The following is a 57,671-nucleotide window of genomic DNA, read 5'->3' as shown; positions in this document are numbered from 1 at the left end:
GCGCCAAATGCACCACCCGCACCGGTAATCAAAAGAATAGGCGCAGCAGCCGTAATACCTTGGCTGATTCGCTCGCCAAATTCTTCAATCTTGTTGTCTGATTTGAGTAGGCGAACAGAAAGGAACAGGCCAATCACCAACGCCGTTAGTGGCTGTCCTAAGAAAGTCAGAACATCAAACACAAAACCTTCGCCCAGCGGTAAGCTTGGGAATTTCGCGATAGAGCCAAAACAGATCAATAAGATTGGAACAAAAATAGGAGCAAATGCTTGGCTTGCCGTTGGTAATTTGCCGTAAGACGCTTTGAGTGCTTGCCAGTCATGCTGAATTTCCTCTGCTGCTTCAATGCCATCTGGTTCTACATGCTGGAATCGGTTCGACCACAACATACCCGCTAACGCCGCAACCGCTGCAACAAACACACCCACACCAATCACTAAACCAAGGTTAGATTCCAGTCCTAAGTTACCCGCAGCGGCAATCGGGCCAGGAGTTGGCGGCACAAACGTGTGCGTTGCGTATAGGCCAGTTGCCAACGCCACACTCATTGCAACGCTTGAGGTTTTTAAACGCTTCGCGAGTGATTCTTTGAGCGAGTTCAGAATGACAAAGCCTGAATCACAAAATACCGGAACAGAAACGATGTAACCGATGATGCTCATGGTCAATGTTGGGAAACGCTTACCCAGCACTTTGATGACCGTATCAGCCATGGTGATCGCCGCACCACTTTTTCCAAAATAACACCGATGATGGTACCTAAAACGATAACCAAGCCAATGTAACCAAGGATGCCGCCAAAGCCAGAAGCAATGGTTTTGGCAATGCTATCTGCCGGTAAGCCGTAAGCAAATGCCGCAAGGAACGCTGCGATGATCAGCGCTAAAAAGGGATGTAATTTGAATTTGGTGGTCGTGAGCACAATAAATGCGATCACCCCAAGCAGGATTAATATAAGGTTCATGATAACTCCATTTATTCTTATTTTGCTAAGCGAGTCCGTGTTGGCTCACTCAACATGTAGGGACGCATGAATTATTAATCGTTTGCTTTCGAATTCCTTTAGGCGGATCGACAAATGATGTGGTCAAAAAATGACGCGTATTGTGCAAATGCACAATATCACGACATTTTTGAGAGCCGAGTCGCAATATAAAGCTCCGCTAACCCCACAAAATTGGTGGTTGGCAACCCTGTTATCTCGGTGATTTTTTCTAATCGATAGCGCAGTGTGTTCCGGTGAATAAACAGCATTTTAGAGCACTCCGTCACATTGCCATTGCACTCAAACAATGCATCTAGGGTTTTCAGCAATTGCCCGGATTTGTCTTTCTCTTTCAACCGTTTCACGCCATCAATAATTTGTTCACCTTGCCAAATATCCGCCAACGGCGCCAACAGCACAGGCAAACGAAGTTCGTCGAACAGGTACTTACGTTTCTCTGGGTAGAACTGCTTGCCAATGGCTAATACCTGCTTCGCGCTTTGGTATGACAACGCGACATCTTTAGGCTCATTAAACAACTGCCCTAGCGCAATGTGAAACGTATGCGAATCGTGATCGCTTAAACGCGACATCAACTTATCAATGCGTTCACTTTCGATTTGGCTATCCCACTGCTTGGCGGAATGACACGGTTTCAGCACCACAATTTCATTCACTGAGACAATCGCAACTAGGTTGTTACGCTCTGGGTATTCAAGCAGCTCAACAATATTGCGCACACTCTTCATGCTTTTTGAGGCGGACGGCGTCGAGACTTCAATCACCGTTGCCACCCGTGGTTGAGTAATATCGATAGAAAGACGCATCGCCCAATCTTTCAGCTCTTCATCGGTCAATTTGCCATTGATCCAAGCCAGAATAAACTCTTCGCGATGACGTCTGTCCCACTGAAATTTTTCCACCAGCGCGGCTTGCTCGATTGTCAATTCAGCGGTCATTTTGACCAGTTTGGCGAAATCTCGAATTTTCTCGGGCTCACCTGTCACACCAACAATACCGACCACGTCTCCATGCAATTTCAACAGCATATTGATTCCGGGTTTGACACCCTGCAACGTCAAACATTGCTGCTCATTCAGCTCTAGCGAATCGCCGTGATTCAACGCCAATACCGCGCCATCATGGACTTGCCCAACGCGTTTGGGATCGCCACTGCCAATGATGATGCCTGCTGAGTTCATCACATTTACGTTGTGACCAATGATGGACATGGTTCGATCGACAATTTGCTGTGCTAGGGAGTGGTCGAGAATAACCATTTCGATTTTCCAGATTGACAATTTAATCATTCAATAAATCACAAATAGCCAACTGTCGCGATGATGCAGTTAAAAATAACTGAAGCAGCTCAAAGCATTACTCAATTAACCACACGATAAAAATGGATTAAACCCTCATTTTGAGCTGAGAGTTATATACTTAGAACAAAGGTCACCGATGCATTCGTCACTGTGCATCGATACCGCTCGTCTACCTACAGAGGAGGAAACAACATGGAATTACGTAATAAATCGGGTGAAGTCGCAAAAATTGCAGATAATCTCACTTTAAAGGAAATCACAGAAATGGGCTACACCGTAGATTTATGCGATGAAGCATTTGACCCCGGTGAGCATTGGAAAGCGGAAGGTAAAACGCAAGGTATGGGCGAGTACCCAGAGGAGTAAACGTCCTGACGGGCCAGCGCACAAAGCGTTCCATAAACAGAAAAACCGAGCGACTTAACGCTCGGTTTTTTACTTTTGAACTTCTTGAATAAACAAGCCCATCTCTTCAAGATAATTGCCGTTTGAGCATCCCCAATCGGTGACTTCAATCAGCTCGGTAACTAACTGTCCAGATTCATCATTTTGTACTCGCTGCACAAACGCTTCAAAGCGTTCTAACTGCGCCTGAGTTTTAATGCCATGCACAGCATATTCTACAAGCAAGCCGTTGTATGTCTGCCAGCGCTGTTCACCTGAAACATCACTGCTTAAAATTACAGAGCACTTTTGTTGAATGTTCTCAACCGCATCATTTCTTGGCGGCGTGACAGAAGAGCATCCAACCAAAATCGTACCTAGCGCCAATAGCGTAACTTTTGTCTTATTTATCATATCGTTTCCATATGTACTGCCGCGATATAGAAATATTATTACACATGACAAAGATCATCGAGAGCGCCTCGCAGATTAATTAACTGATGAACTGTAAAACCCGTGCCAGCCTTAACACTGCGCACTCCGAACGCGTAACAACTCTTGCTAACTCATTAAAATGTAAACAAATAGTAAAATCACGTTTACGCAGTACACTACCAGCAAATTAATTTGTCCCTCCTTTATTATCAACAAGCGTGCAATAATTAGGGGTCTACTCCCAACCATTTGAAGGATCAAAATGACCGCAACGGATTATCTCAACGACCTCAATCAACGTTACCTCGCGATTCACCGCACCAAAGAAGATTTCTTTTGGGAAACTTACATGGGGATCAGCGATGACCATGATGGCTCGACGCAAGCACAAACCGCATGGACAAGCTTTTTAAGCAACGCCGAGCAAATTACTGCCATCAAACAACAGCTTGAAGCCGCGGACTCAATTACCGACCCACAAGAGAAACAGCAAACCATTACGGGTCTTTCTGGTTGGCTGGCGATGTTTGAATCTCACGCAATCGAGGGCGAAAAAGCACAAGCGTTGAAAAATCAGCTCATTGCCTTTGAAGCTGAGCTGTTCGAGAAAAAACAGAACCACGTACAAACGTTTACCGATGAAAACGGCGAGCAAGTGGAAGGTTCACTGCCAGTATTGAGCTCAACCATTCGCACCAACAATCATGAAGAAGTTCGCCAATCGGCTCACCAAGCGTTGCTGAACCTTGAACAATGGCTACTGCAAAACGGCTTTATAGAACTGATCAAACTGCGCAACCAGTTCGCTCGCTCACTGGGTTATGCGACCTTCTTTGATTACTCCGTGCAAAAAACGGAAAAGATGAGCTCTGAGCAGCTATTCGAGATTTTGGAAGATTTCGAACAACGCACGCGAGATGCGCACCTAAACAGCTTAGAAAACTTGGCGAAAGAGAAAGGCGCAAGCGCGCTAACAGGCTTCAACTTTGTTTACTCGTTCGCGGGTGACGTCATGCGTGACCTTGACCCATACGTGCCGTTCTCAAAATCTCTGAGACGCTGGGTAGAATCGTTTGGTCGTCTGAATATTGATTACTCTGGCGCGACGCTAACGCTTGATTTGTTAGACCGCAAAGGTAAGTACCCGAACGGGTTCTGCCACGGCCCTATCCCTTCTTTCTACAATCAAGGTGAATGGGTCGCAGCACAGGTGAACTTCACCAGCAATGCCAAACCAGACCAAGTGGGCAGCGGCTACGATGGCATTAACACGCTGTTCCACGAAGGTGGCCACGCAGCACACTTTGCGAACGTAAAAATGAACGCGCCTTGTTTCTCGCAGGAGTTTGCGCCGACTTCAATGGCTTATGCAGAAACTCAGTCGATGTTCTGTGACAGCCTGTTAACCGATGCCGATTGGCTAAAACAATACGCACTGGATGATGAAGGGAATCCGGTTCCTGATGAGATCATTCAAGCGATGATCAACAGTCGTCAGCCATTCAAAGCTTATGAAGAACGTAGCATCTTGGTTGTGCCGTACTTTGAACGCGCGTTATATCAACTTAGCGATGACGAGTTAACGCCAGAGCGCATCACTAAGCTGGCTCGCGATTGTGAAAAACAGATCCTTGGTTTGGAATGCAGCCCTCGCCCACTGATGGCGATTCCACATTTGCTATCCGACGAAGCGGCTTGTGCGTATCAAGGTTATCTACTCGCGCACATGGCGGTGTATCAGACCCGCGCATACTTCCTTGAGAAGTTTGGCTATCTGACGGATAACCCAGAAATTGGCCCACTGCTGGCAAAACACTACTGGCATGCAGGCAATCATTTGTCGCACAACGAAACCATTTTCAGCCTGACTGGCGAGGGGTTCAATGCTAAGTACTTGGCAGATGTATGTAATCTATCGCCAGAGCAAGCGTGGGAAGTACAGCAGAAGAAAATCGACTCACTTGCAACACGAGAACGAGCACCAGTTGCTTCACTGAACGCGACAATTAAAGTCGTCGACGGCAGTAAAGAACTGGCAAGCAACGTCATCTCTGACGAACAAATGTGTGACGATTTTGAACGTTACATCGTAGAGACTTACGGTCGATAACACGCCAAAAGCCAGAAGCCACGCTTCTGGCTTTTTGCTATTAAGGCACAACAAAAGGAAGCGCCATGCATCAACAAATCATCAAGTTCTGGTTCGAAGAGCTAACGCCTCAAAACTGGTTTGAAAACAACCCAGAACTGGACAAACATATTGCATCACGATTTGCCTCGGTACTAGAACAAGCCGCTCGTTGTGAACTGTTTAATTGGCGTGACAGCGCACAAGGACGATTGGCCGAAATCATCGTCCTCGACCAGTTTTCACGTAATGTGTATCGCAACACCCCAAAAGCGTTTGCGCAAGACTCGCTCGCATTAGCATTGGCTCAAGAAGCAATTCGGTTAGGGCACAATCAAGAATTAGCGCCTGATCACCTAAGCTTTTTGTACATGCCGTTTATGCACAGCGAATCGCGCCTCATTCATGTCGAAGCTGAGAAATTGTTTCGCGCATCAGGGCTTGAAAATAACTACGATTTTGAGCTAAAACACAAAGCCATCATCGACCAATTTGGACGTTACCCACATCGCAACGCCATCTTGGGTAGAGAAAGCACTCCTAAAGAGTTAGCATTTTTGCAGCAACCCGGCTCCAGCTTTTAACCATCAATAACAACGAGAACGTTGAATGAAATTAGACGCCATATTGTGGGATTACGATGGGACACTCGTAAACTCTGTACCGAAAAACATCGACATCACCAAAGCGATCTTAGCCATCGTTGCCCCGCATTTAACCGGCGATAATTTACCGAAATATCTTCATTCAGAAGCCAACTATCACTACGCAAACCACGCGGCGAAAAACTGGCAAGAGCTCTACGTGGATTACTACGGCATGTCCCATGATGAAATGCTAAAAGCTGGTGGTTTATGGGCAGAGCATCAAGAGAAAAACCAAACACCAGTAACCCTGTTTGAAGGCATTGATGGCGTTATTAAAGAGTTTGCGCAGCTGCCTCACGGCATTTGCTCTCAAAACTCACAAAGCAATATTCGTCGAGTGCTGTCCGACAACGGCATCAGTGCGCCGTTTAAATCCATCGTCGGGTATGATGACGTCTCGAACGGACACCAAAAGCCCGATGCGTACAGTGGCATCAAATGCGTTGAGTCGATTTTTGGTCACGCAGAAAATCGACAGCTGATGTACATCGGTGACCATGAAGCCGACACGCAATTCGCACGCAACATCGAACAGCAGTTGGGTGGCCAAAGTAAAGTGATTGCCGTTGCAGCAGCGTACAGCGGCGCGATGCCAGAGCATTGGAGCGTGCAACCAGATTACGTGGCAAGAACGGTTGACGAGCTGTTTTCGATTATTGCTCAACACACGTAATTTTGACTGCGGTTTAAGGCCAACACCTTGAAAGCCAGCGCTCACCTTGCCCTTTCAGACATTGAAACAATTTTAGCCACTACACTGGAGGCCCCATGGTTACATGGCCATGTTTATTGAAACTCGATGGCGACGATGAACTTATCTATTTGCGTTCTCATGCCGATCTTGATTCCGAATGCGAAGCGCTCATTTTGGGGCCAGATGATTACGTTATTGACTCAAATGGCAACACGTTCGGGTTGCAATACAACGATTCGAACACCACCGTTTTACAACCGGAAGAACGCACTCTGTCCGTCGAGGAAGTTACGTCGCTCATCCAGTCGCATGAGTTTAGTCTCGCACAAAGATGCATCATCAAAATTCACTTCACCTCGGTACAGCAAGCTGTTGAGGCATTAGCCAATTAGCTCGAACCCCGCTCATGATGATTACACAAAATTATTATTTTTATAATTTATGATAATTTTATGTAATTAAAACCGCGCCATATACTCTCCCACATCGAAACAAAACAACGTTTAAGCACACATGTTGGGAGCAAACAAATGAAAATGAATCATGTCGGTATTATGGTCGGAGATATGGATAAAGCGGTTGAGTTTTACACACAAGCGCTTGGTCTAAAAGTCGTTATGGGTAACACGAAAGTGATTGAAGAACGCGAAACCGCAATTGGCAGAATGTGTATTGCGGTCTTTGGTAAGGGCTTTAAAGGCTTCAACATTGCGCATCTAGTGACAAGCGATGGCATCGGACTTGAGTTATTTGAAATGAAAGAGCGTCAAGAGCGCCATGAAGTGGATTTTTCTCGCATCGGTATCTTCCATTTCTGTTTGCAGACGGACGACTTTGAAGGTGCAATCAAGCGCACTGAAGCGTTTGGTGGCAAAGTTCGTATGGACATCATGCGTTACCACCCAGAAGACGATAACAAGCCTGCGAAAATGGTTTATCTAGAAGACCCATTCGGCAACCTGTTCGAGCTTTACTCGCACACTTATGAAGAAACTTACGCTTCTGAATACGAGTAATTACATCATGCAACACAACCGGGATCAGTGCGTTACTGAACCCGGTTGTTCAAACCGTTTCACCAACCATTGTTACGACTCAATGCCTAACGACTTCATCAACGATTCAACGGTATTGTTAACCCACAATATCAACGGATCATTACGGCGCTTTACGCTGTAAACGTAACCGAAGTTACCCTCTAATTTCGGCAGCGCGTCATCAAATTCGATAAAAGAAAAACGCTTATCTAACTGATTGATCAAGTGACGCGAACAAGGAAACAGCACATCGCTATCCGCAACCAAATTCAAAATGGTGTTGATGTGCGTGGTACGCAGTTGAATTCTTGGGACAACTGAAAAAGGCTGTAATAAGCGCGAGATGTGATCTTCTTTTTCATTCCAATGTTGGATGATGTGAACCGCGTACGCGTACTCTGAAATGTCATCCAAATACATGCGTTTGCCACCATGCGGATGCGTCGCGCGACAGGCCAGAGCAAAGTCGTCCCGCCCGCCTTTTTTCTGAACCAGATGCTTCGGCAATTCCATAGGGAAATAGTTGATGCCAAAAGCGATTTCACCCGCATCGATTTTGTCTGGCGTGGTTTCCGTCCAGTCTTCGATCACCAAGTTCATAAACGGCGCTTCTTTGGCTAGCAGCTGAGTAAACGCGGCAGAAAACCATTGCGCAATGGACGAGTTGATCGCAACACGCAGAACACAGCTTTCGATCGCGGGATCAAAACTATGAGAAACATTCACTAGCTTGTCGATGTCGTTGATGATCCCAGAAAGCTGCGCTTTGATCTCTTCGGCTTTCGGCGTGAGCTCCATATTGGTGCCCTTACGCACTAAAATGTCGTCGTTAAACAAATCCCGAATTTTACGCAAGCTTCGACTCACAGCAGGCTGGCTGGTGCACAAACGCTCCGCAGCCGTTGTGGTGTTGCGTGTTTCAAGAATCACCGCAAGCACCTTGAGCAAATTGTAATCAAAGTTCATCAACGTTATCTCTTTAGCTTTTCTCAAAGCATATCACTTTTGATATAGATTAAATACTCACAATTCATTTCTGTAATAAACGGGTTAACGACTAAGCTTAGCTGGAAACATATCCTCACAACCAAATGGATGAAACCAGCCATGAAACAAAAATTACTCGTTACTCTATTGGGATTATCAGCGCTAGGAGCCAGCTCTGTATTTGCGGCTAACACCAATGTTGATCTTGCAGAAGATGCTTATATCTACGGCTACTCTATCGATGAAGCGTACAAGTTTTTCTATCACACGGCGGTAGAAAACAACTATCCACTGAACCGCTTTCAGAATATTCGTGCTCTAGCTGATGACTCTTACACCGCTCACCCAACCATTAATAACGATACGCTTCACCTTATGGGCTGGTTAGATGTTGCTGCAGAACCTGTCATTGTGAGCGTGCCTGATATGGATGAAGGCCGTTACTGGATCTTGCACACAATGGACATGGGCCACTACACCAACGCAGCGTTCAGTTCTCGTACTCGCGGCACAAAAGGCGGCCAGTTCATGTTTGCAGCACAAGATTGGCAAGGTGAAGTGCCAGCTTCTGTCGACGAAGTGGTTCGCGTAGACAGCAACCTTGTGAAGCTGATGGGTCGCATCATGGCAGTGAATGACGAAGATGCGAAAGTCGCGCTTAACTACATGGACCAATGGAACATTCGTACCCTATCGGAATATTTAGGTAAGAACGGGCCAAAACCAGTACAAAGAACGTACCCAGATCCAAAAAATTCAACATGGCTTGAACGCGTGAACTTCGTGCTATGTGATGGCTCGATGGGTAATGCAGACAAACAGTGGTTGGACAAATACCAATCTATCGGCGTTGAACCATGCAAAACTGACTTCACACCTGAGCAGCTAAAACTGGCAAAAATTGGTGAGAAGAAAGGCATGGAACACCTCGTCGAACTTGCGCCTAAAATGACAGATGCTCGTACGTTGCTTGGTACACGCGATACCTTGGGTGATGCGCCACGCGATATTTTTGCAGAAGGTACTTACCTTGGTCAGTGGGGCTTACCACCTATCGAAGCGTCTTACCGTAAATCAGATTTCGACAGCACTGGTCAAAAACTGGATGGTTCGAAGCATGATTACGTGATGCGCTTTAAAGCGCCGAACGTCAGCGAATTCTGGTCTGTTACTATTTACGGCAACGACAACCGTTTGATGGCGAAAAACGACCTAAACCGTCACAGCCGTGGCGACCGAACCATGAAAGCGGACAAAGACGGTTACTACACCATTTACATGAGTGCGAACGAGAAAGGCCGTGCAGACGATCCAAACTTCTTGCCAGTACCTGAAAAATCGTTCTACGCCATCATGCGTTTCTACGGCGCTGACGATGCAATCCAAAGTGGTGAGTATCAAATGCCTGAGATCAAAGTAGTTAAATAATTCGTTTTAACGAACCACTGCTCTGTCGCCTCCTTAGCTCGTAAGTACGTTAAGGAGGCTTATTTCAAGGTGGGTGTCTAGGGCGAACATCAAGCCCAAAAATCAAAGAGACGCCCACTGAATCTAGTGATTATTTTTATTTAGGTATCGTATGGATTTTAATCTAATCCAAACCTTTTTAATTGTTGCTGAATATCAATCTTACTCTCGCGCCGCAGAGCACCTAGGGCTAACTCAGCCAGCGATTAGCGCATCCATGAAGCGTTTGGAAAAAGAAACCAACAAATCGTTATTTGTGAAGGATGGGCGACAAATCAAACTCACTTCTGTAGCGCATCAGTTGCTACCTAAATTTCATCAGGCGTTTGCGATGATCAATGATGCCATTTCCGATCAAAGCACTTTCCGCCTGAGCTGTAATGAAGCGCTGATCCACCGCATCACACCAACCAACACGATCAGCATTTGCGCCGATACGGATTTACCTTCGTTATTGAACGATCTACGACTTAAACAGATCGATTTGATTATTAGCCCAACGACCATTCATAACCCATCGTTTATCAGTGAATCAGTTTTTGAAGAGCCAATGGTGGTGATTTGTCGTCAAGATCACCCACGTATCGCAGGAAAAATCGAACAAGAACAGTTTTATTCTGAAAAGCACTGTCGGTTTGTCGGAGACGAAGACTTCCCAGTTAGCGACACCGAAGTTCACCAGCCAGGGCTGCAAGAGCGTGATGTGGAAATGATGACAACATCGCTCTCTGGCATGATGCTTTATGTGGCGAAACACGATTGCTTAGGCGTGCTTCCCCTGTCTTTGGCGCAGAAATGGCAATCGGCTTTGAATCTGCAAGTCATTCAAACTCCAATGTTTTCCGAGCCAGTCAGCTATAAACTGATTTTCCATAAACGAGATGAATCCAGCACTTCCCATCAATGTTTGCGAGCTTGGGCGCGTGACCAATTTGCTACAGGCCTAAACGCCTGACTCGGTCGCACATCAAGGCGTTTCGCCAAAAACTCTTTCTCTCTTCTTAAACGCACTCTTTATGACTAAATGCGCATATGTTAAAAATGGCTTAACGATCAATATGGACGTTCAGGTCGTATACTTTTCCATAACCGCACAAAAGGAGTGAAGCATGCCCACCAACAACCCAATCGCAATCCAAGCCCTTGATCATGTCGTGTTAAGAACGTGCAACCTCGACGCCATGTTGCATTTCTATCGAGATATTTTGGGCTGCCCTGTCGAGCGCGAAGTAATGGAGCTTGGTTTAACCCAGCTCAGGGCTGGTAACGCATTGATTGATGTGGTGACGGTGGACAGCGAGTTAGGGCAACTTGGCGGAAAGCCACCAGTTCAAAATGGTCGTAATATTGACCATTTTTGCCTGCAACTAGCGCCTTTTTCCGAAAATGAAATACTGGAATATCTGCGTTCGAACGGCATTGAAACCGAAGAGTTTGCGAAGCGGTATGGCGCACAAGGGTTCGGTAGATCACTCTATATACATGATCCGGAAGGAAATGTCGTCGAGTTAAAACCTCAAGTGATTGATGAGTAAACTACACTTAACTGTGTTACTGACCATTTGTTTCTCATCATTGTAGAAGGCTCAAAAAAATGAACGCGATCTCGTTAGTCCAAGGCGACATTACCACCGCACATGTCGATGCCATCGTGAATGCAGCAAACCCGAGAATGCTCGGCGGAGATGGCGTCGATGGTGCCATTCATCGCGCAGCAGGGCCTGCGCTTATCAATGCGTGTTATGCCGTTGATGATGTCGACGGTATTCGATGCCCGTTTGGTGACGCACGCATTACTGAGGCTGGCAATTTAAACGCGCGTTACGTCATTCATGCCGTTGGCCCGATTTACGATAAATTCGCCGATCCAAAAGCGGTGTTGGAATCTGCATATCAACGTTCGCTGGATCTCGCGCTCGACAAGCATTGCCAAAGTGTGGCACTGCCTGCGATTTCTTGCGGAGTGTATGGTTACCCGCCCCAAGAAGCAGCAGAAGTCGCGATGGCCGTTTGCCAAAGACCGGAATACGCGGCACTCGACATGCGCTTTTACTTGTTTAGTGAAGAGATGCTTTCGATTTGGCAACGCGCCCTGACCCAGCACTAAAATCTGTGTGACAAGAGGCATAAAAAAACCGGACTGCCAACACAGTCCGGTTTGTCTTATTGGTCACTGAATTATCGTTCGTTAAGCGCTACGAATGCTAGGGGGGTCATCCAAAGCGCCTAATGTGTGCGATCTAGTTTTTGAAGAATCCGTTGTACATCATGTACAAATGCGCTGCAGACCAAGAGAAGTTCGACGCACCTTGTACCGCGCCCGTCTCAGGGTTGTAGTTTTCACGGATTGGCATGTCACCCGTCATACCTTCTGCGTTGTTAAACAGCTCATTCGCCATTGCAATCGCTTCTTCTTTGTAGCCGTAGTTTTCCTTCGCACGGAAGCCAAAGTACACTTGGTCTAGCCACACGCGACCACGCCAGTACACATCTTTACCGTAAGCAGGGTTGGTTTGCGATGCGGTCGGCAAAGGCACACCCGTTCCTTGGAATTTATCTGGCGTATTGAACTCGTCTTGATCACGCATTACCGCGATCACTTTATCGGCATGCTCTTGCGTTGCTGCACCATTAAACAGCGGCGACCAACCTTCAGGGCCACGTCCACGCTCTACAATCGGCAAACCCGCACAGCCATTTGCAAGAGGCGCAGGAGTAGTGCCATCTTCAGCCACATTTAAGTGAATGTCGTAGAAGAATCCTGTGCTTTCATCAAACATACATTGGTTAATGTAAGTCTTGATTTTTTCTGCGCCATTAAGGAATTCTTGCGCACGATCTTTACCTTCTACGCCATCGGACACCAACTTCGCCATTTCCGCTAAGTATTTGTTGTCTGAGTACATGTAAGAGGCTTGATCCACCGATTCTTGCAACATAGAGAAGCCAAGCAGTTCGCCGTCCGCAGCATTATTGTTGGTGCGATTTTCTGCAAAACGAACTTCCCAATCTTTCTTCGCAAGATCGAGTTTCGCTAAGTTTTCCGCTGACGTATTGCTGTACACCCACTCCTCGCCTTCCAGCTTGATGCTGTTATCAAAGCCGTACGCACTTGCCGCGTAGCGACCAAGTTGATCCACATTTTTGTCTGGATTGCTGATGTCTTCAGCTTGCGAATTCATGTTGTGGATGTTGTAGATAAAGCCAAAACGAGCCGCGTTATCCATACCCGATTCCCAGCCCGCCGCTTCTTGTGCGCCAACGTGAATCGTCATGTAATCCACTTTATCGAGAATCTTATTGTAAGACGCCATGCCTTTTACTTTATAAGAATTGCCGTTTTGCTCGATGATGTCTTCTGCCGGAATAATGGTCGTGAAGTTAGGATCGCGCGTTTCTACCCAAACGTACATCACGCCTTCTTCCGTGTTGTGTGCTGGGTCCACTGCCGCGCCGTATTCAGGCACACCATTTTGGTTGTGGTCGCGGTTGGATAGCCACCAATCGTGGTATGCCACCAACTTAGGATACATTTCATCAATGAATTTTTGCGCGTCTTCTGAGCGATCAAACTGGTTCACGAGAGCGTGATACACCTCCATCACAGACCATGCCGCCAACGATGGTTTCGTATTACGTTCGTTCCAGTTTTCAGAGCCAGCACCACCACGACTAACAGGTTTGGTGTACGTCAACACATCCAGCAAGTAGCCTTTGTCTTGCGGACGAATCTTGTCATCAGCTTGAACTTGTTCTTGGAATACCGTGCGAATGTTGTCCATCGCAACATCTGGGTTGAAATGCGCCATCGCGTACGCTTGTTTCCACGAATCCCACGGCCACGTTAAGTTACCAGAGAACCAACGCGCAGTGACCGATGGCGTGACTGTCGCTTGTTCAATATCGCCCGCCGCAGAGCGCCAGTTACCGTTTAGGGTTTCCATCGCTTTTACCGCTACGCGAGCTTGGTCTGCTGTCGCTTCTTTGTTGATAAGACCATTCGCTAAATAGCCGTCCCAACGCGCTTTCGACGCTTCCATGTATTGAGTTGGATTCGCTAATACATCTTGCAATTTCAACGATTCTGACTGCACTTCTTTCGCATTGTGCAGGTTAGAATACGCCGTATAAACCGCCGATGTTTGCTCAGCTGGTAGGCTCATCTCCGCGGTAGAACTGAATGAGGTTTCGTTGGTGAACGTCTTCGTCGGTAGAGAACGAGTAATGCGGAACTCGGCATCACGGTCATTACGGATCGCCCAGTTGTCTTTCATCTCGCTAAAGTTAATTTTAATGCCGTTCTCAATGGTCGAAATCTGGCGCTTGTAATCTGGGTAGTACTGCGCAACGGTTTGGTCTTTGCGCGTCGAAAGCGCGTATTTCACCAACTCGCCATCCCACTCCAACGCCAAGTTCATATCACGATCAGTTTTGTTAGTGATGAGCGTTTCCACCAGCGAAGAGCGATCAGTCACGAAGCGCAGCACCATTTGCACGTGAATATCGTCCAAGTCCAACACCTGCACTAACGCACCTGGAATGGAATAGACTTTCGCTTCTGCGTTCGATAAGTCGTAAGTTTGACCACTCACTTTGTCGGTCAACGTGAGCTTGTCGAACGTTTGGCCAGACATAAAATGCGCGTACTCTTGCGTCACTTGCATAATACCGCCGAAAGCGCCATAACCCGCCGCATCTTCAGGTAGCAAATGGCCATGCCACGCGCCGTTATCCGTCAACGCGTTGTACTTCAGGTTCGAATAACTGTCGTAATCACGCAGGTAAGTTGGATTACCAGTACGATCAATCACGTTAGTAAATTCCGAAGTTGGCGCCTGTGGTAAACGGATTTCAGTTTTATCATTGGAACCACATCCAACAAGCGAAATAGTAGCCCCGATCAGAATGGCAAGTGTGCTCTTTTTAAACATACTTTTTCCCTATTATTTGCGTTATTTTTATATTCTCATTTATATAAATGAGTGTTTTTAGTGTGCAGAAGCCCGGCTCGCACTAAATAAGCACAAGCTTCCGATAATTATTCTTTTATTTTTCTTTAGCGATAGTGATGGCTTTTAATAAATCGCCATTAATATTCGGAATTGTGTCAGCCAAAAATATCTGATTACCAGGTGTAAAAGTGAGTAAAACGTTTTTTAGTCGTTGACTGTTTTCACTGGTTTTATTTTGAACATCAAACTCAATTAATTTGTTGTACACTTCATTTGCCAGCTTTTCTTCTTGTTCTTCGGTAATCGCAATACGTCCAACACAAATTGGGGGTCGAATATCGTGACTAAACACTTCTTCACGAAAGCGCTGTGCAAATAGCGTGTCTAAATTTGAACCTTCTTCAAAAATAAAGCGGCCTGTATCTTTAAATTGATAGTGTTTATCCCCTTTCAGTTCAATGTAATCCATCATTTCTAGTGCACGTAAATAGAGCGCAACGGAAGTATCACTCAGCTGGTATCTCCGTGCGATCTCTTCTAAAGACCACTCAGGTCGACGCAAAAGATAAAGAAAATCAAATAAGTGAGGATATTGATGGAAAATCTCACTGTTGGTGTCGGTGATAAACTGTTCACTCTCTTGCTGCAGCTGCTTACCTCGCATGGATAACTCAACCAAATCCGTATCTAGGTGCGTGGCGTACAACAAGATTTTATCTAAACCAAGAGACGTATTGTGAAGCTGTCTTTTTATAGTAGAAAGCGGGATTCCAAGTCCAATAGAAAGCTCAGAATATCCAATGCCTTTTTCTTTTATTTTTTCTCGTAAAGCAGCAAGTAAATACGTTGCAGAATTATTCATCTAACAATGCCTGTATTTTATTTATTCAGCATCCATGATGATAAATTCAAGAGAGTCCTACTCTTGTGATTTTGGTCTCAATATTCTATCTTGTTGGCGTAAAACATATCTTATCCATTAAATTTTTTTACTTTTATTTAACTGGATGCATTTTACCCACCCTGAACAAGTTATGGCCATTGATCTATGGGCTTATCAAGATAATAGTCAGTATAATTGTTTTGAAGAGTAAAATTAAGATGGCAAAGATTTTTACTAAAACTTTTCTGATAAGAGCGCAAATTTTCAGATGAAAAGTATCAAAAAATGACACCAATCGATTTATAAAAGCGTGAGATCACAATTGGAAAGTGAACCTATGGAAATTTTGAATTTCAATGACCAGTAAAAACCTTGTTATATTCTGAAAATAACAAGGTTAATTTATAAAATAATTATTGAAGTAAGATCATGTTATTAAGTCAAAATTATATCTGGCTCACATATTTCTTTTTCTCGCCACCATTGTTTATTTATATGTTCTTGATGAACGTAAAAACTCTCCCCCGGCATTGGCGTCAGCAGCGTTATATGTTCTTTTTGACAATGGGTAAGCAAATCTAAAATCGGTTCGTCCCAGCGGTGAGTAAACAGTTCGTATGTAGCCCAATGTACTGGCAACAGTTTTTTCGCATTTAAATCGCGAAACGCTTGCACGGTATGATGAGCCTGCATGTGCCCCCAGTTTTCGACCGGATAACCTTGGCCTTTCACATCAGCAGCCACTTCCAAACAGGCAATGTCGATTGGTCCACATCGCTGTGCGATCTCGGAAAAGTGCGAGTCGTAAGCTGAATCGCCACTAAAATAGATCGTCTCTTCTTTGCCTTTGATGACCCAAGAAGCCCACAAGGTCGAGTTTTTATCGAAATAAGTACGACCCGAATTATGGTTAGCGGGCGTACAAATCAGTTCGATTCCGGCATAGTGCACGCTATCCCACCAATCGAATTCCACGATGTTGTCTGCGCAAACGCCCCACTTTATCAGATGCTTGCCAACCCCTAAGGGTACATAAAACGTCACGGGTTTATCGGCGTAGAAACGTATGGTCGACGCTTCTAAATGGTCGTAATGATCGTGCGAAATCACGATAATTTCAGGAATCGGCAAACAATCTCTGGCGTGAGTATTGGGAATATTGCGTTCAAACCACGCTTTTGCGATGAACGGAGAAGCGTAATCAAATACCGGATCGGTCAGAATTCGAATGCCATCGACCTCCACCAGCATAGTGGAATGGCCCAGCCAAGTAAGGCGCATCGATTCACTTCGCTGCTCAAACTGCGTAGGTTGAATTGGGGAATGTGGCAGATGTTCGTTAGGACTCAACGGCGTTCTACCACCAAGATAACTCCAACACACCTGCCAGAATGATTGCGGACTAGGGACATTTGGCATCTCGTTTTTAACGCGGCCGTTTTCAAATTGAGGCGAGTGGTAAACACGGTGCGCCAACTGCGCATGGTAGGTTTGAGGCGGAATCAGTGAACTTGGCTTTTGTTCACTCGTTAGGTATGTGCGCTTAAGTATCGTCTCAGACATATCGTTATTTTGTCTCACTTGTGAACGCTCAACAGTAGGTTTATTAAAACGTGCGTGTATGTCTATTTCGTGACCAAAATGAGGTGTAAGATGAAGATTCAGTTTCAATCAAACGTCTTCTATTTAAGGAAGCGGTTCTCAAACCTTCTGAATACTGCGTCGGTTTGAAAGGAGAAAACTATGGTGACTTGCAGCCAATACGATTTTATTGAAATCGCCTGTATGTTTAAGCTCCCTATCGAGATCACGCTAAAAAATGGTGAAACTCATCAGGGCAACGCGTTCGACACAGGCTACGACATGCAGCGACAAGAGTGCTTGTTTTTAGATATGGATGGTGAGCACACCGCTTTCCCGACTGAACAATTAGTCGCAATGCGCGCGCTCAAAGCCAATCCGCATTTTGACGAAGTGACGTTTGAGTAAACGTTCTTCTTTCACTGACGCCGTCCAATAAAAAACGCCTCTCAAGCTGACACAACTTGAGAGGCGTTCTCTTACACCGTTCACCTGAACTTGTTGTTATTCACGCGACCTGATGAAAACCAGCATCGGCATCATGATCACGAACATCACTCCCACAAGCTGGAAGGTGTGCACAAACGCGACCATTTGCGATTGCTGCTGCAACATCTGTTGGTATTGGTCTAACGCAACCGGATCGGTAATAGAAAGCCCCTGATTGGCCGCCCAGTCATGCAAGTTAGGATTATAAGGATTAATACCCTCTCCCAGCGCATGCCATTGCTGCTGACTATCACGATATTGGAACGTGGTGGCGATAGAGATACCAAACGAACTACCAATAGTACGGAACAGATTGTAAATACTTGCCGCCGCGACAGATTGCTCTTTCGGAATCGTTAAATACGCCAAGGTGGATAGCGTCGAGAAGGTTAAACCAAGCCCCATGCCCTGAATCATACTCGGCATCACAATCCAAAATGTATCGATCTGCAGTGAGTATTGCGTCATCAAATAACTACCAATCCCGATGCAGCTCAAGCCAAAGACTATTTTGATTCTGGGATCGAATTGCGGATTGAGCTTAATCACCAAAATCAACATCGCCGCTGACGCCAACCCACGCGGTGCCATTAATAAGCCAGTGGTTGAGACCGGATAATCCAGCAAACTTTCCAACAACATCGGTTGTTGAGTCGTCAGACCAAACATCGCCATCGACACCACGGCAATCATCAACGACGAGACCATAAGATTTCGGTCTTTAAGCAGCCATAATGGCGCTATTGGGCTTTTGGTTTTCCAACTACGATAGATCCACATCACCAATCCCATGAATGCGAGCAATATCGCCGTCTGGATCATGCGTGAGTTGAGCCAGTCTTCTTCGTTACCTTTATCCAACACAAACTGCAACGCGCCCACACCTAACGCCATGTAACCGATGATCCACCAGTCAAAGTTAGGTTTGGATTTGTTGTCGATATGGATATAGCGATAAATCAAAGAGGTACAGATCAAACCGAATGGCAAGTTGATGTAAAATATCCAGCGCCAGTTGATGTTGTCGGTGATCACGCCACCCACGACTGGGCCCAAAATAGGACCAAGCAAAATGCCGATGGAGAAAATCGCCATCGCTTTGCCTTTTTGCTCGTACGGATAAATCTGCACTAACGTCGACTGCGCCAATGGAATCACCGACGCGCCGAAAGCGCCTTGGATAATGCGAAATAGCACCATCTCTTCAAGAGACTGTGCTTGCCCACAAAGCGCACTGGCAATCACAAAACCGATCACGGCAACCAGCATGACTTTGCGTTCACCAAAGCGCGACACCCAGAAACTGGTCATCGGAATGAAGATCGCTTCCGCCATGCTGTAACCCGTCAGCACCCAAGTAATTTGGTCTGCCGTTGCGCCCAATGCGCCCATCATGTGCGATAGCGACACGTTCGCAACGGTCATATCGATTAACACCATGATGGCAGAAAGCATCACGGCGACGGTGGCAATCCCCCGTTTGTCTGCCGTAATTTGATGACTCATTGCACGCTACTTTGCAAATCAATTGTGACTTCTGAGCTCGCACCTACGCGAAGTTGCGGCGCATCGGCCGGTACTTCTAATGCCAAACGTACAGGGAAACGCTGTTTGATTTTAACCCAGTTACCCGTTGCGTTTTCTGGTGGCATCAAGGAGAACGATGTACCACTCGCAGGCGACAGCTGTTCTACCGTTGCTTTCCACACCACGTCTGGGTACATATCAATCACCACATCCGCATGCATGCCAGCTTTAATATGAGTAAGATCGGTTTCTTTAAAGTTCGCGCGTACCCAATAGCTGTCTTTTAAAATCACAGGGAACAGCGTTTGACCCACGCTAACGACCGAGCCCACGTGTGTATTGATTTCTCCGGCAATGCCATCCACTGGTGACGTAATGTCGGTGTAACTCAAGTTCAGCTCCGCTTGCGCTAACTGCGCTGCCGCTTGTTGAACGACCGCAGCCTCTACGCCTTCTTCACCACGGTTCGCAATGGCTTTTTCTACCGTCGCACGCGCTTGCTCTAGGCTCGCTTGGGCATTAGCAAGTTTGTTTTTCGCCGTATCTAAATCTTGGTCCGACGCCAGTTTGCGTTTCACCAGTGAGTCTGTACGTTTGTACTCCACTTGCGCTTCTGTCAGGTTAGAGCGCGCCGCATCTAAGCCCGCTACGGCTTCAGTTACCTGCTTATCGGCAACGTCATGTTGCTGGACCGCCAATTGGTATGCCGCTTTTGCTTGCTTCACTGCCAACAGATATGGGCGCGAATCAATCTTCAGCAGTAGGTCACCTTTATTAACAGATTGGAAATCTTTGGCATCCACAGAAACCACTTGGCCTTTTACCTGAGGCGCTACCGACAAAATTTTTGCCCTAACGTAGGCATCTTCCGTGCTTGGATGACTGTCAGAATACTGCCAAGACCAATACATCGCACCAAATGCGATAACACAGAGAGTAAAGAAAAGAGTTTTTACCAGCTTAGATCTGGAGGAAGAATGCTTCGCGATGTCGCCGCTCATTTATATTGTCCACTTGTTCAATTATGTGATCAGTGTAGGACTTTTCGATCTTCGGACAATAAAATGATCTGCAAGGTAAAGATCCAATTTTGCGTGTTGCTAAGTTGAGTAAATGATGTGCAATCAAAACGAGGATAAAAAAGAGGGGCAGTCCCCGTAACCGCCCCCAAAGTCATGCCAATAATAGTAATGTGCGTGTAACTACTGGTTTTTCTTAGAACTTGTAACCGCCGCTGATCATAAATACCCAAGGGTTAATTTTGACGTCGGTTTTTTGCTTCGCTCCACCTGCTTTGTAAGTTGCTTCTGTTTCAATGTTTGCGTACCACGCAGCAGCGTTGAGGAACCATTGATCGTTGATCATGTAGTCCACACCAATATTCGCTGCTAGACCGAATGAGTCATCCAACTTAAGATCTGAAAGACCAGCGCCTTTACCCGTGCTATTGAAACCCTCATCAAAGAACATGGTGTAGTTGAGACCTGCACCAACATATGGACGGAATTTACTTTGTGGCTCGCCAAAGTAGTACTGAACCATAAGCGTTGGTGGAAGATGTTTGGTGTCCGCGATATCACCAAGACCTAACAAATCTGTTGAGATATCGTGGCTGAATGGTGTTGCTGCTAGAAGCTCTAGGCTGATGTTATCTGTGAACATGTAGCCAAACGTCAAACCAAGCTGCGTATTTGAATCCACTTTCAATTCTTCTTGAGAACCAAGAATCTTATCGCTGCTGTCATTTGGAACGACAGACGCCGCACCAACACGAAGAACGAAGTCGCCTTGTTTATGAGCGAAAACACTTGGTGACACGAGTGCAGCAACCACTGCTAGACTGCAGATTGTTTTTTTCATTTTTTATTTCCTTTTATAGGGCTTCGTTATGTCGTACCCAAAGGTGTGCCTGCTGACTGGCCTTAGATTTCAAGTAAACTCAGCGCCTTGAAGCACACGGGCATCTATATTTTTTTGAGCTGCGCGCAATCTAGCACATAGAAACCCTACTATTTTGATGGAAATCAATTTGTGAAAAATATAGGTTTTTTGTATAGAGAAACGCCATACCGATCAACAAATTATGCAAATCGGATACAATTCTGTAATGCAAACTGTGCGTGTGAGAAGCTATGCATGCTAAAAAACACGAATCCTCTCGCTAAGGCTCGTAGCCAGCAAAAACTTTTTTATTCTTCTACGTCTTCTATTTTCAAAAAACCACCCACTTAAAACGCTCGTTTTCCCCCTTAAAATCGCGATTTGAGGGGTTTGTAAAACACTGAAATACAAGAAGTTATTTTTCTGGAAAATCAGTCACTTGGAGTGCTAGTCTGCTCGCAGCTAAGGAGAAGACATGTTAAAAACCGATCTCATTTTTGAACGAGAAAACTTTTCTCATCACGATTTTCAGAATGCCACCTTTAAAAACTGCCACTTTTATATGTGTAGTTTCGACCATGCCGATCTGCGCGATGCTAAGTTCATCGACTGTCGCTTTATCGAATCCAAAGCGCTAGAAGGGTGTAGTTTTCGCTTCGCGAACTTAAAAGATGCCAGCTTTACGAACTGTATGTTGGCGATGAGCCTGTTTAACGGCGCAAATTGTATGGGCTTGGAGCTGCGTAAGTGCGATCTCAAAGGGGCAAACTTCCAAGGTGCGAACTTTGCTAATCGCGTCAGTAACACCATGTTTTTCTGTTCTGCTTTTATTACTGGCTGCAACCTCACCTACTGTAACTTCGAGCGAGTGTTACTAGAAAAATGTGACCTCTTTGAAAACCGTTGGAACGGAGCGAACCTCGCGGGGGCAACTCTTAAAGGCTCGGATTTATCTCGCTGCGAATTCTCGCCAGAACAATGGGGAACCTTTAACGTTGAGCAATGTGATCTGACTCATGTCGAACTAGACGGGCTGGATGTTCGCCGCGTTTCTCTGTTTGGTGTTAAAATTTGTGATTGGCAACAAGAGCAATTGCTTGCGCCTTTTGGACTGATCATTATCTAAGGAAAGGCCATGAACCTGTTTAAAGACTTACCGAATAACCTCGACGAGGAAGTGTTCGAAGACCTGCTGACCCACAAAAACCTGCGTATAGAACGCATTGTCTCAACAGGGCAAACCTCGCCCAAAAGTGGCTGGTACGATCAAGAAGAACATGAATGGGTATTGGTTCTTAAAGGAACTGGAGAGCTGACTTTTGAATCAGGTGCAGTGAAACGACTTGAGGCAGGCGATCACATTACGATTCCAGCTCATACTAAACACAAAGTGAGCTGGACTGACCCAACGCAAGAAACCATTTGGTTGGCAGTGTTTTATCAATAAACACAAAACGATCTTAAATCGAAAAATAGGCGCTGAATTTGCTCGATACTACCAAGCCGTCACTGGCACTGTTTGATTTTGATGGCACCATTACCCGAGAGGATATGTTTAGCCTTTTCCTCCACTATTCTGCTTATGGCCTGCGCAAGCGAGTAGGAAAGGTCGCTATCATGCCATTTTATGCGCTGTACAAACTCGGAGTGTTACCCGCTCGTCTTATGCGTCCGCTCAGCAGTTTTATTGCATTTTCAGGGAAAGAAAAGCAGCAAATTGAAGCGATTGGCGCTCAGTTTGCCCATGAAGTGATCCCGCTGTACTTACGGCCAGAAGCGATGGAAAGGTTGGCGTGGCATCAACACAGAGGCGATACCATTGTGGTGGTGTCGGCATCACTCAATGCGTATCTCAAGCCTTGGTGTGAAGCGAACGGTTACCGCTTGCTGTGCAGTGAACTGATCTCAGAACAGCCAAAACTGAGTGGCTTTTACCAGCAAGGTGATTGCAGTTTAGAAAGAAAAGTCTCGCACGTTAAGGCGGCGTTTTCGCTCGACGAGTTTGAGTCTATTTATGCCTACGGTGATACACACGAAGACATTCCGATGCTCAAACTGGCAGACTACGCGATGCTCAACTGGATCGAGTGGAGAGCAAGCGAATAACGATATGTGCTCTGATTTTCAAGACAACCACTCCGCCAAAGTGGTCGTTTTAGACTGAAAAAACAAACCCTTCTCACATGAGAAGGGTTTTATTGATCAGGGCCCGAATAACTGGCTTAACGCCATACCCCCCATTGACCCGTTGTGCCTGGTTCCTCACCAGACGTCCACCACTGGGCAGTCCATTCTTTACCGTTGTGCGTCACCACATCACCTTGGTCGTAAACGGCCGTCTTGTCCCACAAGTTGGTTGGTTCAACTGGTGGCGGTACATCCGCTTTGATCAGTGACAACGCATAACTGAAGTCTGCGCTTGGCGCTAATACTTGGTTCGCATTCACGTTCTTACTATCGAACATGTAGTGGTTCATCTCTTGATGCCAAATGCCTACATACCAATCGCCCGTTTGCTGCGCGTTAAATTGATCCGCAATTTCTGCCGCCCAAGTCGTCGTATTGTTTGCGCTGATTGGCAGTGAAATATCAACAATTTCATTGCCTGTCGCATTAAACGTACGGAAACGGATGGTGTCACCCGCTTCTACTGGTCCAAAACCTTGCTGAACAAAGTAGCCCAGAGATGTCAGATTATTACCCGGTTCGGTTGGATCAACGGGGTCAGTCGGCGGCGTCGTACCTGTTCCGTTTAACGTAATGTCACTACAGTTGTAGAAACCTTCACCAGCGACATCAATGCGCTGCCAACGAGTATAAAGCACCGCATCGCCCGAGCGCTCAGCTGGGAAAGTCACCTGAATACGGTAGCGTTTTTCCGCATCAACATACACATCACCTGCGGTGTCAATCAGCTCTAAATCACTCCAAGTAAGCGGTTTTGAATCATCATAGGTCGGCTTGGTGAGATAGAATTCCCAGTATGATGGGTTGTGCGGCGCCTTGCCGTAAAACACCAATTCAATCTGGTTATTTGCATCTGGCGTAACATTGGTGCGCTGCCAGTTTGGAGAAGGAATGTTCAAGCCTTTCTTAGCCGCATCTCCAGCGGAACACAGTTCGCCGTCACGGACTACGGCTTTAACATGCTCCATATCTCGGTAATTTGGTACGTTTGCTGCTATTTCACTGCGTTGCACAAACGGGTAAGCACCAGATTCTTCAAAAGCCGCTTTACACGCTTGGTTGGGGATCTCATTGGTCCAAAAACCACCGTCTAAATAACACGTATTTTGACGAGCACTTGGAAACTCTACCCAGCCATGGGCGTTGACGTTAAATGAGCTCAATGCGGCAACAGCGCTTAAGCTCAAAAGAGGAAGTGTTACATGTGATTTCATCGTTCATCCTTAAATTTGCTGACTCGCCGCTCATGAACACAAGCGGTTTAAGCAAAACTAGCAGGATGAGATTATTTCGAAGGTGAGAATAAAGGTGGAAATTGTAAGAGTGCCATCTGCTTTCCAGCATTTGTTGTGTACTTGTCTCATACTCGACTGACTCTTTCGAGTCACTTCAAATTCATGTGCCACAAAACCATGCCACTCTTGACCGACTAACGTTCGTCTTTCGGTGTGTCCATTACCACCATGGTTGTGATCGACTTGACGTGCTCACACTCACCCAGTACATCGGCATGGAACGCTTTATATGCGGCCAAATTTTGCGTTTCTACGCGTATTAAATATTCATTGGCTCCCGTAATATTGTGACATTCCACCACTTCATCTACAAAGCGCACGTGTTCTTCAAAACCAAGCTGTGCTTGTTTAGAGTGCGAGGCCAAACCAATAGACACGTAAGCGACAAAACCCACACCAAGTTGCTGATTATCCAGCACCGCTCGGTAGCCTTTGATCACGCCTTTACGCTCTAAATCTTGCACTCGGCGTAAGGTTGCAGACGGAGATAAACCAACGCGTTCCGACAGCTCTACATTGGAGATTCTTCCGTCTCGTTTGAGCAATTGCAATATTCTTTCGTCAAATCTATCCATGATGATGTTTCATTGCTTATTTAGTTTCTAATCATCAAATAAAAGCACAATATTGACCTCAGTTCTACTTATAGTTGTTCTCAACTTATCGAGAACAGATTCAAGGAACAATCTATGGAATATCATCAACTGGGCGCTTTGGCGTTGTTCGCTTTTGTCTCCACTTTTACGCCGGGTCCCAATAACATTATGTTGATGACCTCAGGGGCAAATGTTGGCTTTAAACGCACCATTCCACACATGTTGGGCATTACCTTCGGCTTTGGTGCCATGTTAATTTTGGTGGGCATTGGCTTGATGAGCCTCTTCAACGCTTACCCGATTACTCACTCCATTTTGAAAGTATTGAGCTTGAGTTATTTGCTGTACTTGACGTACAAAATCGCCACGAGCGGCAAAACCGAAGCAAAACACGATTTTCGCCCGATGTCTTTTTTAGGGGCGGTGGCATTCCAGTGGGTGAACCCAAAAGGTTGGTCGATGGCGTTGACGGCCATTACGGTATACACCAGTGGCGGTTCTTGGCTTGAACTGACTTTTATCGCCGGTATCTTCTGTTTAGCCAACTTGCCATCGGTAACATTTTGGACCGCGGCAGGCATGCAACTTCAACGCTGGTTGACCACATCTAGGCGTGTAAAAGGGTTTAACTATGGGATGGCAGCGCTTTTACTGCTGTCGACTATCCCAATGATATAGAAGACAAAATATCCGTAAAACCGTGATCTAATACAAAGTTCAGGTAGATACTGAATCAATAATCACAATCTAACGCCACTTTTGGACAATGCCAGGGTCATAGTAGCGAAGCAATGCGCTATTTATTAAAAGCACACTAATCATAAGCCACAGCTATTTTTAATGTTCGTTGCTTGCTCGCAGTAACTGCGATGAATCTATCACCCTGGCCAAAAGCTCATGAGCTTAAGGTCCTTTACACAAGGAGCGTTACACAATGCACACTCGCAAGCTTATTCTTGCTGCCACTTTTGGATTATTATTGGCGGGTTGCAGTCAAACATCCACCACAACCAATGCTGAAATGATTCCACCCGAGTATCCAGTGGATTATTTCTTTAAAAACAGCGAAGTTTCTAGCTATCAAATCTCTCCTGCTGGTGACTACATCTCAATGATGAAGCCATGGCAAGACCGTAAGAACGTCTTTGTTTATCCCACAGATAACCCCGATCAGATAAAACGCGTCACATCCGTAACAGGGCGCGACATTGCATACTACTACTGGGTTGGCGAAGACACCGTAATTTACTCTCGTGATACGGGAGGAGATGAGAACTTTTATCTCGTGACGGTTAATGTCAAAACAGGCGAAGAGAAAACCATCACACCGACATCCGGTGTTGTGGCATACGTTATCGACACACTAGACAATCAACCCGATGACATTTTGATTTCGAGTAACGAGCGTAACCCGCAAGTCTTTGATATTTATCGACATAATCTAAAAACAGGCGAAAATACTCTCGTCGCGCAAAACCCGGGCAATGTGCGCTCATGGGGTACCGATCACGATGGCAACATTCGTGTCATCACCACATCAGATGGTGTTAATACCTCCGTTTTATATCGCGATACGGTTGAAGATGAATTTAAGCCGCTAAAGAATCTCACTTTCAAAGAGAGCTTTAGCCCCATTTCATTCACGCCGGACAACAAAAACTTATATGTGGCATCACGAATTACGCGTGATAAATCAGCCATCGTTGAATACGATGTAAAAGCCAATAAAGAAATACGAGAAATCTTCTCTCATCCGGAAGTTGACGTGAATAGCGCTCATTACTCTGAAGCGCTTAATAAGCTGGTTTCAGTCTCTTACGTGACAGATAAAAACCACTATCACTTCTTAGATGATTCCTACCAACAAACCTTCGAACGCCTCTCAGAGAAACTGCCAAATGTAGAAATTTCTGTAACCAGTGCGACGCGAGATGAAAGTAAAATGATTGTCGTCACCTACAGCGATGTCGATCGACCAAATTACTACTTCTACGATCGTAAAGCAGACAAATTGGAGAAATTGGCAGAAAACGCTCCATGGCATAAGCCAGAACATATGGCGAAGATGACGCCTATCCAATACACCGCTCGCGATGGAGAAACCATTCATGGGTACCTAACGCTGCCGAAGGGTCGAGAAGCCAAAGATCTGCCTTTGCTTGTGCTCCCGCACGGTGGTCCATGGGCTCGTGATCACTGGGGATTTCAGCCTGAGGTACAATTATTCGCTAACCGTGGTATCGCCGTGCTGCAAATGAACTTCAGGGGCTCAACTGGTTATGGTCGCGAGTTTTGGGAGAAGTCGTTCAAGCAATGGGGACAATCCATGCAGGATGACATTACCGACGGTGTCAAATGGGCTACCGAACAAGGTTACGCACAAGATGGCAACGTATGTATTTATGGCGCCTCTTATGGCGGCTATGCAACTCTGGCGGGGGTGACATTCACTCCTGATTTATATAAGTGCGGAATCGACTACGTTGGCGTATCTAACTTATTTACCTTTATGGACTCCATTCCACCTTATTGGGCACCATTCCTTGCAATGTTACACGAGCAAGTAGGCAATCCGAATGATCCTGAAGATGCGAAAATGATGAAAGCCTACTCACCAGTGTTCCATGTCGACCAAATTAAGGCACCCTTATTGGTCCTACAAGGTGCACAAGATCCACGCGTGGTGAAGAGCGAGTCAGACCAAATCGTTAATGCACTGCGTGAACGAGGCGTCGAGGTCGAATACATCGTGAAGGAAAATGAGGGGCACGGATTCCGCTCTTTGGAGAACCGTCTTGATGGTTACCAAGCGATGGATAGATTCCTAAAAACACATTTACTTGAGCAGACCCAATAAGCCTTTACATCGTTAAGTTCGAAAGGGCATGTTGGCGTGCCCTTTCTTATTTTTTCTACGTATTTTGCTCGCCCCAGTCCTCAGTACCACTGCAATACTCCAATAATCCAGCTCAATTCACAGTGTAAATTTATATAAAGACACTACCCTCTTATGAGAGATCTTGATAACCTTAAATGAGAAAGAGAATAATTATCGAGTAGAGTCAAAGATGAAGAAGAAGCCTCAACCTAAAACGATTGTTGTCACAGATACAGAGACAATTACCCCAAATATGCAGCGTATTACTTTGCAAGGTGAAGCGCTAAGCCAGTTTCCACGCGACTGCGAAGGTAGCTACATCAAGCTATTGTTCAATGAGATGGGCGGTACCGATTTGAACACGCTAAGCGACGATGACCGACCATTAATGCGAACCTATACTATTCGTCGTTTCCATCCGGAAACACACACCATCGAAGTCGATTTTGTCCGCCACACCACACAAGATTTACAGTGTGGCTTTGCCGCGCGTTGGGCGATGGCCGCACAAAAAGGCGATACGATTAATATCGTAGGTCCAGGCAGTATCTCTAATTTGAATACCGAGGCTGACTGGTTCTTTATGGCCGCCGATATGACAGCACTTCCTGCTCTTTCAGCGAAAATTCGTACGCTACCAGAAGAGGCAAAAGGCTATGCCGTGATCTGTGTGATGTCTGCGGCAGACATCCAGCCTCTGCACGCACCAGCTGGTATGGAGCTAATTTGGCTTACAGAAGGTCAAACCCTAGCAGAAGCGGTACGCGAACAAAAATGGCTAGATGGGGACGCCGCAGTATGGTGTGCCTGTGAGTTCGATTCAATGCGCGCGCTACGCCAATACTTCCGCAACGAGAAAGAAGTTGATCGTGAAAATATCTACATCAGCAGCTATTGGAAACAAGGCGTGTCGGAAGACGGGCACAAAGTGATTAAACGTGAAGACGCGGAATCCAATCAATAGTGGTTCATGTCTTTTCGATTCCAGCTCTCATCCCAATAAAAACGCCCGGCACCACCGGGCGTTTTAGCAACATACCTTGTAATGAGGCACTTTAAACCGCTAATCAACAAGCTCTTGCGCCAAAAAGTCGATCAATAACCGCACTTTTGGCGACAAATTGCGACTTTGCGGATACAGCGCCCAAATGCCTTCGCGATCATCGCGGTAATCGGTCAGCACCTCGACCAACTCACCATTGTCTAACGCCTCTTGCACGTAGTAGTCCGGCAGCTGCACTAAACCCAGACCGCGTTTCGCTGCGTCCACCAAAGCAAAACCGCTGTTGCATTTAATCCTTCCCGACACGCGCAAAGACTTATCGCGTTTATTTTCTTTAAAGTGCCAATAGTCGACAGAGCCAACCAAGCACTGATGCCGTCCCAATTCCGACAACGTATGTGGCTCACCAAAACGCTCCAAGTACATCGGACTGGCACACACGTAGGTTTGACGTGAGGAAAGACGCTTGGCGATCATGCTGGAATCTTGCAAGCGGCCAAGACGAATCGCTACGTCTACACCTTGCTCAATCAAATCCAGCTTTTGGTTGGTCAGCACTAAATCAAGGTCCACACGCGGGTATTTTTCCAAAAACTGATGCAAAAGCGGCGCGAGGTTCATTTCCCCATACGTCACGGGAGCCGTTACGCGCAGTAAACCGCGCGGTTCGGTCTGCATTTGCGTTACGGCAAGCTCGGCCAGTTCTAACCCTTCCACCAAATGTTTACACTGCTGGTAATAGAGTTGTCCGGCTTCAGACAGGGAGACTTTTCGCGTCGTGCGATGCAGCAATTTCACCGCAAGTCGTTCTTCAAGTGCTGATACCCGACGACTGATTTGTGCCACCGATGTTTTCAGCTTAGCTGCTGCTCCGGTAAAACTGTTGGTTTCTGCCACAGCAACAAATTCGCTGACCCCTTCCCAATTCGCCATGCTGTATTCCTGTCGACCTCTTTTAGACAAATAGTGATGAAAATGTTCTCGTCGCGCTACGCTTTGAAAACGGGAGAATTTTACGCATCAGGCAACGGACGAAGATCGCCGTACTGCGCATCAAGCTCAATGCCGAAGTATTCTTTCAATGCATCCAAATAGGCTTGGCCCGACTCTAACTCCAATTCTGTCTGCTCACCTTGGCTGGTGTATTTGAGTGTGTAGTTAAGCAATGTCACCAACCCACTTTCTGTTGCTTTCGCCGCGACTCTTGCACTGGTAAAACGCGAGTGAGGAGAAGTGGAGGTAAAAAAGTTGCCACACGCGATATCACCCGCAAATACAAACTCTAAATCGAAGCTATAAAGGTTGTTCCACGTGTCCGTTCCGTCCGTTGACAACACTTGAAGGAAGTAACCAAACTGAGCATCTTCGACAAAGCGGAAGGTTTGTAAATCCGTTTGAATCACTTGGTTGAGGATAAACGGCAATGGCGCGCGCGGCGTATTGGAGCCAAAGCCCACATCAACAATCCATGCTTGTTCATCCAGCGTTACCAACGTGATTTGATGACTACGGCCAGTTGGTGTGCCCGACACATGCACACGCCCTAGTAAACTGCGTGCTTCAAATCCGAGAGTATTGAGTACCTCAAGCATTAAACCATTCAATTCAAAACAGTAACCACCGCGAGAGTGATACACCGTTTTTTGAATGATGTCTTCAATCTCAACAGAGATGCCGCGCTGCAACGCAATATCAAAGTTCTCAAACGGCAGGCTGCGGTGCTGTGCCACGTGTACTTTATGTAATGTTTCTAAATCGGCAGGTAGCTCTCTTGGCAAACCGAGCTTGGTTAAATAGGCATTCAGATCCGTCTTGTTCATAATCACTCTTACTTCGCTGATGGGTTGATTGCGTTCTACTCGAGCCCCTCTACCTAACTTCAGGTCAACTGCCTTTTCCGCTTTCCCTTCCGCGTTGAGGAGGCATCACACTCTTATAATCTGCTTACCTTACCATTATTACGTATATGTAAAAATCATTTTCAAAATGGACGGATTATCATTTTTATTGAAACACCTAGAATAGATACCAACAAAACGACGCAGCGCAGTAAGCAAACCTTAACTACGCTTATTACGTCACTCCATATACTGAGAATATAAAGGAAAATCCAATGACTGTTGAAATCAAACCTGGTCAAACTCACATCAAATCCAAGGCAATGGTTGCATGGGCCGCTGGCGAACCACTGAAAATGGAAGAAGTGGATGTACAGCTTCCTAAAGCGGGTGAAGTGCTAGTGCGCATCGTCGCAACAGGTGTTTGTCATACTGATGCGTTCACACTGTCAGGCGACGATCCAGAAGGCATCTTCCCTTCTATTCTTGGTCACGAAGGTGGCGGTATTGTTGAAATGGTTGGCGAAGGCGTTACCAGCGTTGAGGTTGGCGACCACGTGATTCCTCTTTACACCGCAGAATGTGGCGAGTGTAAGTTCTGTAAATCGGGCAAAACCAACCTTTGTCAGGCCGTGCGTGAAACACAAGGTAAAGGTCTGATGCCCGATGGTACAAGTCGTTTTTCTATCAACGGTGAAACCATCTTCCACTACATGGGTTGTTCTACTTTCTCTGAGTACACGGTACTCCCTGAAATCTCGCTAGCGAAAGTAAACAAAGATGCACCACTTGAAGAAGTGTGTCTGTTAGGTTGTGGCGTAACAACTGGTATGGGCGCAGTTATGAATACGGCAAAAGTTGAAAAAGGCGACACGGTTGCGATATTCGGTCTGGGTGGTATCGGTCTTTCAGCAATCATCGGTGCACGCATGGTGGGTGCAAGCCGCATCATCGGTATCGATATCAACGAAAGCAAATTCGATCTTGCAAAACAGCTAGGCGCAACCGATGTGATTAACCCACAGAAATTCGACAAGCCTATCCAAGAAGTGATTGTTGAAATGACTGACGGTGGTGTTGACTACTCATTCGAATGTATCGGTAACGTAAACGTGATGCGTCAGGCACTTGAGTGTTGTCACAAAGGTTGGGGTGAGTCGGTGATCATCGGTGTTGCGGGTGCTGGTCAAGAGATCTCAACTCGTCCATTCCAGCTAGTTACTGGTCGTGTATGGCGTGGCTCGGCTTTCGGTGGTGTTAAAGGCCGCTCTGAGCTTCCAGAAATCGTAAACCGTTACATGGCTGGTGAGTTTGGCTTGCAAGAGTTCATTACTCATACAATGGGATTGTCTGACGTAAACAAAGCGTTTGATCTGATGCACGAAGGTAAGAGTATCCGTACTGTTATTCATATGGATCAATAATGCTGCCTCAGGCTCTCCTTTTGGGGAGCCTGAATTCATTCTGTTGTTAGAGAGTTTATTCATGACCATTGAAAATGTAAGCCAGGCCAAAGTGTTTGGCGGTTGGCACAAACAATATACACACGAATCCAAAGCCCTAAACTGCACGATGCGCTTTGCGATTTTCTTACCACCGAATGCAACTAAATCGAACCCCGTACCCGCTTTGTACTGGCTATCTGGTTTAACCTGCACCGATGAAAACTTTATGCAGAAAGCGGGCGCATTTCGTATGGCGGCCGAGCTTGGCATTGCGATCATTGCACCAGACACGAGTCCAAGAGGCGAAGGTATCGCTGACGATGAAAACTATGACCTAGGTAAAGGAGCTGGCTTTTACCTTAATGCGACTCAAGCACCTTGGTCACTGCATTACTTCATGTACGATTACGTGACTAAAGAGTTACCAGAGATCATTGAAAGCAATTTCCCTGTCTCAGAAGTAAAATCGATTTCTGGGCACAGCATGGGAGGTCACGGAGCATTAACCATTGGTCTGAAAAACGCAGAACAATATCGCTCAATATCGGCGTTTAGCCCTATCTGTAACCCAGTCCAATGCCCTTGGGGACAAAAAGCCTTTACTGCTTACTTAGGCAAAGATATTGAAAGCTGGAAGCAATACGATGCAAGTGAGCTTCTCAAGCAAAAACCATCACCACTTCCTATTTTGGTTGATCAAGGTGATGCTGATGGCTTCCTCAACGAGCAACTTAGGCCAGAAGCGCTGGTTTCTGCAGCAAAATTGCATGATTCAAACCTGAACTTAAGAATGCAATCTGGTTATGACCATAGCTATTATTTCATCTCAAGCTTTATTGACGATCATCTCAACTTCCATGCGAAGTATTTGTTTGCCTAATTCATAGAAGTAACTTGATGAATTAAAAAATAAAGTCACCTACCTAGGTGGCTTTATTTTTGGTGCGTATTAACATACCAATCTTAAATAACATTGGAATAAAGATAGAGAACAATGTAAGGATGAAATCGGGTTTGCTTATACCTCAATCATTAACCCTTCTAATTCTCATTCACAATACAATTCATCGGTTGAAAATAGGATTAATTTCCATTAAAAATCTTCGAACTGACGCGAATTCGTTATAGAGCGAAATAATAACGCATATTTCTGACCTTTTAATTAAGAAGTCACTTAATAACCTTGACGTAAAGTAAACCGACAGTTAATTTTCAAACATAACATATTATAAATATCTCATCCGGTTGGCTCTATTATTACAATTACAAATAAAGTACCGCTAGCACCTTTGTCCTAGCTCAGCAAAAAAGAATAAAACTCAAAGGGCATATGATGAAAAAGATAGTCGCGCTAGGTCTGTTTTTTGTTGCGCCATTCTTATCTGCAAGTACGATCGTATTTAGCAGTAGCCAACAACCTAGTGTCACATTAAAACTGGAAGAGATTCAATCTTTACCAACCACCAGCTACACAACCACACTACCTTGGATCCCTGCTTCTTCTGAATTTCTTGGGGTCAAACTTAGTACGCTCCTCACCCACGTCTATGGCAAAGTGCCAGAACAAGTTGATGTCAGTAGCTTGAGTGACTATCACTCGACACTGTCTCGACAAGACATTCTTAGATACCAACCAATACTGGCTTACCAACAAGATCAACACTATATAAAAGTCAGGAATAAGGGGCCATTTTGGGTAATATACTCTCTTAGTCTCTATCCTGAGCTCAACTACAATAAATATCACGCGCAAATGGTCTGGCAAGTAAATGAGATGAAAGCAAAATAATTAGAATGAAGTTATCAGAACCCACCCCTCAAAAGCAGAGAGCACCACAATACTCGACAACCAGTAAAATGTTGCTTGTGGTGTTTGCCACTTCTTTGCTTCTCGCAAATGTATTGCTTCTGCAGCAGACACGCGCACTGTCACAAAACTTTAATAATGAGCAAAAACAAGCAACCTGGTTTTTATTCCAACTCTCTAAAGAGCTTTCGGAGCTTGTCGGAGAAGCGAGACGAGTCGATGAAAATGTATTAAATATCGAAGGTGCAGAGCTACAATATGAATTAGCCTGGAGTAGATTCGATTTATTAATTAGTAGTAATGAAGCCTACACTTTTTTCTCTCGAAATAATATGCATCAGTATTTCATTGATCTTTTTGAGGAATTTCAGGGGCTGGAAGCGCAATTAGTTGAAGCAAGAACTGGCGATAGCCAAGCTGCGGCTCAATTTTATCGATCCACTCAAACACTGTACTTAAGCTTGGTCGATTTCGTTAATCAGAACTTTCGCCTAAGCAGCAAAGTCTATGAGGCACAGAAAGGAGAAACGCAACGGTTAATGCAAGCGCAGTATATGCTGTTTGCTACATTCGTTTTGTCGATCCTGTCTCTGACTTATTTCTTTTATCGTGAATCCCATTTCCATAGAAAACTGGCGCTCAGCGACCCACTGACTCATCTTGGAAATCGCAATGCATTATTTATCAACCTGAATGAGCTCACTCAAGAGAAAAAGCCTTTTTCTCTGTGGATTTTAGATTTAAATGGTTTTAAGAGTGTCAACGATACACACGGTCACCAAGTGGGAGACACCGTACTGCGTGAAATTGCTAGACGGCTTAAATCTATGGCGTTGAATGATTTTACCGTCTATCGCATGGGAGGCGATGAGTTCGCCGTCATCCTCGAAGGGGAGCATGTTGATGAAGAAGTCGTTCATGAGCATATCAATGCGGTATTTGATGCGCCAATACTAAACTCCGACAACGTCGCAACACTATCAACCAGCATGGGCTTAGCCCAATACCCAAAAGACAGTAACAATGTTGACTTTCTTATCAGCATAGCGGATAAGCGCATGTACAAAATGAAATTTCAACGTTAAACGGTATTTATGATGAGAAAGTTCATGCAAGTACTGCTTCTACTGGCAGTCATTGCGGCAGGTGTGTTGGCTTGGGTATTTATCCCATCGCACGAAACCATCGGGCAAAAAACGCTTGAGCAGGCACTCAACGATGACTACAGCCTCGTTGGGCATCGAATCTACTCAACCGATCCGGATGCTGGCAACCGATTCGGCTACTTCGTATTGGCAACGGGCCAGAGCATTGAAGAGCAAGAGCCGTTTTTGGTCACTTCGGATCAGTTTATTCGCATGGAACAAACGGGTGATAATACCTTGTCTGTGACCGTCAATGGCCGTATTTACCAATACCACAACGACTTGTGGGTACCAAAATCGGATGGAAAGTTGCAGCACTTTTTAGTCAGCGCAACCGCTAAGTACGTGCGCTAAAAAACGGGAACATTACTACCCCCTCCCACCACACAAAAAACAAAGCCCCGCATACACTGCGGGGCTTTTTACGTTAAGAAGAAAAGAACATCGAAAGGATGAGCGTTACTTCGCTAACACTTTCTCTTTAATCACTTTTAGTACCCCAGCCTCTTGGTTGCTTGGCGCAGAATAACGAGCGATTTTCTTAATCTCTTCATGCGCATTGGCAACCGCGTACGAATGCTCACTGACTTGCAGCATTTCGAGGTCGTTGAGGTAATCACCAAACGTCATGGTTTCTGCCGGAGTAAAATTCATCGTCTCTTGAAGGTGCTGGATGGCCGCGCCTTTAGACGCCTCGGCATTCATCACATCCAGCCAAATTTTTGCGCTCACTACGACTTTATGCGTTGCGCCAAACTTCGCGTTCATGGTCGGGAACAGGAGCTCTTCCGAACCGTCAAAGTGACAAATTGCTACCTTAATAAACTCGTCTTCGACCTCAAGCAAATCCGGCACATATTCACAGCGGTGGTAGTACTTTTGAAATTCTTCCAGCGATTGCTGATCATGCGTTTCGATGTACGCCGAGCGCTTGCCACACAATACGATGTTTGCTCCGTCAATTTCACGAGCCGCTTTCACAATCTCCGCCACTTCCGCTTTAGGAATAGTGCAACTGTAGAGCTCTTTGTCTTGGTACATCACCAAGGTGCCGTTTTCGGCCACATACAACACTCGATCTTTGATTGGCGCGAACGTGTCTCGCAGGCTGTAATACTGACGACCAGACGCAGCGGAGAACAAAATGCCTTGCTCTTCCAGTTGCAAAAACAGGTCGAAAAACTCTGGATCCAAACGACCGTATTGGTCAAGCAAAGTGCCATCCATATCGGAAGCAATAAATTTGATGCGAACTTGTGACATTAACTAAAACTCTAAATGACGCTGCGAAAAATATATCCATGTAAGGTACAGGATCTTGTATGAATCTCAAGTCGGGATGACGACGCCTTTCGCAATTACCAAGGGTGCAGTTTAAAGTAATCTTCACTGTGATCGATGAAGGCTCTCACCGCAGGAGACAAGTGTTTACGTGATGAATACAGCGCGTAAATGTTGAGATCATTTGGCTTCCAATTCGGCAACACCGACTCAAGCTGACCCGATTGCAGATAGATATTGCTCAAATAGGTTGGCAGCATCGAAATACCCATGCCTTGCAAAGCGCCATGCAATAACGCTGTGGCCTCATTGCTGGTTAGGCGACACTCAATTCCCACCGATTCGAACTGCTCGCCCTGAGACAAATGCCACACGTGACGCTCAAAGTTTTTGTAACCCAAACAGTCGTGTGAAGATAAATCTCGCGGATGCGCGATCGCGCGATGAGTTTGCAAGTATTGCGGCGATGCCACCAACACCGATTCACACACCGCAATCGGCTTACCAATCAAAGAAGGATCGGGATCTGACGCAATTCGGATTGCCAGATCGATGCGTTGCTCGGTTAGATCACTCACTGAATCTTGCAGATCTATGTCGATATGCACTTTGGGGTGCTTTTGCATAAAACTGTTTACGGCTGGGATCAACTGTGAGAACCCAAATGAAGTGCTAGACGCGAGACGGATTTTTCCGGACAGCTCACCATCAACGGCAATGTTCGACGTCAACGTATCGGCCTGTTTTAACCAGCGCTCAATCTGAGGCAAGCTGCGCTCCCCTGCGGTGGTGAGCGACACCTTGCGCGTGGTGCGGTGCAACAAACGAGTTTGCAACCAGTTCTCCATCGCCTCTACATAACGAGTCACCATTGGCCGAGACATGTCTAACCGCTCGGCGGTCGCGGTAAAACTGCCAGAATACACCACATCCACAAATACTTTTGCTGCCGTTACTCTGTCCATACATTTGCTCGAAATAAGAAATAGTGATGCACATTATTGTGTATTTTTCCGAGCGTATCAATTTCCTAATATAGCTCCCGTTCCCAAGCCATGGTCGCTTGGCCCCAAATTCTTTAGGAGCTTATTATGAAAAAATTCACTTTGATTGCTGCATCCATTTTAATGGCAAGCCCTGTTCTAGCGGCAAACCACTCTCCCCTTACTCTTGAGGTTTACAACGCCGACGGTAACAGCTTCCACGTAAACTCAACCTTGGTATACGGTGAGACTGACGCCATGGTTATCGACACTGGCTTCACCAAAGCTGACGCGATGCGTATTGCCGCTAAAGTGTTGGACTCAGGCAAAACGCTTAAAACCATTTTCATCAGCCAAGCGGACCCTGATTACTATTTTGGCGCAGAGGCCTTACACCAACAGTTCCCTGATGCGCAGATCATCACAACGCCAGCGGTTCAAAAAATTATTAAAGAGAAGTTGGCTGGAAAGTTGGCGTACTGGGGACCAAAGCTTGGCGCAAACGCACCGGTAAAACCAGTAATCCCTGTCGCATACGACAAAGCATCATTAGAGCTAGAAGGTCATAAGATTGAAATCCGTGGTAACCATGGCACATCAGCACACCGCCCTTACCTATGGATTCCAGATAACAAAGCGATTCTAGGTAACGTAGCCGTGTACTCAAACGTGCATTTATGGATGGCAGATGCCGCTGACCAAACCGCTATCAATGCTTGGGAGCAGCAGCTTAGCGAGATGCTTGCGCTTAAACCTCAAGTGGTCATTCCTGGTCACATGAAAGCAGGCACAAAGCTGAACGCAGACACCATTCGCTACTCGCAACAATACTTGCAGGATTTTCAGCAAGCGAAAAAACACAGCAATAACAGTGCTCAACTCATTGACACCATGTCAGCGAAATACCCAGAAGCTCAATTGCCAATCGCGCTAGAAATCGGTGCGAAAGTGCATACTGGTGAAATGTCATGGTAACCGTGCATTACTTCTTCGATCCCATGTGTGGTTGGTGCTACGGGGCATCACCACTCATCGAAGCCTTGATGGACACCTCTCAATTTAAGGTGGAGCTTCATCCCGGCGGCATGATTGAGAAGCGCGCAATTGAGCCTGAATTTCGTCAGCACATCATCAACAGTGACGCTCGTATCGCAACCGAAACCGGAGCAACGTTTGGTGAAGCATATCTGCAACGCGTGAAAAGCGAAGATGCGTTTGTTCTTGATTCTTATCTACCCACACAAGCGATCTTGAGTGCGGAGAAAATGGGGCTGAATCCATGGCACATGCTAAAGGCCATCCAATCCGCGCATTATCAGCTCGGGTTAAAAGTGAATGAAGCATCGACGCTCAAAGCCATTGCAGAATCGCTAGGTTTAGCAAACGATGTGTGGGAGCAAAACATGACGTTAAGCGAAGCCGATCTAGATGAGAAAATTCGCTCTAGCCGACAGTTGATGCGCCAGTTACACGTTGGTGGTTATCCAACCCTGATTGCAGAAGTAAATGGCGAGTACCTGACCTTGCCGCACTCGGCCTACTACGACAAACCGGCACAGTGGAAGCTGGCATTACAAAAACTGCAATAAGCTCTTCCCCACTCGCTCTTGTTCTTAATCCAAGAGCGAGTGCCAACACCGACATGGCAATCCTGACTCAAACAGGTACAATCCTCGCTCGATTTTTTACTCGCGCGGATACCCACCATGCACTCGCCTGAACATTGTTTTACTCGTTTTACTGCTGATACTTCTGACTATGAATTACCAACGCAGTTTACGTTTCCGTTCTACTACACGCCGCATCCTCTTTGCGTTATGGCCGCAAAGCAATTGCAACAGCACTTATTAGCGCAAACCGACTTCGAACACGATTTTGGTTTTGTTAATGAAGAAACGGGGCGAGGCAAAATGTTTGGCGTATTACTAGTAGAAAGCTCTCAAGGCGAGCTCGGCTTTTTAAGTGCGTTTTCTGGCAAAATTGCTGACCAAAACTTGATTCCAGGATTTGTCCCTCCTGTGTACGACATGCTGACCGATGAAGGCTTCTTCCGCGCAGAAACGGATGCCATCAACGCCGCCAATGCGGAGTACAAAACCTGTGCTGCGAATCCGGAATTGGCGGAGCTTAAAGCGCAAATCCAAGCCGACCGAGCCGCTTATCAACAAGAAGAGCAAACACAGCGCCAAGTGATGATTGACGGCCGCGCCACACGCAAACGACAGCGCCAACAGGGCGAGCAAACACTCAATGCCGATGACCTCAAAATCTTGTTGGATGAGCTGGGTAAACAAAGTGTCGCCGAGAAAAACGTTCTCAAATACTTAAAGCAAGCGTGGGATGAAAAGCTTGCAATCAAAGAAGCGCGCTTGGCCGAGTTAGAGCAGCAACTTGCTCATCTGAAAGAGCAGCGCAAGACACTCTCCAACGCTTTACAGCACAAACTGCATAAACAATACCGCTTCCTAAACAGCCATGGCGAAGCACGCGACTTGGTGGACATTTTTGCGGACACCACAAACCCAATACCACCAGCAGGTGCAGGGGAATGTGCTGCGCCAAAACTGCTCCAATACGCGTTTAAATACGGATTCAAACCGCTGGCGCTGGCAGAATTTTGGTGGGGTGTGTCGCCAAAGTCTGAGGTTCGCCAACACAAAAAATTCTACCCATCGTGCAACAGCAAATGTCAGCCGATTTTAGGCCATATGATGCAAGGGCTGGATGTCGAACCTAACCCATTGGCGGAGAATTGGGCAGAAGGCAAAGAGCTGAAAATAATCTACCAAGACGACGCTATGGTCGTGGTCAACAAGCCCTCGGGCTTACTTTCAGTGCCGGGTAAAACCATCAAAGACTCTGCTTATACACGCCTACAAGCGATGTTCCCTAATGTGGAAGGGCCGTTTGTGATTCATCGCCTCGACATGGCGACCTCTGGCATTTTGGTGTTTGCCTTAACTAAGCGCGCGAACAAAAGTCTGCAAAAACAGTTTATGGCTCGCGGCGTACAAAAACGTTATATGGCACTACTCGAAGGCGTATTGAACGCGCCAGAAGGGGAAATTTCACTGCCAATGCGTGGTGACCCCGACGACCGCCCACGTCAACTGGTGTGTTTTGAACACGGGAAACATGCAGAAACCTACTGGCAACTGATTGAAGTCAAAGATGGACGCAGCAAGGTATACATGTATCCGAAAACCGGGCGAACTCACCAACTACGTGTACACAGTGCTCATCACATGGGATTAAACATGCCGATGGTTGGTGATGGTTTATACGGCGAAAAAGCGAATCGCTTACACCTGCATGCTGAGATGCTAGAGCTGGATCATCCATACAGCAAAGAGCGCATGGTGTTCAGAGCTGAGTGCGAATTCTAACGTCTTCCAGATTTAAAATAACAAAAGGCACTGACTAACAGTGCCTTTTTGGTTTCTAACAACAGAATAAGCGCGATACCGAAAACCGTTAGCTCACCTTAAACTTGGTCCACACCTGAGAGCGCCAACGCCTTGCCATGATGATACCACGTACCCATTCATCGAGTGCGATTGCCATCCAAGCCCCTAAAACGCCATAACCCAAGTGGATGCCAAAGATGTAAGAGAAAAGCACGCCTAGTCCCCACATACTCAAAATCCCCATTTGCACTGGGAACTTGATGTCACCCGCGCCTTTGAGCCCCGCGATAAAAATCAGGTTAAACACACGTCCGGCCTCGAGCAAAATTGAGCCCATGACTAACGAGCCTGCCAATGCGAGTATTTCTGGTTGATCGGTAAATACGCGCAGAATCTCTTCTCTAAACAGGTAAATCAGTGTGGTTGCCGCCGTTGATGCCACAAATCCCACTAAGAAGTAGATTTGTACACGTTTTAAAATGCTGCTCACCCAACCTTTACCGATGTAGTAACCAGTCTGAATTTGCGCTGCCTGACCAATTGCCAACGCGAAAGCAAACGAGAAACGGGCAATGTTTTGCGCATAAGTGAAAGCTGCCAACGATGCCGTCCCCATTTGCACCACAAAGTACACAATGCAGATTTGCGCCACGTTGTAAGACAGCACTTCACCCGCGTTCATACCGCCGATTTTTAAGATCTTTTTGTAAATCTCTGCGGGCACTTGTTTCATGGTCGACATCGGTAGTTCAACGCTGCTGCGAGCGAGAATAAACCATAACATTAACGTACCGATGACTTGGCTGACGACGGTTGCTATTGCTACACCCTGCACACCATACACAGGTAAACCGAATGGCTGGTAAAGCGCAATATAGTTACCAATGATGTTGAACACACCCGAGATCAAGTTCACCACCATTGGAGAACGTGAATAACCATGACTACGCAGAATAGTTGTAAAAACAACGCCAATCGTAACGTTAAACGTCATCGCACCGCTTATCAGCAGATATTCATGAGCGTACTGCTCGACTTGCGCTTCCAAGCCGTAATACGGGAGTAGATATATCGCGCCAAGCACGGCAATCACACTCAAAAACGCACCGACAATCACAGACAGCGCAATACTTGCAACGCCGACGTTCACAGACTCTTGCTCGCGCCCAGCACCGTTGTATTGGGCAATCAAAATCCCCGTTCCGCTGCTGACAAACGTCGAAACGATGATTAAGAAAAAGGTAATCTGCGTGATCACACCAACAGCGGATACCGCTTTGTCTGAGTAGCCACTCAGCATGAACACGTCACTGGTTCCTAAAGCCGTCCGTAGCAAAATTTCGACAAGAATCGGCCAAGCTAACGCCACAATGGACATTCGCTGGTTGATGTTCTGGCTTTTAGGCATGTTTGTAACCTTTCCTACAACTAAAAACTGCCTCACAAAATGTGTGAAGCAGTTTGGAAAAAGAGTGACTCGAACGAAGCTCGATATGAGGTCGTGATTTAGCGCGGATTCTAGTCGCATATTGGTCACAACGACAACAATATTTCGCTCTGTTTCGGAAAAATATTTCTAATGCTTTTTCACAACGAAAAACTCATTGACGGAACTTAGAGATCGTCGATTGACGAACAATGAGCTCAATAGGTAGAAGGCGCCATTCATGCTACTCCCAACAGAGTTGAGTCAGGATAGATCCTACAAATACGGCAGTGGAAATGCATTACTTTGAATTATCAATCGAACCATCTGAAGCCATAAAGATCCGCCATGGAAAACTTTATAAGCCTTTGTTGTGCTTTGAGCACTCTCACCAAACCACACTTCTAGGCCCATACTAAAAATGACTGACATCACATTTGGAAACTTTGTTGTTCTATTTATCGCTAAAATACCGCCTAGAATAAGCGTACACGTTAATTAAGCAAGGATACGTAATGTCGACATTGGCTGGAGCACGCTTAGAGGAAATGGCGGATATCCGCTCAACAAGAAAAAAGAAAATTGTCTTTTTATGCTCCAGTATCGCCGCGGCATGTTTAACTTATGGCTCCATTGCTCAATTGTTTGAGGATAATTGGGGATTAAGCTTTTTCCATGCTCTGTGTGCCTTAGCCTGTTTAGGTATCAGTTATGTGATAAAGGTTCAACGACATCATCAATATGCCGACCTATGGCTGAGTGCAGTCTTGATGTTCGAAGGGTTATTGCTACTTCTGTATAACGATGCCCCCTCAGGCAAACTGCTATGGCTATACCCCATTGTCGCCACTCTGGTGCTGATCAATGAGTTTAAAGTCGGTCTGCTGTTTAGTGGTACCTATATCTTACTGATCTTTTTTGGCGTCGTTTTTTTAGATCGGCTACCAACAGCCAGTGACATCATAGAACGACGATTTATGCTGACCCTGATAGCAACTGCATTTGTGTGTCACACATTCTCGTATTACTACACAAAAGTCCTCAACTACATTCAAACACTTTATCGTGAAGGGATTGAAGAGTTGGCGTATTTTGACCAACTCACAGGGCTTGCCAACCGCTGGAGCTTTGAAACTTGGGCGCGAGCAAAGCTCGATGAGATCAACCATTCATCTGATGACAGTATCACTGCTCTGGTCTTCCTTGATATTGATAACTTCAAACATATTAACGACACCTACGGACACGATATTGGTGACCAAGTGCTTCAAGCCTTTGCAACTCGATTAAAAAACAATGTTCGCCATAAAGACAGAAAAACCGACAAACACGACTACTCCATCGCTCGATTTGCGGGCGACGAGTTTGTGCTCATGCTGTACGACATAAACAGTAAAGATGACCTAGACAGCATTTTGAAGCGTATTGTGAATCTATTCCCAAAAGGCTACCGAAGCTACGATATGATTAACGAGTTAACGATGAGTGTGGGCGCTGCTATCTACAAACAAGATGCGAAAGACTTATCTGAATTGACTCGGTGCGCAGATAAAGCAATGTATGCGGCTAAACACACAGGGAAAAACCAATACGCGTATTACGAGCACTGCAATACCGAAGAGAAGTCAGCCTCTGAAACGCCAGCTGTGTCAGAAGCTTGCTAACGGTTAAGCGAATACATGCATCACCCATAGCCCCAGCACCAGAAATACGATTAGCCACACAGCTTGCAACACTCTGCTCGGCTTATCTTGCTGGCGACCGAATTGGCCTTTAAACGCACGGTCTTTCACTTTGCCCATTAAGCCTTTTCCTAGAGCACGTCGATAGAATTCACGTCTCTTATGGGCTGCATTGGCGACCTCGGTAAAACGATGTCTTTGCTCATTGGTGAGATCTTTGTCCTCGTAACGAGGAGGGAGATCAGAATGCTTGCGTTGTACTGCCATCACTTCCTCCCTGGTCGATGGGTACATTTTTATTAAGTATATACCCAAATAACCAAAAGATGCGTTATAAGTGAAGGACATAGACGAAAAAACCACCCGAAGGTGGCTTTGTTACAGGCAAAAAGGACGCTTTAGAAGTACTCACATAAATACGCAGTCGCGTCTTTCACTTGAAGCTCAAATGAGGAGTTCCCTTCCACTTCAAAAAACTCACCACTTTGGTAAGTCGTCCAATCACTCTCGCCGACACGCTTGACCACAAGTGCACCTTTTACAACCGTCATACGCTCAGGCGCTTGAGTGCCGAACGTGTATTCACCAGGAAGCATTACACCAACGCTAACGTCCTGATCATTCTGGTTAAAGCCTAGTGATTTTACACTACCTGCAAAATAGCTATTTTCCTTAATACTCATTATTGGTTTCCTTATCAAAAGTCCGCTCTTTTTTACCTTGTTTCTTCCTGTTACTCAAGCTCTGAAAGCCATTAAGCTCAACGTTATAAAGCACATCCTTTGCTACTGAGCGAGGCCACCTTTTTCTAGACTTAACCAGACGACGTAATTAGTGAGATAAAGTCGGTGAATTAGTTAACGCTAGCAAACAATAAAACCATCAATAAGAGTGTATCCGAATGTAAAAGTGGACATTAGATCATAATTTCTTAGTCTTAATGGCGGGATTGTTTGTTTTTGAGAAGGAAGGTTTCCACCATATTAAAAAAGGGAAGAAAAGTAGACCAATGACGGACTCAGCTCGCCGAAGGCGGAAAACAAGACAGGAACCAAAACTTTCATTTTGGGCTCGCCACCAATCCAAAGTCCTCAAAAGCACATTTGCCGTTTTTGGGGTGGGTCTTTTGACGTTTTTCAGCTATCAAATCCACCTATCCTATCAAGACCATATTGACCCGGAAAAAGTCTACGGCGAGTGGATTGAGATCGGCGCGCCACCCTACCAAACAGAACGTCTGACTTTCACCGAGGATGGGGTATATCGAAACCATCGACTCATCACGACAGAATTTGAATTCGATGGAAAGGTCATCACGTTGAACACCGGATTAGGAAAAACCGCGTACCAGATCTCGGGCTCTCACCTTTCACCTCAGATTCGCCGTATTGAGCCTCTTATTCCAGACCAACGATTCATCCGTAAGGGATTTGAGCATACCGTTCAAGGCTCAGAAACCGGAGCGGCTTCAAAACGTCGCGCTGCATTAAGTGAACATTTCAGCCGTGACTAGCACGTCTTCACGGCTATTTCTCCTTTCAATTCTCTTTCTATTTCGATGAAACAAAACCTTAATAAACAATGAAATAAGGTATTCATCGCATTTATCACACTCGCTACTGAGTAAACAATAATTTTAGTTTCTGCTGAGATTTTATAAATTATTGACTCAGTCTGACACTTTCTGTGTAACAGAGTGCGAGTTTTAGTTAAGTTCTCTCAAGTGCCTCGAAAACCGTCTTAATTTTTTTTGACGAAAAAAAACTCTCTGAAATGCTGAGTGTGATGCTTTTGCACATGGAGTAAATCCAATCATCTTATCTGGTGCAAGAGCAGCCTATGTTCTAGGTAGAACATGAATCCAAGGATTGAGAGAGAAGTTATGATTCGATTTAACCTATGTGCAGCTGGCGTTGCTTTAGCACTATCAGGTGCTGCAGTTGCGGCTCCAACCTCACCAAGTATCGATATGTACGGTTCCAACAACCTTCAGTTTTCTAAAATTGAACTCGCGATGGAAACCACGTCAGGCTACTACGACATGGTGAAATACCATGAGCAAGCGAAGATCACTGTTAAGTTTAACCAGTGGAGTGGCACGCCAGGTGATACTTACAACGTCTATTTTGATGGTGCAAAAGTAGCAACCGGCCCAATCACTGGTAGCCAAACAACAGCGACATTTGAATATGGTCAGGGCGGCCTATACCAAATGGAAATCGAGGCATGTGATGCGACAGGTTGTGCGAAAAGCGCACCAGCTGAAATCACGATTGCAGATACCGATGGTTCTCACTTGAAGCCACTGACGATGAATGTTGATCCAAACAACAAAACGTACAATACCGATCCAAGCGTCGTGATGGGTACGTATTTTGTTGAGTGGGGCATCTATGGTCGTGACTACACGGTCGATAACATGCCAGTCGACAACTTGACTCACATCCTTTACGGTTTTATCCCAATTTGTGGCCCAAATGAGTCTGTGAAGTCTGTTGGCGGCAACAGTTTCAATGCACTACAAACCGCTTGTACAGGCGTGCCTGACTACGAAGTCGTGATCCACGACCCTTGGGCTGCTTATCAGAAGAGCTTCCCACAAGCTGGTCATGAATACAGCACACCTATCAAGGGTAACTACGCAATGCTAATGGCATTGAAACAACGTAACCCTGATCTAAAAATCATCCCATCTATCGGTGGCTGGACACTGTCTGACCCATTCTTCGATTTCGTAGACAAGAAAAACCGAGACACATTCGTCGCATCAGTTAAGAAGTTCCTGAAAACTTGGAAATTCTACGACGGTGTTGATATCGACTGGGAATTCCCTGGTGGCGGCGGTGCAGCCGCGGATAAGGGCGACCCTGTAAACGATGGCCCAGCTTACATCGCACTGATGCGTGAATTGCGCGTAATGCTTGATGAATTAGAAGCTGAGACTGGCCGTACTTACGAGCTAACGTCAGCTATCGGTGTCGGTTACGACAAGATTGAAGACGTAGACTATGCAGATGCGGTTCAATACATGGACTACATCTTCGCGATGACTTACGACTTCTATGGCGGTTGGAACAACGTTCCTGGTCACCAGACTGCGCTTTACTGTGGTTCATTCATGCGCCCTGGTCAGTGTGACGGTAGTGGCGTTGATGAGAACGGCGAACCGTACAAAGGTCCTGCTTACACAGCAGATAACGGCATCCAGCTTCTTCTTGCTCAAGGCGTTCCTGCGAACAAGCTAGTACTTGGTACAGCAATGTACGGTCGTGGCTGGGAAGGCGTAACTCCAGATACGCTAACCGATCCAAATGACCCAATGACAGGTACTGCAACAGGTAAACTGAAGGGCAGTACAGCGCAAGGTGTTTGGGAAGATGGCGTAATCGACTACAAAGGCATTAAGTCATTTATGCTAGGTGCCAACAACACTGGCATCAACGGCTTCGAGTACGGCTACGATGCCCAAGCAGAAGCACCATGGGTATGGAACCGTACTACGGGCGAGTTGATCACATTTGATGACCATCGCTCAGTGCTAGCAAAAGGTAGCTATGCTAAGTCTCTAGGTCTAGCGGGTCTATTCTCTTGGGAAATCGACGCGGATAACGGTGACATTCTCAACGCAATGCACGAAGGTATGGCTGGCGGAGTGGTTCCTCAACCAAACCGTAAACCAACCGCAGCTGCTGGCGCAGATCAATCTGTAACTGGCCCAGCAAGTGTGGTTCTAGATGGTAGCCTATCGAAAGACTCTGACGGCACTATCGCAAGCTACGCTTGGGAGCAAGTCTCTGGTACTGCAGTGGTACTAGCAAGCGCCAACACTGCGAAAGCAAGCTTTGATGCAGCAGAAGTTACCGTTGAGGAGCAATTAACTTTCAAGCTGACAGTGACTGACAACGAAGGTGCAACGGCATCTGACCTTGTTGTAGTAACTGTGAAGCCAGCAGGTGTGGTTGACCCAGCGAACAATGCGCCAGTAGCGCAAGTTGTTGCTCCAGCAACAGCAAACGCTGGTGACGTTGTGGTTGTAGATGCGTCAGCCTCTAGCGATGCAGACAACGATACTCTTACTTTCAACTGGACGCTGCCTCAAGGTTTGAACGCAACGGTTGAAGGTTCTAAAGTAACTTTCACTGCTGCTGAATACCCGCAAGACACTAGCCTAAGCTTTACCGTAAGTGTGAGCGACGGCAAAGCGTCTTCAACGGCAAGCGCAACTGTGGTTGTTGCACAGCATACCACCGATCCAAACCCAGGCACCTGTGACAACGCATGGGATGCAAGCGCAGTGTACACAGGCGGCAACCAAGTCACTCATGCAGGTAAAACTTGGGAAGCGAAATGGTGGACTCAGGGTGACGATCCTAGCCAATCTGGCGAATGGGGCGTTTGGAAAGAAGTTGGCGTAGCTAACTGTAACTAAGCCCGACCTTGCAGATTTTCTGTAAAGTTAACGATCAAAGGACAGCTTCGGCTGTCCTTTTTTGTTTTTATCTCATAACGAGAAAAGCGATACCATAGACGAAAAACCATCCGAGGTATTACTTTCAAATCGAATTAGCCCAAAACGGATCGAGCCAATTAGCAAGCATGAAGATTACCAAGAACGATCGAGTAAACGGTCAAAACTACTGAAGACTTGTGCACACTTCATCACTCGGCCATGGCCTTGACCTTGCGTTGTCACTAACTCAACATTTTCAATCTCTTCAGCGGCTTGTGCAGAAATACTGTACTTAGTGAACTTATCCTGCTCATCATGAACAATGATGGCTGGAGACGAGCGCTCTGCCAAACGCTTCAGCGGATCAATTGACTGTAATGGGTAACCAAATTGATCTTCAACTTCTGAAACCACAGCATTAAAAAGCTTCATCGAATAACCTGAACGCGCAATGCTACCGAATAGGTTCTCTACGTAATTCAATACCGGTGCAATAAGCAGTAAAGGCTTGTTTTCTAATTTGCTATGTCTGCACTCAAGAGCAGAAGCGGTGCCCATGCTGTGCCCAACTAGACCAACAATATCGTCTACCGTATCTAACACATCTTCTAACCCTTTGACAAAACCCGGAATGTGCCCATACTGCCCTTCACTCTCACCATGTGCTGGGTGATCGTATGCCAAAGCGGTGAAACCTTTCGACGCAATATGTTCCATCAACGGATAAAACTGACTTGCGGTGCCAGACCAACCATGAGTTAACACCCAAATAGGTCCAGAGCCCAAAGTGTAGGTTTTGATAATGCCTGCATGCCCTTTAATTTCACTCTTGGCAAGTCCTTGAGGTTCGGTGTTTTTAGGTGCTGTGCGAGCAGGTGTCAGGAGCAACTTACGCGCGGTATTCTTTGCATGGGAAGGGGCCAGCGTATGGTGTAAACGCGTACTGATGTTCACCAAACTGCGCTTAATACTGAAACGTTGCGATGTATTAAAGTAAATTTTTTCACTCATGATTATGTCCTTAACTATCAGCTTCGCACAAAAAATAGAACGGTCGTGCTTTTTATACTGATAAGAAAGAGCGAACTCAGCCGCTCTTTATGATTTTATGTCTACAAATCTGGAAAGCGAATAACTGGTATCAGCCTTTCCAGCGAGAAAATAAGTTGTCGATCCCTTGCCAAAACAGGCGCAAGCTTTCTTCCTCACCTTTAATTGAGTAAAAAACATGCGCACTCAAATAAAGACCGTATAAATCAAACGTTGCTTGGCGTGTATCTAAGTCTGCTGCAAATTCTTGCTTCTCTTTGCCTTTCGTTATTTGGATCTCCAAGTAGCTCAGCCAAGTGTCTATGGATTTACGCAGTCCGGCCTGAAGTGGACAATCTTTATCTGCCGTGTCATTCCAAGCGTCTAGAAACATACAACTTCCTTGAAATGCGTGGTTCCAAGTCATCCAAGAGTCGAGCAACCCTCGAATTTTACGTTCGATATTGCCATCCCCTGCTTCACGAACAGGCTCAATAACTCGGGCGGCGAACACTTTATTGGCGTGCTCCAATACCGATAGTTGTAAATTCAACTTCGAATTGAAGTGGGCAAACAGACCACTTTTCGACATACCGCATTGCTTGGCTAACTCACCAATCGTAAGACTTTCTAATCCGTCTTCGCTGGCGATCTCAAAAGCCCGTTGCAGAATAAACTCTTTTGTCACTTTTCCTTTTTGCATAATCTTATTTTTAGCACGATCGTTCTTTTTTGCAATCTAGAGTTAACTGGTCTAACCATACATTAGTGTCATTTTCGACTCGCTAATCACGTATTGAGTTGGTTAATGGGTTAATAATTAAGAAGTTTGAAGTAAGTCTTAAATTTAAACACAGCTTCAGTGTAAGCGCGAGTCTGTTGACTTTTTCACGCATTAATTCAGCCACAACCTGCTACTTTCACCTAAGTTTTTTTTATTTAGGTAAGTAATGTAATGGCAAAGAAACAAAAAATAGCCAGCTTAGAGTTTGCGCGTATTATTGCGATGTTTGCAATTATAGGATTGCACTGCCAGATGGCCCTGACATACTGGCAATGGGATGGAATACCGTGGGTTGGTTATATGCTCAACCAATTGGCTCGTTTTGCTGTGCCACTGTTTTTTCTCATTTCTGGTTATCTTATCCAGCCCAAGTTAAGCCGCGCACCTATCGAAACACTAAAAAACTACGCCAAACCACTGATGAAGGTTTGGCTCATTTGGAGCGTGATCAGTTTATTGATGCCATTCCAGTGGCAAACTGTCGCTGAGGCGGGGTATCTCGCCGAAAGGCAGGGCTACTGGGGCTACTTAATGTCGACCCCGTTCAATTCACTCGTCGAAGGCGGGCTCGTTCACCTGTGGTTTATTCCAGCTCTGGTCATTGCCGTTGCCTTAATTGCCTTCCTCGTGCATATCAATATGGCTCAATTGGTACTGCCAACCGCCGTATTGCTATACATATACGGCGTGTTTGCTGGCAGTTATTCGACCATTACCGACCTGCCAGCGCCTTTCTTTACTCGTAATGGGCCGTTTTTCAGTACGTTGCTGGTAACACTGGGTTATCTAGCACGAGAAGAGCAGTGGCGATGGTCGCGAAACAATACGATTCGATGCATTCTTCTTGGTACGGTGCTGCATTTTGGTGAAGCTTATTGGCTAATGCAACACGAGGTCGCTTTTAATTCTCACGACTTCCTGTTTGGTACTGTTATCTGGGCCGTGGGTGTCTTCATGTGGCTCTTAGTCCACCCACATTTTGGCGATATGCCTTGGGTATTCAAACTATCTCCTAGCGTGTTAGGCATTTATGTTAGCCATCTGCTTGTGATAATTATTATGATGAATGTCGCTGGATTTATCGGGTTGCAACACCTTGAGAAAGATGTGTTTATTTATCCTGCAACGATTGTCGCAACCATACTGCTTGTGAAAGCAATTGAGGCTTCACCGTTGAGAAAATGGCTGCTGCGCTAAATCCATTCAGCGCTCGATATAGCTAGCTCTAACTCAAAAGGGTTAGAGCTAGCCAGTTAAAATGAGATTTCTCTCTCACTGACCAATTTTTGACTTTCTAATCCTTCAGAATTTGCCGTCACTCACAAAAAACATTGTTCATTTCCTTTAAATTGGCTCGACTATTACAACATTGCTCATTAAACGGAGGCTGTATGTGGGCAGGTCAAGGACTCGTTCCTTTTTTAGAGATTAGCCATTGGTTAACTTACGGTTTGTATGCCGCTGTGGTTTTATTTGGCGCAGCAAGCATTGCGTCACTCAGAAAATAGTGGCGCACACTATCATTTCCTAACTCCTACTGTTAATTCGAGCTCTCTCACAACTAACTCATTAATTTGTGGCTAATATTTCTCCAACCAGACAAAGGAGAAATGTCTATGCCAATCTATCCAATTGTGGCTTTCTGCTGTTTGTTGTTCTCTAGCGCCACCTTTGCTGCCCCCACCAATGAACTGAACCTTGTTAATTCTGGTGTCGGTTACGCGGCTCTCATTATCTTTTCGATTGCTTACATACTGGTTATGTTGGAAGAGTATCTGAAAATGAGAAAGTCCAAGCCTGTGCTGCTCGCTGCAGGGTTAATTTGGATTCTGATTGGCTACACCTTTGCTCAACACAACCAACCAGAAATAGCCAAATCCGCACTAGAGCACAACTTGTTGGAATATGCGGAACTGCTGCTGTTTTTGTTAGTAGCGATGACTTACATCAATGCTATGGAAGAGCGCAAACTCTTCGATGCCTTACAGGCGTGGATGGTCGGCAAAGGCTTTGGCTTCAAAAAGCTGTTTTGGCTGACGGGGTTTCTCGCCTTTATTATTTCACCGATTGCCGATAACTTAACCACAGCCCTCTTGATGTGTGCTGTGGTGATGAAAGTCTCTGGTGATAATCCTAGATTCGTGAATCTTGCCTGTATCAACATTGTTATCGCTGCCAACGCTGGCGGTGCATTCAGCCCATTTGGTGACATTACGACTCTGATGGTGTGGCAAGCCGGGCATGTCAGCTTTGCTGAATTCATCCCGTTATTCGTCCCGTCACTGGTGAACTATTTGGTTCCTGCATTTTTGATGTCACTCTTTGTTCCAAACACCAAACCGAATACGATTCACCAACACGTAGAACTGAAACGCGGCGCGAGACGTATTGTCGCACTATTCATTATGACGATTGCCACCGCAGTCTCTTTCCACGCTTTGCTGCACTTCCCACCCGTTATGGGCATGATGATGGGCTTGGCCTACTTACAATTTTTCGGCTACTTCTTACGCCAAACACTCAAACATTCCTTGGCAAAAAAAGCGGCCATGGCAATTGCCAATGGCGACGATCACGCATTAAAACGCTTAGGTTCAGTCGTTCCGTTTGACGTGTTCCACCGTGTATCTCGCGCAGAATGGGACACCTTGCTGTTCTTCTACGGCGTAGTGATGTGTGTCGGCGGTTTGAGCTTACTTGGCTATCTCGAACTGGTTTCAAACGTCATGTACAACCAATGGAACCCTGTCTGGGCCAACGTGATGGTTGGTGTTCTATCTGCCATCGTCGATAACATTCCGGTTATGTTTGCTGTACTGACTATGGAACCAAGCATGTCGATGGGGAACTGGTTACTTGTCACATTGACTGCGGGTGTGGGGGGCAGCTTGCTTTCAATTGGCTCTGCGGCAGGTGTCGCATTAATGGGAGCCGCGCGTGGTCAATATACCTTCTTTGGCCACCTAAAATGGGCTCCCGTCATCGCCTTGGGTTATGCGGCCAGTATTGCTGTGCATTTGTGGATGAATAGCGGTTTATTTACCTAAAAGCACCGCGCGTCAGGCGCTTAACTTGCGATATAACCTAACGGTCGGATGGATGGTTAACGCCATCCATCACTTCGATAGTTCCCAATTCATATGGGTTGACGCCCTCTAAACAGCCGACATTATAGCCGTACTCACTCGGGTCAGAGCGACGCTGATGGTGCGTATAAATACCACATTCGCCACAGAAAAAGTGCTTCGCTGTGCGAGTGTTAAATTGATACAGCTTCAAAACGTCTTCGCCTTGCACGATACGAATACCATTCAGAGGCACAGATGCCACAATCGCGCCGCGACGTCGGCACATGGAGCAATCACATCGTCTCGGCTTCTCAATACCATTAGGTAATGCAAGTTCCAGCTCAACTTTTCCGCAGTGACAACTCAGTCGATGTAATGCGTTGATTTGGGTAGTGCCGACTTTCTTAATCATAACTTTTCCTTGTTGTTTTTCTACCTGTGTACATTATGTTAAACAGGCTAGCATCAGCACAATCTTGTCCAAAAACTCGACATTCATCACTTTTCGCGACATTTTATTGGCCGATTTGTTAGTTGCTATTTTGGCAACTGTTTATCTCGTTGGATGGACGTGTTGTCTCCGGCGCGGTTTTTAAACCAAGGAAAAAATTTTATGGATAAAGATCATAGCCTAAGAGAGAACCTCTTGGCTCTGACGCTCGGCAGTGCGTTAGTGTCGCTTGGGGTAATATTTTTCAGCAAAGTAGGATTGCTCACTGGCGGTACGGCTGGTTTGGCGATCTTCCTTACCAAAGTGAGTGACTTCAGCTTTGGTCAGATATTTTTCGCTCTCAACCTCCCTTTTTATATTTTGTCTGTAATGCGCATGGGATGGCGCTTCACCATTAATACCTTCATTGCGGTCTCGATTGTTTCTTTTGCGGTCGATCATCTGCACCATGTGATTGAAATTTCACGAATCGAACCTTTCTATGCGGCACTTCTAGGTGGTGGGTTAATTGGAATAGGTATGTTGGTGATTTTCCGCCACAAGATGAGTTTAGGCGGTTTTAACATTCTAGCGTTGTACCTTCAGGAACGTTTTGGGATTCGAGCGGGTAAAGTTCAGATGGCGCTCGATTGTGCCATCGTAGTGATGTCGCTGTTCATTGTGGATGTGCACCTTATCGCTCTATCCGTCCTAGGTGCCGTGGCGACAAACTTGATTTTGGCGATGAACCATAAACCAGGACGATACCAGGCAAAAGCGCAAATAGCTTAATCAACATCGTGTAATGAGTGAACTTACAAAATATGAGCCCCGATCCATTCGCTCGGGGCTTTTTTATTCAACGTTGAGATCATGTCAACGAACTCGTTGTGCAGTATTGCTGCATCCCCACATCAACTTGAGCTTTATATTTCTGGCTAAGATGGAAGTGCACTTGCATCAGCAAATCATGCGCATGGAACAGCTCAAACGCGTCACCACCATTTTGCTGACAAATGGCTTCGCAGCGCTCGGCATGCTGCTTGGCTTGTCCGGCTTCACCCGCTTTGAGTAAACTCATCGCTAAGCGATACTCTGCACGTTCTTCTTTCATCCAACCACCCGCCACTTTCCAGTAATCCAACGCGAGCTTGGCCGCTTCTAGCATCCTCGATTTTTCCATATCCGTGCGCTCAGCCAGCGCTTCATACTGACACGCCAAGTTGTTTGCCGTGATTGCGATAGAGCGCGCTAGCGGCCCTTCAGCATCTTGTGGTGTCATACCTAGCGCGGCTTTCTCCAGCCATTGGCTCGCCAGTTCAAGCTGAGCAAGCGCAGAAAGTTCATTCGAAATCAGAGCGTAAACTCGGCGTTGTTCTTGCTCTTCCAATAATTCCATATTGTCAGTGCCATCTACGAAGTAGCGCGCAACGGCAATACTGCGTTGCAATGCCGAACTCTCGGCAACATTGCGTTTATCAAAGCGCTCTAAACAAGCAAGAAACGGTTCTGGACGCTGGAGGTGCCCAATCGCGGTGTGCAGCATCAATGCGAATATTCGCTCGATGTGGTTAACGTTTTCCACCTCACTCAGAGCCGTTTCCAATTGAGCATAAGTTTGTTCGGGCTGTGTTTCGTGATGCTGCCAACACTCACTCATGAATGCATCAAAATCCGTTTTGAAAGGCATGTCCTTATTATCCTTTTTCTATTCGTATAACGAATATGAAACTCTACACTATCGTTTCCCCTGTGTAGCACGCTTAATCACAATATGAGAATCGCCTCACTTAAAGTGGTGTACCTTGCTCCAACGAAAGTAAACGTTGCTTGCGCTCTACTCCACCAGCATACCCTGTCAATTTACCGCTTTTGCCAATAACGCGATGACAAGGCACCACGATAGAAATAGGGTTTTTTCCGTTTGCCAACCCAACAGCGCGCACAGCTTTAGGGTTGCCAATCGCGTTGGCGAGATCTTGATAGCTCCACGTCTCGCCGTATGGAATGGTCGTTAGTGCCTGCCAAACTTGATTTTGAAAATCCGTGCCTGTAGCCGCCAAAGGCAGCTCAAATTCATTACGTAGGCCAGAAAAATATTCATTCAACTGGGTAACAGCTTGGCGCAAAACTGGGTGTTGAGCGTCTCGCGCTCCCAGTTCACTCGGCTTAGTGGTGCATGTTTCAAACCAAATGCCAAGCAAGCCCTCAGCGTTAGATTGGATGGTCACCGTTCCTAATGGGCTCGGCATTTCGGTATAAAATGTTTTCATGATTGATTCCATAAGTGAAACGTCGCGTAGCTTCCCCAAGGGGCCGCAGTGTGCGTATTCAGTGATGGGTAACGCTGCATCGCCTTTTTCACCACTAAATCTTTATCTAAAAAGCAATCGGGTTGAGATTGCCCTCGCAGTTGAGCATAACTGACTGTCCAAGGTCCAATGCCTTTCAAGGCTAGCCACTGCTGGGGGTCGGCGTCTGAGTTATCCTGCATGAACTGGGCGAAGCGCACTAGCGTCTCTTTACGGCTTTGCGGCATGCGCAAAAAGCTCACGTCGGCATTCGCTATCGCATCTGGTGTCGGGAAAAAGCGTTTTTCTGACTCTCCACCAAGTGTGGTCACCAATAAGTTAAGTTGACCAATCGCCGCTTTAACCGACACTTGTTGGCCTAAAATCGCTCGAACTCCAGCCTCCCATGCATTCCATACACCAGGAATCCGAATACCTTTACTCGACACAAGCCCTGGTGCAACATAATCCAAATGCTGCTCAACAGTACAAATATCGGCGTCAAGATCGAACATACGACGAATGTCAGACACCAAGTTTTGCAGCTTCGTTACGTCTTCAATTTCAAACGCTAGCTCTAGGTACCCTTCACCTTTGGTTGCTTTAAACCACGCTTTACTGGTATCCAGACAAACGTTGCGCTGATAACTCTCATCACTCACCAGCTCAACCCCCTCAATCGCTCGTAAACGGTAAAAGTTCAACATGTGCTGCCAATTCAATTCACCTCGATAAGGCAAGGCAATTCGATTGCTACCCATACCGTCAAACTCTTTGCGACGGACTTGAGAAGGCGTCAGTTTGAGAAACTTTTGGAAAGCATCGTTAAAGCGGCGCGTACTGTTAAAACCAGACGCAAACCCGACTTCGGTGACCGACATAGAACTGGAATGAAGTAACTGTTTGGCGAACATTAATTGTTGATATTGCGCATACTGCTTGGGTGACATGCCTAGATACTGCTCAAACAACATACGTAAGTAGCGATCCGAAATCCCAACACGCTCTGCTAGCTCAGACACCGAGTGGTGATGCAACTCCCCTCGATCAATTAACGAAATCGCTCGTTGAAAGGTCGTTTCTACGCCTTTCCATGCCCAAGAACCCGGCGCGCTATCAGGTCGACAGCGCAAACATGGACGGTACCCCGCTTGGAGAGCTTGCGCTTTATCGGTGAAGTACTCTACATTTTCTTCTTTAGGTAAATTAGCCGGACAAATTGGGCGACAAAAGATCCCCGTTGTTTT

55 protein-coding genes and 1 pseudogene (2 of these 56 running past the window's edge) are annotated in these 57,671 nt (G+C 46.0%); 31 read left to right on the top strand and 25 right to left on the bottom strand.

Features of this window, described 5'->3' with window-relative positions:
* Positions 1-964 (bottom strand): annotated as a pseudogene (locus tag NL643_RS07815) (GntP family permease) (it extends 388 nt beyond the left edge of the window).
* A 158-nt stretch (positions 965-1,122) separates the two neighbouring features.
* Positions 1,123-2,265 carry a sugar diacid recognition domain-containing protein gene (locus NL643_RS07810; RefSeq protein WP_079880537.1) on the bottom strand — a complete coding sequence of 381 codons (1,143 nt, stop codon included), beginning with the start codon at positions 2,263-2,265 and terminating at the stop codon, positions 1,123-1,125.
* A gap of 234 nt (positions 2,266-2,499) precedes the next feature.
* On the opposite strand from NL643_RS07810, the gene NL643_RS07805 reads away from it, so the two are divergent.
* Positions 2,500-2,673 carry a hypothetical protein gene (locus NL643_RS07805; protein ID WP_005391896.1) on the top strand — a complete coding sequence of 58 codons (174 nt, stop codon included), beginning with the start codon at positions 2,500-2,502 and terminating at the stop codon, positions 2,671-2,673.
* 69 nt (positions 2,674-2,742) lie between these two features.
* On the opposite strand, the gene NL643_RS07800 is transcribed toward NL643_RS07805, so the two are convergent.
* Positions 2,743-3,105: a hypothetical protein gene (locus tag NL643_RS07800; RefSeq protein WP_047009761.1), complete on the bottom strand. Its 363-nt coding sequence runs from the start codon at positions 3,103-3,105 to the stop codon at positions 2,743-2,745.
* A 283-nt stretch (positions 3,106-3,388) separates the two neighbouring features.
* Here NL643_RS07800 and NL643_RS07795 point away from each other — a divergent pair, with 283 nt between their 5' ends.
* The 5 genes from NL643_RS07795 to NL643_RS07775 all read left to right on the top strand — a co-directional run bounded on the left by NL643_RS07795 (position 3,389) and on the right by NL643_RS07775 (position 7,611).
* Complete coding sequence (locus NL643_RS07795) at positions 3,389-5,236, top strand: M3 family metallopeptidase (protein WP_005391914.1); 1,848 nt, start codon at positions 3,389-3,391, stop codon at positions 5,234-5,236.
* A 65-nt stretch (positions 5,237-5,301) separates the two neighbouring features.
* Positions 5,302-5,838 (top strand): DUF924 family protein, encoded by a 537-nt coding sequence (locus tag NL643_RS07790; protein WP_253644225.1) that lies wholly within the window; start codon positions 5,302-5,304, stop codon positions 5,836-5,838.
* A gap of 25 nt (positions 5,839-5,863) precedes the next feature.
* On the top strand, positions 5,864-6,574 hold the full coding sequence (locus NL643_RS07785; RefSeq protein WP_031819196.1) for an HAD family hydrolase: 711 nt from the start codon (positions 5,864-5,866) through the stop codon (positions 6,572-6,574).
* A 95-nt stretch (positions 6,575-6,669) separates the two neighbouring features.
* The gene (locus tag NL643_RS07780) at positions 6,670-6,987 is read left to right on the top strand and encodes a DUF4144 domain-containing protein (RefSeq protein WP_025506254.1); all 318 of its coding nucleotides are present in this window, start codon (positions 6,670-6,672) and stop codon (positions 6,985-6,987) included.
* 138 nt (positions 6,988-7,125) lie between these two features.
* The gene (locus NL643_RS07775; RefSeq protein WP_029846111.1) at positions 7,126-7,611 is read left to right on the top strand and encodes a VOC family protein; all 486 of its coding nucleotides are present in this window, start codon (positions 7,126-7,128) and stop codon (positions 7,609-7,611) included.
* A gap of 72 nt (positions 7,612-7,683) precedes the next feature.
* Here the strand turns inward: NL643_RS07775 and NL643_RS07770 are convergent, their stop codons facing one another.
* Positions 7,684-8,598, bottom strand: coding sequence for a LysR family transcriptional regulator (locus NL643_RS07770; RefSeq protein WP_029846112.1), 915 nt, complete (start codon positions 8,596-8,598; stop codon positions 7,684-7,686).
* Positions 8,599-8,739: 141 nt separating this feature from the next.
* Here NL643_RS07770 and NL643_RS07765 point away from each other — a divergent pair, with 141 nt between their 5' ends.
* The 4 genes from NL643_RS07765 to NL643_RS07750 all read left to right on the top strand — a co-directional run bounded on the left by NL643_RS07765 (position 8,740) and on the right by NL643_RS07750 (position 12,193).
* Positions 8,740-10,047, top strand: coding sequence for a DUF1254 domain-containing protein (locus NL643_RS07765; RefSeq protein ID WP_253644224.1), 1,308 nt, complete (start codon positions 8,740-8,742; stop codon positions 10,045-10,047).
* A gap of 151 nt (positions 10,048-10,198) precedes the next feature.
* Positions 10,199-11,041, top strand: coding sequence for a LysR family transcriptional regulator (locus NL643_RS07760; protein ID WP_253644223.1), 843 nt, complete (start codon positions 10,199-10,201; stop codon positions 11,039-11,041).
* Between the two features lie 154 nt (positions 11,042-11,195).
* The gene (locus tag NL643_RS07755; RefSeq protein ID WP_005391937.1) at positions 11,196-11,621 is read left to right on the top strand and encodes a VOC family protein; all 426 of its coding nucleotides are present in this window, start codon (positions 11,196-11,198) and stop codon (positions 11,619-11,621) included.
* A gap of 59 nt (positions 11,622-11,680) precedes the next feature.
* Complete coding sequence (locus tag NL643_RS07750) at positions 11,681-12,193, top strand: macro domain-containing protein (RefSeq protein WP_253644222.1); 513 nt, start codon at positions 11,681-11,683, stop codon at positions 12,191-12,193.
* A 133-nt stretch (positions 12,194-12,326) separates the two neighbouring features.
* On the opposite strand, the gene ygjK is transcribed toward NL643_RS07750, so the two are convergent.
* From ygjK to NL643_RS07735, 3 genes are all read right to left on the bottom strand, one after another.
* A complete protein-coding gene (gene ygjK / locus NL643_RS07745) occupies positions 12,327-15,017 on the bottom strand; it encodes an alpha-glucosidase (RefSeq protein WP_253644221.1) in 2,691 nt (896 codons plus the stop codon).
* A 115-nt stretch (positions 15,018-15,132) separates the two neighbouring features.
* Positions 15,133-15,900 carry a hypothetical protein gene (locus tag NL643_RS07740; protein WP_020841655.1) on the bottom strand — a complete coding sequence of 256 codons (768 nt, stop codon included), beginning with the start codon at positions 15,898-15,900 and terminating at the stop codon, positions 15,133-15,135.
* A gap of 456 nt (positions 15,901-16,356) precedes the next feature.
* Positions 16,357-17,484, bottom strand: coding sequence for an MBL fold metallo-hydrolase (locus NL643_RS07735; protein WP_253644220.1), 1,128 nt, complete (start codon positions 17,482-17,484; stop codon positions 16,357-16,359).
* A gap of 180 nt (positions 17,485-17,664) precedes the next feature.
* On the opposite strand from NL643_RS07735, the gene NL643_RS07730 reads away from it, so the two are divergent.
* Positions 17,665-17,910: a Rho-binding antiterminator gene (locus tag NL643_RS07730; RefSeq protein ID WP_005460845.1), complete on the top strand. Its 246-nt coding sequence runs from the start codon at positions 17,665-17,667 to the stop codon at positions 17,908-17,910.
* A 96-nt stretch (positions 17,911-18,006) separates the two neighbouring features.
* Here the strand turns inward: NL643_RS07730 and NL643_RS07725 are convergent, their stop codons facing one another.
* The 3 genes from NL643_RS07725 to ompW form a co-directional block, all read right to left on the bottom strand.
* On the bottom strand, positions 18,007-19,497 hold the full coding sequence (locus NL643_RS07725) for an MDR family MFS transporter (RefSeq protein WP_253644219.1): 1,491 nt from the start codon (positions 19,495-19,497) through the stop codon (positions 18,007-18,009).
* Positions 19,494-20,519: an HlyD family secretion protein gene (locus NL643_RS07720; RefSeq protein WP_193447619.1), complete on the bottom strand. Its 1,026-nt coding sequence runs from the start codon at positions 20,517-20,519 to the stop codon at positions 19,494-19,496. Before NL643_RS07720 ends, NL643_RS07725 begins: the two co-directional genes overlap by 4 nt.
* 214 nt (positions 20,520-20,733) lie before the next feature.
* Entirely contained in the window at positions 20,734-21,378 is a 645-nt protein-coding gene (gene ompW, locus NL643_RS07715; protein WP_005391962.1) for an outer membrane protein OmpW, read from the bottom strand.
* Positions 21,379-21,874: 496 nt separating this feature from the next.
* Here ompW and NL643_RS07710 point away from each other — a divergent pair, with 496 nt between their 5' ends.
* Genes NL643_RS07710 through NL643_RS07700 form a run of 3 tightly spaced genes read left to right on the top strand, consistent with a single transcriptional unit; the run spans position 21,875 to position 23,505 of the window.
* A complete protein-coding gene (locus tag NL643_RS07710) occupies positions 21,875-22,525 on the top strand; it encodes a Qnr family pentapeptide repeat protein (protein ID WP_005391967.1) in 651 nt (216 codons plus the stop codon).
* 9 nt (positions 22,526-22,534) lie between these two features.
* Entirely contained in the window at positions 22,535-22,846 is a 312-nt protein-coding gene (locus NL643_RS07705) for a cupin domain-containing protein (RefSeq protein ID WP_048625536.1), read from the top strand.
* A 38-nt stretch (positions 22,847-22,884) separates the two neighbouring features.
* Positions 22,885-23,505, top strand: a complete 621-nt coding sequence (locus NL643_RS07700) for an HAD-IB family hydrolase (RefSeq protein ID WP_253644218.1) — start codon at positions 22,885-22,887, stop codon at positions 23,503-23,505.
* A gap of 116 nt (positions 23,506-23,621) precedes the next feature.
* Here NL643_RS07700 and NL643_RS07695 read toward each other — a convergent pair whose 3' ends face one another.
* Together NL643_RS07695 and NL643_RS07690 are read right to left on the bottom strand one after the other, a co-directional pair.
* Positions 23,622-24,800, bottom strand: a complete 1,179-nt coding sequence (locus tag NL643_RS07695; protein ID WP_006740966.1) for a lytic polysaccharide monooxygenase — start codon at positions 24,798-24,800, stop codon at positions 23,622-23,624.
* 215 nt (positions 24,801-25,015) lie between these two features.
* Entirely contained in the window at positions 25,016-25,456 is a 441-nt protein-coding gene (locus tag NL643_RS07690) for an Lrp/AsnC family transcriptional regulator (protein WP_069491944.1), read from the bottom strand.
* A gap of 114 nt (positions 25,457-25,570) precedes the next feature.
* On the opposite strand from NL643_RS07690, the gene NL643_RS07685 reads away from it, so the two are divergent.
* From NL643_RS07685 to NL643_RS07675, 3 genes are all read left to right on the top strand, one after another.
* Positions 25,571-26,155, top strand: coding sequence for a LysE family translocator (locus NL643_RS07685; protein WP_006740964.1), 585 nt, complete (start codon positions 25,571-25,573; stop codon positions 26,153-26,155).
* Between the two features lie 256 nt (positions 26,156-26,411).
* On the top strand, positions 26,412-28,334 hold the full coding sequence (locus NL643_RS07680; protein WP_253644217.1) for a S9 family peptidase: 1,923 nt from the start codon (positions 26,412-26,414) through the stop codon (positions 28,332-28,334).
* A 211-nt stretch (positions 28,335-28,545) separates the two neighbouring features.
* Positions 28,546-29,319, top strand: a complete 774-nt coding sequence (locus NL643_RS07675) for a siderophore-interacting protein (protein ID WP_253644216.1) — start codon at positions 28,546-28,548, stop codon at positions 29,317-29,319.
* A gap of 99 nt (positions 29,320-29,418) precedes the next feature.
* Here NL643_RS07675 and NL643_RS07670 read toward each other — a convergent pair whose 3' ends face one another.
* Both NL643_RS07670 and NL643_RS07665 read right to left on the bottom strand, forming a co-directional pair.
* Positions 29,419-30,291, bottom strand: coding sequence for a LysR family transcriptional regulator (locus tag NL643_RS07670; protein ID WP_253644215.1), 873 nt, complete (start codon positions 30,289-30,291; stop codon positions 29,419-29,421).
* An 80-nt stretch (positions 30,292-30,371) separates the two neighbouring features.
* Positions 30,372-31,178, bottom strand: a complete 807-nt coding sequence (locus NL643_RS07665; protein WP_253644214.1) for an arylamine N-acetyltransferase — start codon at positions 31,176-31,178, stop codon at positions 30,372-30,374.
* Positions 31,179-31,471: 293 nt separating this feature from the next.
* Here NL643_RS07665 and NL643_RS07660 point away from each other — a divergent pair, with 293 nt between their 5' ends.
* The 5 genes from NL643_RS07660 to NL643_RS07640 all read left to right on the top strand — a co-directional run bounded on the left by NL643_RS07660 (position 31,472) and on the right by NL643_RS07640 (position 35,947).
* On the top strand, positions 31,472-32,620 hold the full coding sequence (locus NL643_RS07660; RefSeq protein ID WP_145472507.1) for an S-(hydroxymethyl)glutathione dehydrogenase/class III alcohol dehydrogenase: 1,149 nt from the start codon (positions 31,472-31,474) through the stop codon (positions 32,618-32,620).
* Positions 32,621-32,681: 61 nt separating this feature from the next.
* On the top strand, positions 32,682-33,521 hold the full coding sequence (gene fghA, locus NL643_RS07655; protein ID WP_253644213.1) for an S-formylglutathione hydrolase: 840 nt from the start codon (positions 32,682-32,684) through the stop codon (positions 33,519-33,521).
* Between the two features lie 453 nt (positions 33,522-33,974).
* Complete coding sequence (locus NL643_RS07650) at positions 33,975-34,430, top strand: oxidoreductase (protein ID WP_253644212.1); 456 nt, start codon at positions 33,975-33,977, stop codon at positions 34,428-34,430.
* A 5-nt stretch (positions 34,431-34,435) separates the two neighbouring features.
* The gene (locus NL643_RS07645; protein WP_134646344.1) at positions 34,436-35,533 is read left to right on the top strand and encodes a GGDEF domain-containing protein; all 1,098 of its coding nucleotides are present in this window, start codon (positions 34,436-34,438) and stop codon (positions 35,531-35,533) included.
* Between the two features lie 9 nt (positions 35,534-35,542).
* Positions 35,543-35,947 carry a hypothetical protein gene (locus NL643_RS07640; protein ID WP_031831553.1) on the top strand — a complete coding sequence of 135 codons (405 nt, stop codon included), beginning with the start codon at positions 35,543-35,545 and terminating at the stop codon, positions 35,945-35,947.
* A 105-nt stretch (positions 35,948-36,052) separates the two neighbouring features.
* Here NL643_RS07640 and NL643_RS07635 read toward each other — a convergent pair whose 3' ends face one another.
* Both NL643_RS07635 and NL643_RS07630 read right to left on the bottom strand, forming a co-directional pair.
* Entirely contained in the window at positions 36,053-36,856 is an 804-nt protein-coding gene (locus NL643_RS07635; protein WP_046875603.1) for a Cof-type HAD-IIB family hydrolase, read from the bottom strand.
* Between the two features lie 95 nt (positions 36,857-36,951).
* The gene (locus NL643_RS07630) at positions 36,952-37,839 is read right to left on the bottom strand and encodes a LysR family transcriptional regulator (protein ID WP_253644211.1); all 888 of its coding nucleotides are present in this window, start codon (positions 37,837-37,839) and stop codon (positions 36,952-36,954) included.
* Between the two features lie 126 nt (positions 37,840-37,965).
* Between NL643_RS07630 and NL643_RS07625 the strand changes: the two genes are divergently transcribed.
* From NL643_RS07625 to NL643_RS07615, 3 genes are all read left to right on the top strand, one after another.
* Positions 37,966-38,832, top strand: a complete 867-nt coding sequence (locus NL643_RS07625) for an MBL fold metallo-hydrolase (RefSeq protein WP_006740944.1) — start codon at positions 37,966-37,968, stop codon at positions 38,830-38,832.
* On the top strand, positions 38,826-39,446 hold the full coding sequence (locus NL643_RS07620) for a DsbA family protein (RefSeq protein ID WP_140282004.1): 621 nt from the start codon (positions 38,826-38,828) through the stop codon (positions 39,444-39,446). The genes NL643_RS07625 and NL643_RS07620 overlap by 7 nt, the downstream gene beginning before the upstream one ends.
* A 117-nt stretch (positions 39,447-39,563) precedes the next feature.
* Complete coding sequence (locus NL643_RS07615; RefSeq protein ID WP_253644210.1) at positions 39,564-41,243, top strand: pseudouridine synthase; 1,680 nt, start codon at positions 39,564-39,566, stop codon at positions 41,241-41,243.
* A gap of 88 nt (positions 41,244-41,331) precedes the next feature.
* Here the strand turns inward: NL643_RS07615 and NL643_RS07610 are convergent, their stop codons facing one another.
* Positions 41,332-42,672, bottom strand: a complete 1,341-nt coding sequence (locus NL643_RS07610) for an MATE family efflux transporter (RefSeq protein WP_253644209.1) — start codon at positions 42,670-42,672, stop codon at positions 41,332-41,334.
* A gap of 533 nt (positions 42,673-43,205) precedes the next feature.
* On the opposite strand from NL643_RS07610, the gene NL643_RS07605 reads away from it, so the two are divergent.
* Positions 43,206-44,354 carry a GGDEF domain-containing protein gene (locus NL643_RS07605; protein ID WP_048625526.1) on the top strand — a complete coding sequence of 383 codons (1,149 nt, stop codon included), beginning with the start codon at positions 43,206-43,208 and terminating at the stop codon, positions 44,352-44,354.
* Positions 44,355-44,357: 3 nt separating this feature from the next.
* Here the strand turns inward: NL643_RS07605 and NL643_RS07600 are convergent, their stop codons facing one another.
* Positions 44,358-44,639 (bottom strand): hypothetical protein, encoded by a 282-nt coding sequence (locus NL643_RS07600; protein WP_041853103.1) that lies wholly within the window; start codon positions 44,637-44,639, stop codon positions 44,358-44,360.
* A 131-nt stretch (positions 44,640-44,770) separates the two neighbouring features.
* Positions 44,771-45,055 (bottom strand): pyrimidine/purine nucleoside phosphorylase, encoded by a 285-nt coding sequence (locus tag NL643_RS07595; RefSeq protein WP_005392006.1) that lies wholly within the window; start codon positions 45,053-45,055, stop codon positions 44,771-44,773.
* Positions 45,056-45,381: 326 nt separating this feature from the next.
* Between NL643_RS07595 and NL643_RS07590 the strand changes: the two genes are divergently transcribed.
* Together NL643_RS07590 and NL643_RS07585 are read left to right on the top strand one after the other, a co-directional pair.
* The gene (locus NL643_RS07590) at positions 45,382-45,885 is read left to right on the top strand and encodes a DUF2850 domain-containing protein (protein ID WP_104972159.1); all 504 of its coding nucleotides are present in this window, start codon (positions 45,382-45,384) and stop codon (positions 45,883-45,885) included.
* A 369-nt stretch (positions 45,886-46,254) separates the two neighbouring features.
* Positions 46,255-48,801, top strand: a complete 2,547-nt coding sequence (locus NL643_RS07585; protein ID WP_253644208.1) for a glycosyl hydrolase family 18 protein — start codon at positions 46,255-46,257, stop codon at positions 48,799-48,801.
* 174 nt (positions 48,802-48,975) lie between these two features.
* On the opposite strand, the gene NL643_RS07580 is transcribed toward NL643_RS07585, so the two are convergent.
* Positions 48,976-49,833 carry an alpha/beta fold hydrolase gene (locus NL643_RS07580; RefSeq protein ID WP_253644207.1) on the bottom strand — a complete coding sequence of 286 codons (858 nt, stop codon included), beginning with the start codon at positions 49,831-49,833 and terminating at the stop codon, positions 48,976-48,978.
* A 130-nt stretch (positions 49,834-49,963) separates the two neighbouring features.
* The gene (locus NL643_RS07575; protein ID WP_005392013.1) at positions 49,964-50,554 is read right to left on the bottom strand and encodes a TetR/AcrR family transcriptional regulator; all 591 of its coding nucleotides are present in this window, start codon (positions 50,552-50,554) and stop codon (positions 49,964-49,966) included.
* Positions 50,555-50,806: 252 nt separating this feature from the next.
* Here NL643_RS07575 and NL643_RS07570 point away from each other — a divergent pair, with 252 nt between their 5' ends.
* Together NL643_RS07570 and nhaD are read left to right on the top strand one after the other, a co-directional pair.
* A complete protein-coding gene (locus NL643_RS07570) occupies positions 50,807-51,832 on the top strand; it encodes an acyltransferase (RefSeq protein ID WP_253644206.1) in 1,026 nt (341 codons plus the stop codon).
* A gap of 419 nt (positions 51,833-52,251) precedes the next feature.
* Positions 52,252-53,682 (top strand): sodium:proton antiporter NhaD, encoded by a 1,431-nt coding sequence (gene nhaD / locus NL643_RS07565; RefSeq protein WP_253644205.1) that lies wholly within the window; start codon positions 52,252-52,254, stop codon positions 53,680-53,682.
* 37 nt (positions 53,683-53,719) lie between these two features.
* Here the strand turns inward: nhaD and NL643_RS07560 are convergent, their stop codons facing one another.
* On the bottom strand, positions 53,720-54,115 hold the full coding sequence (locus NL643_RS07560; protein WP_006740934.1) for a GFA family protein: 396 nt from the start codon (positions 54,113-54,115) through the stop codon (positions 53,720-53,722).
* Between the two features lie 201 nt (positions 54,116-54,316).
* On the opposite strand from NL643_RS07560, the gene NL643_RS07555 reads away from it, so the two are divergent.
* Complete coding sequence (locus tag NL643_RS07555) at positions 54,317-54,925, top strand: YitT family protein (protein WP_006740933.1); 609 nt, start codon at positions 54,317-54,319, stop codon at positions 54,923-54,925.
* A 79-nt stretch (positions 54,926-55,004) separates the two neighbouring features.
* Here the strand turns inward: NL643_RS07555 and NL643_RS07550 are convergent, their stop codons facing one another.
* The 3 genes from NL643_RS07550 to NL643_RS07540 form a co-directional block, all read right to left on the bottom strand.
* The gene (locus tag NL643_RS07550) at positions 55,005-55,823 is read right to left on the bottom strand and encodes a hypothetical protein (protein ID WP_253644204.1); all 819 of its coding nucleotides are present in this window, start codon (positions 55,821-55,823) and stop codon (positions 55,005-55,007) included.
* 100 nt (positions 55,824-55,923) lie between these two features.
* The gene (locus NL643_RS07545) at positions 55,924-56,406 is read right to left on the bottom strand and encodes a methylated-DNA--[protein]-cysteine S-methyltransferase (RefSeq protein WP_253644203.1); all 483 of its coding nucleotides are present in this window, start codon (positions 56,404-56,406) and stop codon (positions 55,924-55,926) included.
* On the bottom strand, positions 56,403-57,671 hold the 3' portion of the coding sequence (locus NL643_RS07540) for an AlkA N-terminal domain-containing protein (protein ID WP_253644202.1). The gene runs 99 nt beyond the window's last position; the window shows 1,269 of its 1,368 coding nt (coding positions 100-1,368); the start codon falls outside the window, past its right edge — the gene reads right to left on this strand; it ends in the stop codon at positions 56,403-56,405. The genes NL643_RS07545 and NL643_RS07540 overlap by 4 nt, the downstream gene beginning before the upstream one ends.

Origin of the sequence: Vibrio sp. Y42_MX_L11, assembly GCF_024181785.1 — a bacterium.
Classification (GTDB): Bacteria; Pseudomonadota; Gammaproteobacteria; order Enterobacterales; family Vibrionaceae; genus Vibrio; species Vibrio diabolicus.
This window is presented reverse-complemented; position numbering and strand designations above follow the sequence as displayed.

Bases quoted from the DNA above. Each gene is read 5' to 3' on its own strand.
- NL643_RS07800 (WP_047009761.1), bottom strand. From the start codon at position 3,105: ATGATAAATAAGACAAAAGTTACGCTATTGGCGCTAGGTACGATTTTG.
- NL643_RS07775 (WP_029846111.1), top strand. From the start codon at position 7,126: ATGAAAATGAATCATGTCGGTATTATGGTCGGAGATATGGATAAAGCG.
- NL643_RS07635 (WP_046875603.1), bottom strand. From the start codon at position 36,856: ATGTCACAAGTTCGCATCAAATTTATTGCTTCCGATATGGATGGCACT.
- NL643_RS07545 (WP_253644203.1), bottom strand. From the start codon at position 56,406: ATGAAAACATTTTATACCGAAATGCCGAGCCCATTAGGAACGGTGACC.
- NL643_RS07755 (WP_005391937.1), top strand. From the start codon at position 11,196: ATGCCCACCAACAACCCAATCGCAATCCAAGCCCTTGATCATGTCGTG.
- NL643_RS07750 (WP_253644222.1), top strand. From the start codon at position 11,681: ATGAACGCGATCTCGTTAGTCCAAGGCGACATTACCACCGCACATGTC.
- NL643_RS07770 (WP_029846112.1), bottom strand. From the start codon at position 8,598: ATGAACTTTGATTACAATTTGCTCAAGGTGCTTGCGGTGATTCTTGAA.
- NL643_RS07690 (WP_069491944.1), bottom strand. From the start codon at position 25,456: ATGGATAGATTTGACGAAAGAATATTGCAATTGCTCAAACGAGACGGA.
- NL643_RS07625 (WP_006740944.1), top strand. From the start codon at position 37,966: ATGAAAAAATTCACTTTGATTGCTGCATCCATTTTAATGGCAAGCCCT.
- NL643_RS07590 (WP_104972159.1), top strand. From the start codon at position 45,382: ATGACGGACTCAGCTCGCCGAAGGCGGAAAACAAGACAGGAACCAAAA.
- NL643_RS07790 (WP_253644225.1), top strand. From the start codon at position 5,302: ATGCATCAACAAATCATCAAGTTCTGGTTCGAAGAGCTAACGCCTCAA.
- NL643_RS07725 (WP_253644219.1), bottom strand. From the start codon at position 19,497: ATGAGTCATCAAATTACGGCAGACAAACGGGGGATTGCCACCGTCGCC.
- NL643_RS07675 (WP_253644216.1), top strand. From the start codon at position 28,546: ATGAAGAAGAAGCCTCAACCTAAAACGATTGTTGTCACAGATACAGAG.
- NL643_RS07680 (WP_253644217.1), top strand. From the start codon at position 26,412: ATGCACACTCGCAAGCTTATTCTTGCTGCCACTTTTGGATTATTATTG.
- NL643_RS07585 (WP_253644208.1), top strand. From the start codon at position 46,255: ATGATTCGATTTAACCTATGTGCAGCTGGCGTTGCTTTAGCACTATCA.
- NL643_RS07735 (WP_253644220.1), bottom strand. From the start codon at position 17,484: ATGTCTGAGACGATACTTAAGCGCACATACCTAACGAGTGAACAAAAG.
- NL643_RS07560 (WP_006740934.1), bottom strand. From the start codon at position 54,115: ATGATTAAGAAAGTCGGCACTACCCAAATCAACGCATTACATCGACTG.
- NL643_RS07615 (WP_253644210.1), top strand. From the start codon at position 39,564: ATGCACTCGCCTGAACATTGTTTTACTCGTTTTACTGCTGATACTTCT.
- NL643_RS07685 (WP_006740964.1), top strand. From the start codon at position 25,571: ATGGAATATCATCAACTGGGCGCTTTGGCGTTGTTCGCTTTTGTCTCC.
- ompW (WP_005391962.1), bottom strand. From the start codon at position 21,378: ATGAAAAAAACAATCTGCAGTCTAGCAGTGGTTGCTGCACTCGTGTCA.
- NL643_RS07695 (WP_006740966.1), bottom strand. From the start codon at position 24,800: ATGAAATCACATGTAACACTTCCTCTTTTGAGCTTAAGCGCTGTTGCC.
- NL643_RS07740 (WP_020841655.1), bottom strand. From the start codon at position 15,900: ATGAATAATTCTGCAACGTATTTACTTGCTGCTTTACGAGAAAAAATA.
- NL643_RS07595 (WP_005392006.1), bottom strand. From the start codon at position 45,055: ATGAGTATTAAGGAAAATAGCTATTTTGCAGGTAGTGTAAAATCACTA.
- NL643_RS07670 (WP_253644215.1), bottom strand. From the start codon at position 30,291: ATGGCGAATTGGGAAGGGGTCAGCGAATTTGTTGCTGTGGCAGAAACC.
- ygjK (WP_253644221.1), bottom strand. From the start codon at position 15,017: ATGTTTAAAAAGAGCACACTTGCCATTCTGATCGGGGCTACTATTTCG.
- NL643_RS07650 (WP_253644212.1), top strand. From the start codon at position 33,975: ATGAAAAAGATAGTCGCGCTAGGTCTGTTTTTTGTTGCGCCATTCTTA.
- NL643_RS07555 (WP_006740933.1), top strand. From the start codon at position 54,317: ATGGATAAAGATCATAGCCTAAGAGAGAACCTCTTGGCTCTGACGCTC.
- NL643_RS07765 (WP_253644224.1), top strand. From the start codon at position 8,740: ATGAAACAAAAATTACTCGTTACTCTATTGGGATTATCAGCGCTAGGA.
- fghA (WP_253644213.1), top strand. From the start codon at position 32,682: ATGACCATTGAAAATGTAAGCCAGGCCAAAGTGTTTGGCGGTTGGCAC.
- NL643_RS07720 (WP_193447619.1), bottom strand. From the start codon at position 20,519: ATGAGCGGCGACATCGCGAAGCATTCTTCCTCCAGATCTAAGCTGGTA.
- NL643_RS07805 (WP_005391896.1), top strand. From the start codon at position 2,500: ATGGAATTACGTAATAAATCGGGTGAAGTCGCAAAAATTGCAGATAAT.
- NL643_RS07580 (WP_253644207.1), bottom strand. From the start codon at position 49,833: ATGAGTGAAAAAATTTACTTTAATACATCGCAACGTTTCAGTATTAAG.
- NL643_RS07575 (WP_005392013.1), bottom strand. From the start codon at position 50,554: ATGCAAAAAGGAAAAGTGACAAAAGAGTTTATTCTGCAACGGGCTTTT.
- NL643_RS07710 (WP_005391967.1), top strand. From the start codon at position 21,875: ATGTTAAAAACCGATCTCATTTTTGAACGAGAAAACTTTTCTCATCAC.
- NL643_RS07760 (WP_253644223.1), top strand. From the start codon at position 10,199: ATGGATTTTAATCTAATCCAAACCTTTTTAATTGTTGCTGAATATCAA.
- NL643_RS07705 (WP_048625536.1), top strand. From the start codon at position 22,535: ATGAACCTGTTTAAAGACTTACCGAATAACCTCGACGAGGAAGTGTTC.
- NL643_RS07605 (WP_048625526.1), top strand. From the start codon at position 43,206: ATGTCGACATTGGCTGGAGCACGCTTAGAGGAAATGGCGGATATCCGC.
- NL643_RS07795 (WP_005391914.1), top strand. From the start codon at position 3,389: ATGACCGCAACGGATTATCTCAACGACCTCAATCAACGTTACCTCGCG.
- nhaD (WP_253644205.1), top strand. From the start codon at position 52,252: ATGCCAATCTATCCAATTGTGGCTTTCTGCTGTTTGTTGTTCTCTAGC.
- NL643_RS07610 (WP_253644209.1), bottom strand. From the start codon at position 42,672: ATGCCTAAAAGCCAGAACATCAACCAGCGAATGTCCATTGTGGCGTTA.
- NL643_RS07630 (WP_253644211.1), bottom strand. From the start codon at position 37,839: ATGGACAGAGTAACGGCAGCAAAAGTATTTGTGGATGTGGTGTATTCT.
- NL643_RS07640 (WP_031831553.1), top strand. From the start codon at position 35,543: ATGATGAGAAAGTTCATGCAAGTACTGCTTCTACTGGCAGTCATTGCG.
- NL643_RS07785 (WP_031819196.1), top strand. From the start codon at position 5,864: ATGAAATTAGACGCCATATTGTGGGATTACGATGGGACACTCGTAAAC.
- NL643_RS07600 (WP_041853103.1), bottom strand. From the start codon at position 44,639: ATGGCAGTACAACGCAAGCATTCTGATCTCCCTCCTCGTTACGAGGAC.
- NL643_RS07730 (WP_005460845.1), top strand. From the start codon at position 17,665: ATGGTGACTTGCAGCCAATACGATTTTATTGAAATCGCCTGTATGTTT.
- NL643_RS07665 (WP_253644214.1), bottom strand. From the start codon at position 31,178: ATGAACAAGACGGATCTGAATGCCTATTTAACCAAGCTCGGTTTGCCA.
- NL643_RS07780 (WP_025506254.1), top strand. From the start codon at position 6,670: ATGGTTACATGGCCATGTTTATTGAAACTCGATGGCGACGATGAACTT.
- NL643_RS07645 (WP_134646344.1), top strand. From the start codon at position 34,436: ATGAAGTTATCAGAACCCACCCCTCAAAAGCAGAGAGCACCACAATAC.
- NL643_RS07570 (WP_253644206.1), top strand. From the start codon at position 50,807: ATGGCAAAGAAACAAAAAATAGCCAGCTTAGAGTTTGCGCGTATTATT.
- NL643_RS07550 (WP_253644204.1), bottom strand. From the start codon at position 55,823: ATGCCTTTCAAAACGGATTTTGATGCATTCATGAGTGAGTGTTGGCAG.
- NL643_RS07660 (WP_145472507.1), top strand. From the start codon at position 31,472: ATGACTGTTGAAATCAAACCTGGTCAAACTCACATCAAATCCAAGGCA.
- NL643_RS07810 (WP_079880537.1), bottom strand. From the start codon at position 2,265: ATGGTTATTCTCGACCACTCCCTAGCACAGCAAATTGTCGATCGAACC.
- NL643_RS07620 (WP_140282004.1), top strand. From the start codon at position 38,826: ATGGTAACCGTGCATTACTTCTTCGATCCCATGTGTGGTTGGTGCTAC.